General features: G+C 48.5%; 58 protein-coding genes, 2 tRNA genes and 1 other RNA gene (1 of these 61 running past the window's edge). 34 read left to right on the top strand and 27 right to left on the bottom strand.

The features are described from left to right. A protein-coding gene (locus tag H8K26_RS11980; protein WP_190479803.1) for a TonB family protein crosses the window boundary here: on the bottom strand, positions 1-10 show its beginning. It extends 707 nt beyond the left edge of the window; only the first 10 of its 717 coding nucleotides appear in the window; it begins with the start codon at positions 8-10; its stop codon lies off the left edge, out of view. A gap of 245 nt (positions 11-255) precedes the next feature. On the opposite strand from H8K26_RS11980, the gene H8K26_RS11975 reads away from it, so the two are divergent. The 3 genes from H8K26_RS11975 to H8K26_RS11965 all read left to right on the top strand — a co-directional run bounded on the left by H8K26_RS11975 (position 256) and on the right by H8K26_RS11965 (position 2,885). After that, a complete protein-coding gene (locus H8K26_RS11975; RefSeq protein WP_190479801.1) occupies positions 256-948 on the top strand; it encodes an energy transducer TonB in 693 nt (230 codons plus the stop codon). 37 nt (positions 949-985) lie between these two features. After that, positions 986-1,960, top strand: coding sequence for a CE1 family esterase (locus H8K26_RS11970; protein ID WP_190479799.1), 975 nt, complete (start codon positions 986-988; stop codon positions 1,958-1,960). A gap of 76 nt (positions 1,961-2,036) precedes the next feature. Further along, complete coding sequence (locus H8K26_RS11965; RefSeq protein WP_190479797.1) at positions 2,037-2,885, top strand: alpha/beta fold hydrolase; 849 nt, start codon at positions 2,037-2,039, stop codon at positions 2,883-2,885. 104 nt (positions 2,886-2,989) lie between these two features. Here the strand turns inward: H8K26_RS11965 and H8K26_RS11960 are convergent, their stop codons facing one another. Beyond that, positions 2,990-3,592, bottom strand: coding sequence for a LysE/ArgO family amino acid transporter (locus H8K26_RS11960; protein WP_190479796.1), 603 nt, complete (start codon positions 3,590-3,592; stop codon positions 2,990-2,992). Positions 3,593-3,696: 104 nt separating this feature from the next. On the opposite strand from H8K26_RS11960, the gene H8K26_RS11955 reads away from it, so the two are divergent. The 6 genes from H8K26_RS11955 to H8K26_RS11930 all read left to right on the top strand — a co-directional run bounded on the left by H8K26_RS11955 (position 3,697) and on the right by H8K26_RS11930 (position 8,538). Beyond that, positions 3,697-4,584 (top strand): HTH-type transcriptional regulator ArgP, encoded by an 888-nt coding sequence (locus H8K26_RS11955; protein ID WP_190479794.1) that lies wholly within the window; start codon positions 3,697-3,699, stop codon positions 4,582-4,584. A 113-nt stretch (positions 4,585-4,697) separates the two neighbouring features. Further along, positions 4,698-6,158 (top strand): aminoacyl-histidine dipeptidase, encoded by a 1,461-nt coding sequence (locus H8K26_RS11950; RefSeq protein WP_190479791.1) that lies wholly within the window; start codon positions 4,698-4,700, stop codon positions 6,156-6,158. Between the two features lie 400 nt (positions 6,159-6,558). Beyond that, positions 6,559-6,915, top strand: coding sequence for a FlxA-like family protein (locus tag H8K26_RS11945; protein ID WP_190479789.1), 357 nt, complete (start codon positions 6,559-6,561; stop codon positions 6,913-6,915). A 254-nt stretch (positions 6,916-7,169) separates the two neighbouring features. Further along, complete coding sequence (locus H8K26_RS11940; RefSeq protein ID WP_190479787.1) at positions 7,170-7,544, top strand: glutathione S-transferase N-terminal domain-containing protein; 375 nt, start codon at positions 7,170-7,172, stop codon at positions 7,542-7,544. Between the two features lie 126 nt (positions 7,545-7,670). Then, positions 7,671-8,099: a YeeE/YedE family protein gene (locus H8K26_RS11935; RefSeq protein ID WP_190480136.1), complete on the top strand. Its 429-nt coding sequence runs from the start codon at positions 7,671-7,673 to the stop codon at positions 8,097-8,099. Between the two features lie 13 nt (positions 8,100-8,112). Then, positions 8,113-8,538 carry a DUF6691 family protein gene (locus H8K26_RS11930; RefSeq protein ID WP_190479785.1) on the top strand — a complete coding sequence of 142 codons (426 nt, stop codon included), beginning with the start codon at positions 8,113-8,115 and terminating at the stop codon, positions 8,536-8,538. Positions 8,539-8,697: 159 nt separating this feature from the next. Here H8K26_RS11930 and H8K26_RS11925 read toward each other — a convergent pair whose 3' ends face one another. Then, positions 8,698-9,132: an Hsp20/alpha crystallin family protein gene (locus tag H8K26_RS11925; protein ID WP_186885037.1), complete on the bottom strand. Its 435-nt coding sequence runs from the start codon at positions 9,130-9,132 to the stop codon at positions 8,698-8,700. Between the two features lie 343 nt (positions 9,133-9,475). Between H8K26_RS11925 and H8K26_RS11920 the strand changes: the two genes are divergently transcribed. Next, positions 9,476-9,949, top strand: a complete 474-nt coding sequence (locus H8K26_RS11920; RefSeq protein ID WP_190480134.1) for a hypothetical protein — start codon at positions 9,476-9,478, stop codon at positions 9,947-9,949. Positions 9,950-10,193: 244 nt separating this feature from the next. On the opposite strand, the gene H8K26_RS11915 is transcribed toward H8K26_RS11920, so the two are convergent. Continuing rightward, positions 10,194-10,826: an outer membrane lipoprotein gene (locus H8K26_RS11915; RefSeq protein WP_190479783.1), complete on the bottom strand. Its 633-nt coding sequence runs from the start codon at positions 10,824-10,826 to the stop codon at positions 10,194-10,196. A 240-nt stretch (positions 10,827-11,066) separates the two neighbouring features. Beyond that, positions 11,067-11,645: an outer membrane beta-barrel protein gene (locus H8K26_RS11910; protein ID WP_186897867.1), complete on the bottom strand. Its 579-nt coding sequence runs from the start codon at positions 11,643-11,645 to the stop codon at positions 11,067-11,069. Between the two features lie 384 nt (positions 11,646-12,029). On the opposite strand from H8K26_RS11910, the gene H8K26_RS11905 reads away from it, so the two are divergent. Together H8K26_RS11905 and H8K26_RS11900 are read left to right on the top strand one after the other, a co-directional pair. Continuing rightward, the gene (locus H8K26_RS11905; RefSeq protein ID WP_190479781.1) at positions 12,030-13,301 is read left to right on the top strand and encodes an MFS transporter; all 1,272 of its coding nucleotides are present in this window, start codon (positions 12,030-12,032) and stop codon (positions 13,299-13,301) included. Positions 13,302-13,432: 131 nt separating this feature from the next. Beyond that, entirely contained in the window at positions 13,433-13,903 is a 471-nt protein-coding gene (locus tag H8K26_RS11900; protein WP_186885032.1) for a hypothetical protein, read from the top strand. 29 nt (positions 13,904-13,932) lie between these two features. On the opposite strand, the gene H8K26_RS11895 is transcribed toward H8K26_RS11900, so the two are convergent. Beyond that, positions 13,933-14,304: a nucleotide pyrophosphohydrolase gene (locus H8K26_RS11895; RefSeq protein ID WP_186885031.1), complete on the bottom strand. Its 372-nt coding sequence runs from the start codon at positions 14,302-14,304 to the stop codon at positions 13,933-13,935. 290 nt (positions 14,305-14,594) lie between these two features. On the opposite strand from H8K26_RS11895, the gene H8K26_RS11890 reads away from it, so the two are divergent. Next, entirely contained in the window at positions 14,595-15,602 is a 1,008-nt protein-coding gene (locus H8K26_RS11890; RefSeq protein ID WP_190479779.1) for a phasin family protein, read from the top strand. A gap of 129 nt (positions 15,603-15,731) precedes the next feature. Here H8K26_RS11890 and H8K26_RS11885 read toward each other — a convergent pair whose 3' ends face one another. Both H8K26_RS11885 and H8K26_RS11880 read right to left on the bottom strand, forming a co-directional pair. Further along, positions 15,732-16,577: a PA4780 family RIO1-like protein kinase gene (locus tag H8K26_RS11885; RefSeq protein WP_190479778.1), complete on the bottom strand. Its 846-nt coding sequence runs from the start codon at positions 16,575-16,577 to the stop codon at positions 15,732-15,734. A 16-nt stretch (positions 16,578-16,593) separates the two neighbouring features. Continuing rightward, the gene (locus H8K26_RS11880) at positions 16,594-16,839 is read right to left on the bottom strand and encodes a hypothetical protein (protein WP_186885280.1); all 246 of its coding nucleotides are present in this window, start codon (positions 16,837-16,839) and stop codon (positions 16,594-16,596) included. 313 nt (positions 16,840-17,152) lie between these two features. Between H8K26_RS11880 and H8K26_RS11875 the strand changes: the two genes are divergently transcribed. The 8 genes from H8K26_RS11875 (at position 17,153) to H8K26_RS11840 (ending at position 23,139) form a co-directional block, all read left to right on the top strand. Beyond that, positions 17,153-17,998 (top strand): ParB N-terminal domain-containing protein, encoded by an 846-nt coding sequence (locus H8K26_RS11875; RefSeq protein ID WP_190479776.1) that lies wholly within the window; start codon positions 17,153-17,155, stop codon positions 17,996-17,998. 22 nt (positions 17,999-18,020) lie between these two features. Beyond that, positions 18,021-18,950: a spermine/spermidine synthase domain-containing protein gene (locus H8K26_RS11870; RefSeq protein ID WP_190479775.1), complete on the top strand. Its 930-nt coding sequence runs from the start codon at positions 18,021-18,023 to the stop codon at positions 18,948-18,950. Positions 18,951-19,126: 176 nt separating this feature from the next. Beyond that, positions 19,127-19,498: a hypothetical protein gene (locus tag H8K26_RS11865; RefSeq protein ID WP_186885026.1), complete on the top strand. Its 372-nt coding sequence runs from the start codon at positions 19,127-19,129 to the stop codon at positions 19,496-19,498. Between the two features lie 283 nt (positions 19,499-19,781). Further along, positions 19,782-20,135 (top strand): LiaF transmembrane domain-containing protein, encoded by a 354-nt coding sequence (locus H8K26_RS11860; RefSeq protein WP_190479773.1) that lies wholly within the window; start codon positions 19,782-19,784, stop codon positions 20,133-20,135. Positions 20,136-20,168: 33 nt separating this feature from the next. Beyond that, the gene (locus H8K26_RS11855; protein WP_190479771.1) at positions 20,169-20,864 is read left to right on the top strand and encodes a LiaI-LiaF-like domain-containing protein; all 696 of its coding nucleotides are present in this window, start codon (positions 20,169-20,171) and stop codon (positions 20,862-20,864) included. 15 nt (positions 20,865-20,879) lie between these two features. After that, on the top strand, positions 20,880-21,953 hold the full coding sequence (locus H8K26_RS11850) for a sensor histidine kinase (protein WP_190479769.1): 1,074 nt from the start codon (positions 20,880-20,882) through the stop codon (positions 21,951-21,953). Beyond that, positions 21,950-22,702 (top strand): LytR/AlgR family response regulator transcription factor, encoded by a 753-nt coding sequence (locus H8K26_RS11845; protein ID WP_190479767.1) that lies wholly within the window; start codon positions 21,950-21,952, stop codon positions 22,700-22,702. Before H8K26_RS11850 ends, H8K26_RS11845 begins: the two co-directional genes overlap by 4 nt. A 167-nt stretch (positions 22,703-22,869) precedes the next feature. After that, entirely contained in the window at positions 22,870-23,139 is a 270-nt protein-coding gene (locus tag H8K26_RS11840) for a hypothetical protein (protein ID WP_190479765.1), read from the top strand. A gap of 36 nt (positions 23,140-23,175) precedes the next feature. Here the strand turns inward: H8K26_RS11840 and pyrF are convergent, their stop codons facing one another. Next, positions 23,176-23,997: an orotidine-5'-phosphate decarboxylase gene (gene pyrF / locus H8K26_RS11835; protein WP_186885021.1), complete on the bottom strand. Its 822-nt coding sequence runs from the start codon at positions 23,995-23,997 to the stop codon at positions 23,176-23,178. A 161-nt stretch (positions 23,998-24,158) separates the two neighbouring features. Between pyrF and H8K26_RS11830 the strand changes: the two genes are divergently transcribed. The 5 genes from H8K26_RS11830 to lhpI all read left to right on the top strand — a co-directional run bounded on the left by H8K26_RS11830 (position 24,159) and on the right by lhpI (position 27,141). Continuing rightward, complete coding sequence (locus tag H8K26_RS11830) at positions 24,159-24,611, top strand: MarR family winged helix-turn-helix transcriptional regulator (RefSeq protein WP_186897855.1); 453 nt, start codon at positions 24,159-24,161, stop codon at positions 24,609-24,611. Between the two features lie 140 nt (positions 24,612-24,751). Further along, positions 24,752-25,171 carry an organic hydroperoxide resistance protein gene (locus H8K26_RS11825; RefSeq protein ID WP_186897854.1) on the top strand — a complete coding sequence of 140 codons (420 nt, stop codon included), beginning with the start codon at positions 24,752-24,754 and terminating at the stop codon, positions 25,169-25,171. A 281-nt stretch (positions 25,172-25,452) separates the two neighbouring features. Then, positions 25,453-25,845 (top strand): hypothetical protein, encoded by a 393-nt coding sequence (locus H8K26_RS11820; RefSeq protein WP_190479763.1) that lies wholly within the window; start codon positions 25,453-25,455, stop codon positions 25,843-25,845. Continuing rightward, positions 25,842-26,033 (top strand): helix-turn-helix transcriptional regulator, encoded by a 192-nt coding sequence (locus H8K26_RS11815; protein ID WP_186885017.1) that lies wholly within the window; start codon positions 25,842-25,844, stop codon positions 26,031-26,033. The genes H8K26_RS11820 and H8K26_RS11815 overlap by 4 nt, the downstream gene beginning before the upstream one ends. Positions 26,034-26,154: 121 nt before the next feature. Beyond that, positions 26,155-27,141, top strand: a complete 987-nt coding sequence (lhpI, locus tag H8K26_RS11810; protein WP_190479762.1) for a bifunctional Delta(1)-pyrroline-2-carboxylate/Delta(1)-piperideine-2-carboxylate reductase — start codon at positions 26,155-26,157, stop codon at positions 27,139-27,141. Between the two features lie 52 nt (positions 27,142-27,193). On the opposite strand, the gene H8K26_RS11805 is transcribed toward lhpI, so the two are convergent. The 3 genes from H8K26_RS11805 to rpoD all read right to left on the bottom strand — a co-directional run bounded on the left by H8K26_RS11805 (position 27,194) and on the right by rpoD (position 31,115). Beyond that, a complete protein-coding gene (locus tag H8K26_RS11805) occupies positions 27,194-28,642 on the bottom strand; it encodes a DEAD/DEAH box helicase (RefSeq protein ID WP_186885015.1) in 1,449 nt (482 codons plus the stop codon). 6 nt (positions 28,643-28,648) lie between these two features. Next, positions 28,649-28,726, bottom strand: a tRNA-Ile gene (locus tag H8K26_RS11800). A gap of 169 nt (positions 28,727-28,895) precedes the next feature. Next, positions 28,896-31,115: an RNA polymerase sigma factor RpoD gene (gene rpoD, locus H8K26_RS11795; RefSeq protein WP_370527196.1), complete on the bottom strand. Its 2,220-nt coding sequence runs from the start codon at positions 31,113-31,115 to the stop codon at positions 28,896-28,898. Between the two features lie 163 nt (positions 31,116-31,278). On the opposite strand from rpoD, the gene H8K26_RS11790 reads away from it, so the two are divergent. Beyond that, positions 31,279-31,947, top strand: coding sequence for a hypothetical protein (locus H8K26_RS11790; RefSeq protein ID WP_190479760.1), 669 nt, complete (start codon positions 31,279-31,281; stop codon positions 31,945-31,947). 180 nt (positions 31,948-32,127) lie between these two features. On the opposite strand, the gene dnaG is transcribed toward H8K26_RS11790, so the two are convergent. From dnaG to H8K26_RS11770, 4 genes are all read right to left on the bottom strand, one after another. Beyond that, positions 32,128-33,924, bottom strand: coding sequence for a DNA primase (dnaG, locus tag H8K26_RS11785; RefSeq protein WP_186885013.1), 1,797 nt, complete (start codon positions 33,922-33,924; stop codon positions 32,128-32,130). Positions 33,925-33,974: 50 nt separating this feature from the next. Further along, complete coding sequence (locus H8K26_RS11780) at positions 33,975-34,421, bottom strand: GatB/YqeY domain-containing protein (RefSeq protein WP_190479758.1); 447 nt, start codon at positions 34,419-34,421, stop codon at positions 33,975-33,977. Positions 34,422-34,548: 127 nt separating this feature from the next. Next, positions 34,549-34,761 (bottom strand): 30S ribosomal protein S21, encoded by a 213-nt coding sequence (gene rpsU / locus H8K26_RS11775; RefSeq protein WP_005877634.1) that lies wholly within the window; start codon positions 34,759-34,761, stop codon positions 34,549-34,551. A 286-nt stretch (positions 34,762-35,047) separates the two neighbouring features. Beyond that, on the bottom strand, positions 35,048-36,244 hold the full coding sequence (locus H8K26_RS11770) for a BaiN/RdsA family NAD(P)/FAD-dependent oxidoreductase (RefSeq protein WP_186897851.1): 1,197 nt from the start codon (positions 36,242-36,244) through the stop codon (positions 35,048-35,050). Between the two features lie 464 nt (positions 36,245-36,708). Between H8K26_RS11770 and H8K26_RS11765 the strand changes: the two genes are divergently transcribed. After that, positions 36,709-38,952 carry a TonB-dependent receptor gene (locus tag H8K26_RS11765; protein WP_190479756.1) on the top strand — a complete coding sequence of 748 codons (2,244 nt, stop codon included), beginning with the start codon at positions 36,709-36,711 and terminating at the stop codon, positions 38,950-38,952. A gap of 106 nt (positions 38,953-39,058) precedes the next feature. Here H8K26_RS11765 and ybiB read toward each other — a convergent pair whose 3' ends face one another. From ybiB to H8K26_RS11740, 5 genes are all read right to left on the bottom strand, one after another. Further along, complete coding sequence (gene ybiB, locus H8K26_RS11760) at positions 39,059-40,051, bottom strand: DNA-binding protein YbiB (RefSeq protein ID WP_190479755.1); 993 nt, start codon at positions 40,049-40,051, stop codon at positions 39,059-39,061. Positions 40,052-40,055: 4 nt separating this feature from the next. Beyond that, complete coding sequence (locus H8K26_RS11755; RefSeq protein WP_190479752.1) at positions 40,056-40,511, bottom strand: EVE domain-containing protein; 456 nt, start codon at positions 40,509-40,511, stop codon at positions 40,056-40,058. Positions 40,512-40,602: 91 nt separating this feature from the next. Further along, positions 40,603-40,783, bottom strand: a non-coding RNA gene (gene ssrS, locus H8K26_RS11750) — 6S RNA. A gap of 77 nt (positions 40,784-40,860) precedes the next feature. Continuing rightward, complete coding sequence (locus tag H8K26_RS11745; protein ID WP_186885277.1) at positions 40,861-41,172, bottom strand: cell division protein ZapA; 312 nt, start codon at positions 41,170-41,172, stop codon at positions 40,861-40,863. Positions 41,173-41,183: 11 nt separating this feature from the next. Next, positions 41,184-41,408, bottom strand: coding sequence for a DUF904 domain-containing protein (locus H8K26_RS11740; RefSeq protein ID WP_223826996.1), 225 nt, complete (start codon positions 41,406-41,408; stop codon positions 41,184-41,186). Between the two features lie 438 nt (positions 41,409-41,846). On the opposite strand from H8K26_RS11740, the gene trxA reads away from it, so the two are divergent. Both trxA and rho read left to right on the top strand, forming a co-directional pair. Continuing rightward, positions 41,847-42,173 (top strand): thioredoxin TrxA, encoded by a 327-nt coding sequence (gene trxA / locus H8K26_RS11735; RefSeq protein ID WP_186885006.1) that lies wholly within the window; start codon positions 41,847-41,849, stop codon positions 42,171-42,173. A 214-nt stretch (positions 42,174-42,387) separates the two neighbouring features. Next, a complete protein-coding gene (gene rho / locus H8K26_RS11730) occupies positions 42,388-43,650 on the top strand; it encodes a transcription termination factor Rho (protein ID WP_186885005.1) in 1,263 nt (420 codons plus the stop codon). Between the two features lie 159 nt (positions 43,651-43,809). Here the strand turns inward: rho and H8K26_RS11725 are convergent, their stop codons facing one another. The 3 genes from H8K26_RS11725 to H8K26_RS11715 all read right to left on the bottom strand — a co-directional run bounded on the left by H8K26_RS11725 (position 43,810) and on the right by H8K26_RS11715 (position 49,838). Next, the gene (locus tag H8K26_RS11725; RefSeq protein WP_190479750.1) at positions 43,810-45,240 is read right to left on the bottom strand and encodes an efflux transporter outer membrane subunit; all 1,431 of its coding nucleotides are present in this window, start codon (positions 45,238-45,240) and stop codon (positions 43,810-43,812) included. Positions 45,241-45,242: 2 nt separating this feature from the next. Then, positions 45,243-48,410: an efflux RND transporter permease subunit gene (locus H8K26_RS11720; protein ID WP_186885003.1), complete on the bottom strand. Its 3,168-nt coding sequence runs from the start codon at positions 48,408-48,410 to the stop codon at positions 45,243-45,245. Between the two features lie 102 nt (positions 48,411-48,512). Further along, positions 48,513-49,838, bottom strand: coding sequence for an efflux RND transporter periplasmic adaptor subunit (locus H8K26_RS11715; protein WP_190479749.1), 1,326 nt, complete (start codon positions 49,836-49,838; stop codon positions 48,513-48,515). Positions 49,839-50,220: 382 nt separating this feature from the next. Between H8K26_RS11715 and H8K26_RS11710 the strand changes: the two genes are divergently transcribed. Beyond that, positions 50,221-50,931: a TetR family transcriptional regulator gene (locus tag H8K26_RS11710; protein WP_190479747.1), complete on the top strand. Its 711-nt coding sequence runs from the start codon at positions 50,221-50,223 to the stop codon at positions 50,929-50,931. A gap of 39 nt (positions 50,932-50,970) precedes the next feature. On the opposite strand, the gene H8K26_RS11705 is transcribed toward H8K26_RS11710, so the two are convergent. Further along, the gene (locus H8K26_RS11705) at positions 50,971-51,579 is read right to left on the bottom strand and encodes a trimeric intracellular cation channel family protein (protein ID WP_186885275.1); all 609 of its coding nucleotides are present in this window, start codon (positions 51,577-51,579) and stop codon (positions 50,971-50,973) included. Positions 51,580-51,921: 342 nt separating this feature from the next. On the opposite strand from H8K26_RS11705, the gene H8K26_RS11700 reads away from it, so the two are divergent. Both H8K26_RS11700 and H8K26_RS11695 read left to right on the top strand, forming a co-directional pair. Next, the gene (locus H8K26_RS11700; RefSeq protein WP_186885000.1) at positions 51,922-52,188 is read left to right on the top strand and encodes a type B 50S ribosomal protein L31; all 267 of its coding nucleotides are present in this window, start codon (positions 51,922-51,924) and stop codon (positions 52,186-52,188) included. 97 nt (positions 52,189-52,285) lie between these two features. Further along, the gene (locus H8K26_RS11695) at positions 52,286-54,007 is read left to right on the top strand and encodes an ArnT family glycosyltransferase (RefSeq protein WP_190479745.1); all 1,722 of its coding nucleotides are present in this window, start codon (positions 52,286-52,288) and stop codon (positions 54,005-54,007) included. 465 nt (positions 54,008-54,472) lie between these two features. On the opposite strand, the gene H8K26_RS11690 is transcribed toward H8K26_RS11695, so the two are convergent. Together H8K26_RS11690 and H8K26_RS11685 are read right to left on the bottom strand one after the other, a co-directional pair. Next, positions 54,473-54,557 (bottom strand) — tRNA-Leu (locus H8K26_RS11690). A 115-nt stretch (positions 54,558-54,672) separates the two neighbouring features. Next, complete coding sequence (locus H8K26_RS11685; RefSeq protein ID WP_223826995.1) at positions 54,673-55,089, bottom strand: hypothetical protein; 417 nt, start codon at positions 55,087-55,089, stop codon at positions 54,673-54,675. Positions 55,090-55,311: 222 nt separating this feature from the next. Between H8K26_RS11685 and H8K26_RS11680 the strand changes: the two genes are divergently transcribed. Then, entirely contained in the window at positions 55,312-56,697 is a 1,386-nt protein-coding gene (locus H8K26_RS11680) for an IgA Peptidase M64 (protein WP_223827017.1), read from the top strand. Positions 56,698-57,002 lie beyond the last annotated feature (305 nt).

The raw sequence follows: 57,002 nt of genomic DNA, 5'->3' as shown, positions 1-57,002 counted from the left end.
ATTGACGCATGCGATACCTTTTCAAAAAGAAGTAGATGAGTGGCGCAACATCTCTACAGCGTCGTTGCTGTCGCGGTGTGAACCAAATGTGCGGACATTAAAAACACAAATCGTGTCGCAAGATTGTAATTAGATTAATATCTTTCAATCAAGCAATTTAAATAAATATTGAATACAATCGTAGCGCTTGATGCGTATCACAACCAAGACGGCACATATTTCCCCCATCCACTTTTCTGACAGGTCTGTACTGATATGAAAAAAATCGCGCTACTTTTTAGTCTGCTGCTGACATTCGCAAGCCTGTCTTTCGCTACGCCACCTGCGCAGGAAAACCCGATCAGTGCTTCGCCGGCGGACAACGCCCCTGACAGCCAGTCTTACCCGCTGCTGTTTCTTCGTTGCGCCCCAATCAACTATCCCAAATATGCGCTGCGCTATGAGTTGCAAGGCGACACCACGATTTCCGCTATTGCCGATGCCGATGGCAAAGTCATCTCTGCAGAAATCGCCCAAAGCAGCGGCTGGCGCATACTGGATGACGCTGTGCTGCAAGCCGTACAGAACTGCAAGGTATTGGATCAGCCTGATATGGAAAAAACGCCTCTGAAAGGCACATTTAAATGGCGTATCAGTGGCATTGATTACCAACCGCCGCAATTGATCGCCGCCAGTTGTGCGACCTCAGATGCGGTGCATATTGCCTCTGACGAAGAAAAAGAACGCGGCATCGTGATCGGTGTTTATCTGGATAAAAAAGGAGTGGTCAAAAAAATGACTCTGGAATGGAGCAGCGGTACCGCTTCGGATATGGAGGCAATCCGTCTGCTCAAGAGCTGTCAGTTCTTACCCGCACAGGACGCAAAAAAGACGCTGGAATCTGCGATTTCCATACGCCTGATCGCTGATGTGAAGTCCAAAATACATCGCGACTATTCACAATTCTGAGGCGAATTGAGAACATCACCACCGGATATAGTGAAGTATGTCAAACGAAAACATATCGCTACAAATGCGGCAACATCCCGGGCAAGCAGTGATCACCGCTCACACGATTGTCACGACCGACGGTCCGCGTCATTATCTGATGGCGACACCGCGGAAACAAAATGAGAACTTGCGTCCGCTGGTGATTATTCTGCATGGAGCGGGGGCTTCTGCGGCACAAGTAATGGGGCTGGCGTTTCCGGTATCCCCCTTATCCGTCTGGTTAGAAATTGCTGAACGCGAACAATTGCTGGTTGTCGCACCGGATGGCAGTAAAAAAGGCTGGAATGATAGCTTTGCCCATGTCAGAAATAAGCCAGAGACAGATGATACGGGCATGATTCGTAACCTCATCGCACACATGATACGAGAGCATGAGGCTGATCCGCAGCGCGTTTATGTGATTGGCGTTTCCAAAGGCGGCATGATGGCTTACCGTTTGGCGACGGAGTTGGGATCGATGTTGGCGGCGTTTGCCAGCGTCCTGGCTAATATGCCGCAGCAAAGCGTGTGCGCGGCTCCCGTGACGCCGATATCAGCTCTGATCGTCGCCAGCACCCGCGATCCGCTGGTACCTTATGGCGGTGGTAAATATTTTTACACGCCGCTGCTAAGCCCGATGAAAAGCATCAACGACACCGTCGATATCTGGCGCACGCTGGCGAACCTGCCAGCAACCGGAAAGAGCGTTGATATTCCGAAATCTGCTGCAAGCAATCCGACCTCATGCACACGAATCACCTGGGGCGACAATCCAGAACAGCTTCAAATCGTTTTACTCAGAATCAATGGCGGTGGCCATGCGGAACCCAGCCAGAGTCAGTTTTACCCTTGGTTTCTGAGCAGACTGGTCGGCGCACAAAATACAGATATCGATATTGCCGAGGAAGCATGGGCATTTTTCAAAGACAAACGCTGCAAAGATGCTGGCGGCAACAGCCGACCTGAAACAGCATCTGGTGAAAACAAATAAATTCATTTCGTAAAACCAACTCTGCCATCTGCAACACAACTCCTACCAACAGATGTACTCACTGATGAAAGATCGCATGAATAAATATAGCCTCACCACACCGCGCTTGCTATTACTTGCGTCGGTGCTGTCTCTCAGCGCCTGCACGACGGTCAATTACACTGCACAGCAATTCGTGCCGAAAGACCCGGGGAAAATCAGCTTGTTGCCCAGCGTTGCGCCTGCGTACCAGCTTGAGAATCTCGAATACAAGCAAGCCGACGGTGCGATCAGCCGTGGCGTTTACATCCGCAAACCTGGCGTTGATTTTACGGTGCTGTATTTCATGGGCAGCGGTGTCCGTATAGATGCCAACGGTACGAGTTTTGCAAAAGCATTTACCGAACTGAACGCCAATGTAATCAGCTTTGATTATCGTGGTTTTGGGCGCAGCGATTCAAACGGCAAGCCGCATAGTCTGATCGAGCTGGAGAGTGATGCGCTCGCACTGTATGACTATGCCCGCAAAATGGTACCTGGCCGACTGGTCGTACACGGTCATTCTTTCGGCAGTTTTGTCGCAGCAAGACTGGCGAGCAAACGCGCCGTCGACGCATTGGTATTGGAGGGCACAGGAACCACCGCTCTCGCCTATTCCGACAATATGGTGCCGTGGTTCGCAAAGCCTTTCGTCAAAATCAATCTTGATGAAGAGTTAACCGCCGTCGATAATCGCGCCGCCCTGCGTAATTATGCTGGTCCGGTGCTGATCATTAACGGTGTCAACGATGTACAGACCCCGGCAGCCACCGCGCGCGAATTATTTGCCAGTATTCCGCGCAGCAATAAACGTTATGAAGAAGTTGCCAATGCCGGTCATATGAACGCATTAAGTAAGCCGGAAGCACTGAAAGCGTATCGTGATTTTTTAAACGGTCAGTTCTGATCTGACTAGCAAGCACCGCCGTCAGGTATTCGCATAGTCTGCGGCGGTGATAGTTCAAGCTGACATCAGCATCAAGCCAGCACGGCATCAGCGAAATCTCTTCATCACATCAGCAATTGAATCGCCAATGCCCACATCATGACGGCAATGGCGGCATCGAGAATGCGCCATGCCAGAGGACGGGCAAATAAGGGCGCGAGCAATCTGGCGCCGTAACCGAGTAAGCCATACCACAGCGCGGCATTACATAAAGCGCCAAGCCCGAACCAGAATTTTCCATCCCCGGGCTGCTGCGCCCCCACAGCACCCAGCAACACCAGTAAATCCAGATAGACGTGAGGGTTGAGCAGCGTCACCGCCAGCACGGCTGCCAGCGCAGGTCGCCAATGCATGGCTTGTTCGCCGCCGCTCACCCGCATACTGTGCGACTGCATCGCCGAACGCATGGCTCGCACGCCATACCAGAACAGAAAAGCAGCGCCGCCCCAACTGGCGATACGCATCCACAGCGGGTTATTGCTGAGCAAAGTTCCCATACCCAAAATGCCGATGGCGATCAGCACCGCTTCACAGACCACGCAAGCCAGCACCGTCAACGCGACATGCTCGCGCCGCAAGCCCATGCGCAGCACATGCGCATTTTGCGAACCAATAGCCATAATCAGGCTGGCACTGAGCCCCATGCCTTTCAAGAAAAACGTGAACATCTTTAGCGCTCCTGCTGCAATGAATAAGCTTGCATGATGCGGCGCTTCACGGCTAAGCTGAAGTAAATTTAATTTATTTACGATTACATTAAAATTTCTTCATAATGAAATTCGATACCCGCCAATGTGCAGCGCTGATGAGTGTGATCGACAACGGTAGTTTTGAAGCCGCAGCGCAACAGCTGAACCTGACACCATCGGCACTGTCACAACGAGTGCGGGCGCTGGAAACACAGCTGGGAACGACGTTGCTGATCCGCAGCCGCCCTTGCCGTGCTACGCCTGCCGGACAGCGATTCTTGCAGCACCTGCGACGCGTCGCGGAAATGGAGCAGGATTTAGCCGATACGTTTTCCGATCAGCCGCATGCCCCCGTCAGCATTGCGCTGGCGGTCAACGCGGATAGTCTGGACAGTTGGGTTTTGCCTGCACTGGCGGATTTTCTGATCAAAGAAAATATCTTGCTGGATCTGTGCATTGACGATCAGGAGCACACCCATACGTTGCTGGAAAACGGCACGGTGCTTGGTTGTATATCAGCACAACAAGCAGCGATGCGGGGTTGCGAGGCAGAAGTGCTGGGCAATATGCGTTATCAGGCGGTTGCCAGCAAAGCGTTTTGCGCACGCTGGTTTCCACAGGGAATGCAACGTGACAGCGCCCGCCTCGCCCCTGTGCTGACATTCAATCGTAAAGATCAATTGCAATCGCAGTTTTTGCTTGAGCATTTCGGTTTATCTGACAACGCATTTCCCCGTCACTACATTCCCGCCACCTCGCCGTATAACCGTGCTATTGCGCTGGGACTGGGCTGGGGCATGATTCCCGAGCTGATGTTGAAAGAGATGCCGGGCGAATCCGGACTCGTCAGACTCGCACCGGCACACCCGGTTGATGTCACCCTGTACTGGCATCGCTGGAAAGTACAGTCGCCACGTCTGGCGCGCTTGTCTGCGAAGCTGGTCGAAACAGCGCGACACGCCTTGCGCTGAAGAGCATGAACTGCTATCGGCTCAGGATGATGCCTATGTTAAACTTTTGCCCTCAGCCGTAAACAAGCGGACACATGGATATACATGGGCGCAAAAGGCTACACAGGACAATCATGACAACCGCAATTCATCAACTTTTCCCTCAGCCTTTATGGCAATGGTTTGAACAAATCTGTGCAATTCCGCACCCATCCAAACACGAAGCTGCACTCAGCAAATTTATCCAGCAATGGGCAAAACAACGCGGACTGCCGGTGGTGGTCGATCATGTCGGCAACCTCATCATCCGCAAACCAGCCACCGCTGGCATGGAAGACCGCAAAACCGTCGTGATACAAGCGCATCTGGATATGGTGCCGCAGAAGAATGCAGATAAAGTGTATGACTTCACGACCGATCCTATCCAGCCATGGATCGATGGCGAATGGGTCAAGGCAAGCGGTACAACATTAGGTGCCGACAACGGCATCGGTATGTCATCCGCGTTGGCGATTCTGGGTTCTGACGATATTCGCCACGGCCCGCTGGAAGTGCTGCTGACAGTCGACGAAGAAGCTGGCATGACAGGCGCGTTCGGCTTGCAGGCGGGCATGTTGGATGCTGAAATCCTGATCAATACCGACTCCGAACAGGAAGGCGAAATCTACATGGGTTGCGCCGGTGGTGTCGATGCAGAAATCAGCGTCGCTTTGCAATGGCAGCCAGCGCCAGCAAATCAGCAAGCGTTCACGCTCAGCATCGCAGGTCTGAAAGGCGGTCACTCCGGTGTAAATATTCATCTGGGACGCGGCAATGCTAACAAGCTGATTGCCCGCTTCCTTGCCGGGCATGCGCAAGAACTCGGATTATCGTTATCCGACATCAAAGGCGGCTCGCTGCGCAATGCGATTCCACGCGAGGCGCAATGCAGCTTTACGATTGCCGCGGCAAAAACTGCATTGTTAGCGCAACGCATCGCGCAATATCAGGCGATATTGCAAGCCGAGCTGGCCGTCGTGGAACCCGCATTAAAACTCAGTCTGCAAAGTACACCATTGCCTGCGCAGGTGTTGCAGGCCGCAACGCAGACAACACTGATTAACCTGATCAATAGCTGCCCGAACGGCGTGATCCGCATGAGTGACGAGATCACCGGCGTCACCGAAAGTTCGCTGAATGTCGGCGTGATCAGTACCTCGCAAGACAAAGTGAGCATCCTGTGCCTGATCCGTTCGCTGATCGATACTGGTCGTGAAAACATCGAAAGCACGCTGCAATCGCTGAGCGACCTGGCGGGTGCACAGATCGCGTTTTCCGGTTGCTATCCGGGCTGGAAGCCGGACACCAGCTCTGCGGTGATGGCGATCGTCAAAGATACCTATCAAAGTATTTATCACAAAGAACCGGTGATCATGGTGATTCATGCGGGGTTGGAATGTGGTCTGTTCAAAAAGCATTATCCTGAACTGGATATGGTCTCCATCGGTCCGACCATCCGTTATCCGCACGGCCCTGACGAAATGGTGAATATCGAAACTGTCGGTCAATACTGGACGTTGTTGCTGGCGGTACTGGAACGCATCCCGGCAAAATAATCTGCCGCAAATCTGCCGCAACAGACGCATGCGATCCACCCGGCATGCGTCTGCGTTAACTGGCATCGGATCGTTTTTCTCACCTCCTTATTGATTGTGGCTTGCAGCCGGTTTTCAGGCCAGAAGCCGCATCAAATATAGAAGACAGAGACATATCCCCATCGCTATGCCACATATATCCCGCTTATCTCCCACAGACCAACCTTCCACGACCCCGCAAATCGCCAAGCTGTTCGCCTGCGGTGTTGTTTTTTTGCTTATTTTTCTCCTTTCCCTGAGGTTGACGCTTTTTGTGCCGTTAATGTCATTAAGCGGACAGTCGATGGTTTGCGAACCGACTCTGCAATGAACCAGCAACGCGTGCTGATCGAAATACAGTTCAATTTCGCCGGAGGGATATATGCCTGTCAATCCAGTCGATGCCGCCACCGCCGTCGGCAGCACCTCAGCCATCAGCGCAGCCAGTCATGCGCAAATCGCCGCATTGCAAAGACAACTTGCAACATTACAAAAAGAGTTGACTGACGCAGAAAAAACAGCAACGACCGAAGCGTCGCAACGACAAATGCTGCAACTCAGGCTGCAAATTGCTGAAGTTGAACAAAAAATAGCCCGTCTGAAATTGGAACAGTCGCAAGCCATCAATGAGGCGGCAAGCAACAATGCCACGGCCAATAATACTCAGGATAACCAGAATGCGACACCTGCAGTACATCCGACGGAAACGCTGGGCAACCGTATCGATCAGTACATTTAATCTGCCCACAGTCGATTAAAACGATGTAGTAAGAGATCACGGCAACAACCGGCGCTGTGTCAGCGCATTTGTCTGTGCCGGATGATTCACTGCCTTAAATTTTTTGCATCGACCGCATTCCACACTGCTATTCCCCGTAAAAGTCAGCATCCAACTCACTCTTTCAGCCTGTAAGCGTCAGCAGATACCTGCCGTTCTGACATACAATGGCGCTCTTCTTGCTGCATGCCAGCAAACCGTCACGGAAAGAACTAATGAAGCTTTTTTTCAGATTATTGCGGGCCATACTCGGCCCTTTCATGCTGCTCAAAGAACGTCTGAGCAGACCGCAAGGGATCGTCCGCGCTCCGGAAGATCAGGCGAAAGTCGATGCAGCCTGCCAGAAACTGGCCTTGTATCAATTCGCGACCTGCCCGTTTTGTATCAAGGTTCGTCAGGAAATGCGGCGACTATCGCTCACAGTGGAATTTCGCGATGCACAAAAATCAGCACAACACCGTCAGGCTTTACTGACACAGGGCGGCAGCCCGAAAGTACCGTGTCTGCAAATCACCGATGACAAGGGCAAGGTCCGCTGGCTGTATGAATCGGGCGATATCATCCGTTATCTGCAACAGCAATTTGCCTGATTTTCCTGATGCGGCGAGCAACAGGCATAACGTCTCAATATAGATAAGCCTTTCCAGCGATTTTGCTGCCAGCAAGCGCATAAATAAGGGGACTCCGTTTGAACCTCAGAGATGGAAAGAATAGTGATGCAGATTGCGTGGAATGAATTTACCCCGATAACGTCCTTAGCCGGCGGCATACTGATAGGCCTGGCAGCGGTCATGCTGATGGCCGGACTGGGGCGCATTGCCGGTATCACTGGTATCGTTGCTGGCCTGTTCAGTCCGGTGCGTGGCGACTGGGCATGGCGTGCTTTGTTCACACTGGGAATGGTCGCAGCACCGCTGATCTATCGCCAATTTTCTACGTTGCCTGAAATCACGCTGGATACGGACTGGCTGACATTGCTGATCGCCGGTCTGTTGGTCGGCATCGGTACCCGCCTCGGCTCTGGTTGCACCAGCGGTCACGGCGTCTGCGGTCTGGCACGCATGTCGCCGCGTTCTATCGTTGCGACAGTCGCATTTATGAGCAGCGGTTTTCTGACCGTGTATGTCATACGCCACCTGTTCTGAGAGAGATGACCACATGAAAAAACTGATCGCCGCCGCATTCTGCGGCCTGATATTTGGTCTGGGTCTGATCGTCGCGGGAATGGCCAATCCGGCAAAGGTGCTCGCATTTCTTGATCTGGCCGGCACCTGGAATCCTTCACTGGCCTTCGTCATGGGAGGTGCCATCGGCGTCGCTATTATTACGTTCACGCTATTACACCGACGCTCGCTTTCATTGCTGGGAGAACCTATGCAATTCCCGACGATCTCGGTGATCGATCTGCGTCTGGTTGGCGGTAGCCTGTTATTTGGTATAGGCTGGGGCATGGCAGGTATTTGTCCGGGTCCAGCAGTTGTATTGCTGGGAGCAGGCATCGCCAAAGGCGCTGCATTTTTGCTGGCAATGATCGCCGGTATGTTGCTGGTTGACCGTTTCGATAAGAATAGAAAAGCGGACTGACAGTAAGCAGTCTGCTGAACGTAGTATCACTTTTACGCTGAATATTTCATATAAAAATCAAAAGCCTGCAAAATTGTGCAGGCTTTTTATGGCACTCAGGCTCACTGCCCATTACTGGTAAAAGCGTAATGCCACGTACGCGTGCCACCGTTAGCGAAACTATTCGATTTTGAGTTTCTGCACACCACCTGCGGGACGTTTCTTAGGTAAAGTCAGACTCAACACGCCGTTATCATATTTTGCGCTCGCTGATGCGGTATCAATTTCGACAGGCAATTGAAAACTCCGTGACACTTCGCCGAAATAGCGCTCGCTACGCAGCACTTTGTCGTCTTTCCGGCTGCTGTCTTCTTGCTTAATTTCAGCGCGCAAGGTAACGACATTGCCGTCCAGAGCAACATGGATATCGTCCTTAGGAACGCCGGGTACTTCCGCCTGTACCGTGTAAGCGCCCTCATTTTCCTGTACGTCAATCTTGATTTGCGCCGGGCTGGGAAGTGGATCACCGTGCAGAGGTTTGACATAAAACGCCGGGCTCAGATCACGGAAAAAATCATCAAAGAAACCACTGCCACGCGGTGTTAGTGCACCCATATTTCTCTCCTTATCATGTCGTTGCAATCGTCTTTACAAACATATCTGACACGCATGCACCTGATGCAGTTTCAGGCAACATGCTCCCTGATTCCATCCATAAGATAGGAATAAACTATCCAAAAAACAAGTCCGTTTTTTTCAGATTTGATCTTCGTCAAACGTCAAATCACGGCGAGATAGCGTGCGCCTTTGCTCAGGTTTTCGGCTCAGAAACGGCATCAGATCTGCCACGTTGCCGCTATGCGTGTAGGATGTCGTCTGTATTTGCTTTTTCAGAGAATTTCTTTTGCAACACACTCATCTAAACACCGGCGATCACTTCGATGACGTTGAAGAGACTATGCCAGAACAAGACCAACCGATTTTTGAAGCTCGCCTGTGGCGCGATAAAGGCTGGACAGCCAAGGTCATCAAAAACGATGACGATGAAGGCTGGGCAGTGGCAATGCTGAAAGACGGGGAACCTGAACCGGCATTGGTTGGTCCCTGGACGATGGGACGCGATAAAAAAAATCCTAAGCCTTTAGATGCCAACGCGTTCGGTACGCTGGTCAAAACTGCGTCAGAAGTGATCCGCCGTCATGAACAACAATTACACGCGCTGCTGCACAAGAATCTGCTGGTCAGCACGGATGAGGCTGACTATAAAATCATGTTGGATATTGTGCCGGATGACGATGATCCGTATGCGTATCTGAGTGCCTGCGATGCCGATGGCGCAGAACTGGCAAAAGTGAAAGTTGCTGCGAACTATAAGCTCGACAGAAAAAACGCCTTGCGGTGGATAGAGAATGAATTTCGCCGCCCAGAATGAACGGAACCACAAAGAGCCCGCAAAAAAAAGCGACGACAAGCGGACGTTAATTTTTTTGCTGCGACGCTGATGTGAATCTGCACAGCAAATCGCTGGCCGGAATTTATACTGAAAATTTGTACTGAGAATTTCCGCAGTCAAATTCCACGCAATCTCTCATATCTGATGCGCCTGCCAGAGCATTTCTATGCTGGCAAGCGCATGTATATTGAGAGATGAAATGACACTCAGTTGGGCAAACAGATTATGCTGATTGCAAATTGCCATTAACGATTCTGACGCGATCACCGGATTGCCATCCAGGCTGAGCCGAAGGATGGAAAGTGCGTACATGGCCATTTTCCATTTTCACCCGCACCTCATAAACGGTCGTGGTACGGGTACGTTTCTCGATAGCGTTACCGGCAAAACCACCGCCAACTGCACCCGCCACGGTTGCCAGTTTACGGCCATCGCCACCGCCAACCTGATTACCCAATACACCACCAAGTAAAGCCCCGGCAACAGCGCCAACACCGCTGCCCTGTGAAGCCTGCTGCTCAATCGCACGCACCGATTCAACGACACCGCAATTATCGCAAACAGCCGGCTTACGTTCCGCTGTCGTTGTCGTGCCCGAATTATCATAACCTCCAGAACGGTAACCCTGTTTAGCTGTGTTTTGCACAGGCGCATTTGATGGTGAGAAGGAAGTCTGGTTATTGACAGCGGCATCTTTCGTCGCCACGGCATTGGCGTTGTCCGGCACAGTCTTGCTGTTAGAGTTAGGTAATACCCCGGTCATTGCAGCAACACCGATCAGGCTGACCAGCATTACTGATACCGCAGCACCTGCAACAAGTGGATGAATACGTTTATTTGTTTGATTATCTAACATAGCTCGGATCCATTAAAAAATTAAAACAGAAGTATGGATATCTCAACGAAACATGTGTTCATCAAGTTGACCCGACTGCCGTATTAATCGTAAGTACATGTAACAACAGCGGGTCAGTTACGTCAAAACAAAGATCAGGATAATTTCAGTTTTCCTGCCAACGGGCAGCAACATCGCAAAGAATGTACACCCCTTTTCCCTGACAACAGTGCATTACGGCACCGTTGTCAGGTTCAATAATTAAAACGAATATTGCAAGCCTACAGAAACGTTATTGACAGCCTCTTTGTCACCGCTGAATTTGATTTTGCGGGTTTCAAATTCACCACGTAAGGCAAGCTCTTTCGTCAGTTTGTAGCTCGCACCAAAACCAAAGACAGGTTGAGTTGATGTAGTGCTGTCGTTGTAGGCGCCCACGCCTGCAACCGCGCCGCTGCCTTCAGCCTTGATACTCGCCAGACCCAATTTAGCAAACCCGCTCAGTTCAGGGGTGAATTCATATTTATATAAACCGGAGACTTCAAAGCCCTTGCCTTTCATATCAGCAGATACGTTCGTACCGCTGACATTGCCGGTTGCAGAAATGGTTCCCAGAGAAAAATAACTCGCTTCAACTGCAAAGTTTTTGTCGATGTTATAACCGCCTAATAACTTGTAGGTGTTTGAACTGGTACTGCATGAAACGACATTTTTGCAATCGTCATTCCAATGTGCTTTACCGACAGTCGCGCCAACATACACTTGCGCAGATGCTGCCGCACTCAGCATAAAACCAGCAGTAGCAATCATTCCAACAACCAATTTTTTATTCAACATCATGTGACTCCTCAGGTTATCCAACGTCATACAATTCATTGCTACACAATGACTATGTAGCTCAGCCTCAGCACGACAAGTTGTGCTTAAAGTGTGGAAACAGTCTGGCAGTGGGAAATTTTTTTTGAAATAAAAATTCTGATAGTCTCCCGTGATGAAACAGCAGGTACCGGAATCTGCGACCTTTCAATTCGTTACAAAAGGCCGGGGGAGCGACATCATCGCGACGACTTCTGGCAATGAAATCCGGCATATTCAAGTCAGTCGCAGCGTACAATAACGGCTTTGGCGGGCATCAAAATAACCGATGCTACGCATTCCGCACTTCTGCAGATATCTGCCTCAACCCGGTAAAAAAAACCATTCATCAAAGCTGCGGCTTTTAGTATGCACAACAAGAAATTTAACTCGCTGGCAAATTCATATTTGATCTACATCGGCGTTGCCATTGCTTCCGGCGGCGTCGCTTTGTACACGCCACTCATCGTCTCTGAAACAGGTAAAAATTTTTCTGGTTTCTGGGCTGCGTCTATCCTTTTCGGATTAAATCTGGGTCGCGTTATTGGTTCATTTGCAGGTAGCCGGTTTTCACGCGCAGTCAATCATCCGCTCATGGTTTGCGGAAATATTTTTCTCGAAGGAATTGCGCTGTATTGCATGGCATTTCTGCAGCAGGCATGGGCGCTCGCGCTGTTTGCTGTTCTCGCTGGCTTCGGTAGCGGGTTGTCATTTCCGGGCTTAAAAAATTATCTGCTGAAACTCCGTGATCTGGATCAGTCTGCATTATTCAGTCGCCTGGCGTTTGCTATACGGATGGGTTTGGTCAGCGGTTATCTGATGGCTAGCTGGGTGCCGCATGAAAGCCTGCGCCTGGTATTTCTGATCGTCCTCGTTACCTTCATTGCTTATGGCATTTTTATGTTGATCGCCATGCGGGCAATTTCTGAACATGAAAAACAATATCTGGCCTTGCATACGACATTGGCGCAACAGGAAAGACAGACATCAACACGACAGACAAATTCAGCCAGCCAAGACATCGCTGAAACAGGACAAAGAACGACCGAATTGCCCCTCCTTTTCTATCTGTCCAACGCGATGTTCTGGTGTTTTGCCATACAGCCGATGATAGGATTCAGTCTGCACATTCCTCAGTTCACACCAGATATTCCGGTATCGACACCATTCTGGATATCCGCACTGGTGATCATCTTTTTTCAGATTCCGATTTCTAAACGTGCGATCAGAATCAGAGATCATTTCCGTTTTCTACAAATCGGTTATGGCTGTCTTTTCCTGAGTTTTTTACTCATGCTTGTATTTACGCACTCTGCCACCGCCGTTATCGTTTCAGCGGTATTGCTCTCGTTCGGACAAGTATTTTATGGCCCATCCTTAGACGTGCTGACCGCGCGTTTTGCGGACAAAACTTGCGCAGATACCGGGAAGCTGATGTCGAAACAAATGCTGTATCAAAGCATGGGGAATATGGTGGGCAGTCTTGCCGGCGGAATACTTTTCGATCTCTCGCAGCATTTCGACAGCCCCCGCCTCAACTGGTTGTTGTTGGCACTTGCCAGTGTCGTCATGGTGATCCTGAGTAAAAATAAAATTCCTCAACTCTATCGGCAAGCCGGAAATATGCCATCAGCACATTGAAATCACCTTGAATGTGATTGGAATAAGGAAAATGCTGTTTTTATTTTTCACATTTACCTTACTTAACGATTGTTTTCGTTCTGTGAACTCAATTCAATATTAAAATTCCAGCTGGCTTTACAGGTGAAATAATGAAGATACACGGCGAGTGGGAAGTGAGTCAGGTACGTAACGTGGTTGTACGCGCTTTTGCAGGCAATTTTAATGAACAGGGTGTCAGAGCCATGTTTGAAGACTATAAAGCAATCGCTCCGACCGGCGTGGCATGGGCAAGTCTGGCACAAGGCGAATATTGGGAAATGGCTCCCACCGCCGCTTTAAAAGCTTATACGTCGATGCGTGACTGGGCCATTGCCCATGGCTGTCAGTGCATCGCTTTCGTGTGCCCAAGCAGGTTTCACCTGGATATCGTGCAACGAAATTCCGGTGTTGTTCCAGGTGATGATTTTTATGTCTGCACGACCACAGAAGAAGCTTGCGCATGGTTGACGGCCAAAGGTTTCCCATTTTCCATACAGGATTTTCAGCACACGGCATTTTTAGAAAAAGCCAAAAGAACGCTGGAAAATGATCCACTGAGTAGCTTCTTCAGAGTTGCTTAAGTCCTACTGTATCTGACGACGCAATCGGATCACTCATACTCGTTGTACTTGCGAGCATCTCCACGAACGATATCACTCGGATACTTCCGCGCATTCAACTGAATTTTTTCATTCGTCGCAGCAATCAGGTCGATGTTTAACTGATCTGCCAGCATGATCAGGTATGCCATAACATCGGCCATTTCATGCCGCACCGCCTGTAATTTTTCCGCACCAAGTTCATCGGCCTTGCCATTGTTCAGCCACTGAAAAGGTTCCAGTAATTCAGCCGCTTCTACAATCAGGGCGCTCGCCAGATTTTTTGGGGTATGAAACTGTTCCCACTGGCGTTCAGCAGTAAATTGACGCAATTGCGCACGTAAATCATTCAGGCTGTCTGTCGTTGCGAATTCATTCGCCATGTCATTTTCCATAAAACGTAAAAAGATGTTTTATTGCACTGCAATATTTTTAATGGCAGGGACGTACATCCAAGGTTAAAATGCGGATTGCGGCATTGCGCCATTTTTAAAGAGCTACCGGATCAAGGGTAATGCGCAAAGCTAAGGTAAACAGAAACTGTTGTTCCTGCTGCGTTGTTAGCGATCAGTTTTACCGATCATTTCAAGATTCATTTGTGCAATCACTTTACCAGGCGTTCCTGATCAAAATTAACGCTTGAAACGTCTTATCCACCTTTAAGGAGAGATTCATGCCTTTGATTCAAACACAAATTTCCGTCGTTGCACAAGAGCAGTTGAGCAAACAGCTGGAACTTTTACAATCATTCTCAAACACCGCCTTTCAAGGTCTTGAAAAAATGATTGCGCTCAACTTCGCAACCATCAAAGACACCGTGGAGAAAGTCACCACAAGTTCCCGTCAGGTATTAGCAAGCAGCGGACCTCAGGAATTATTAGCGTTGGCACAAACGCAGCGACAACCTCAGATCGACAGCTTGCTCGCCTATAGCAAAGAACTGGCGACCATCTCCAGCGCTACGCGCGAAGCATTTCTGCATCTTGCCAACGCAGGTAAAAATAATCTGATTTCGGTGAAAATCACAAATACCGAGGCTTTACCGGTCGTCGCAGAGAAATCCCTGAACGCAAGCCCGGTCAGTAAAAAAAAGGTATCTCCAGTAAAAATCAAAAGCAGCACCAGCGCTACGCAAATTTCACTTTTACCTGAACCGGATGTGAAAGTCAGTGCCAGCAAGAAGGCGGTCAGTCTGCCGCCAGCAGAAACAAAAAAAACATCGGTAGCGACAAGCAAAACTAAAACGGTAGCAAAAGTGGCGGCAAAATCGGTCAGTACAAAGGTCGTTCCAGCGACGCCGGCAAAAACTGCTGTTCCGGCAACAAAAGCGCCAGCTCCTAAAGCATCCAAAAAAGCATTAGCGACAAAAGCGACCACGGCTCAGGCTGAAGCAAAATCAGCCAAGGCAGAAGTACAGAAAACAAGCCCAGCCACCGCGTCTGCTGCATCTACAACGCCGGTCCAAATAAAGGAAGTAACGGCAGTAAATACTGCAAATACAGCAGCTGAGGCATCTCCAAAGACCGCAGTTCCGGAAAAAAAATCAGCGGTGAAATTTCCTTTCCCACCGACTAAAAATCTGCAAGGCGATAAACCTGCATTTCCACAAGCAGGTGGCAGACCCGCATACAAAGGTAAAGCCAGTCCTGCAACCGGCGCGAAAAAACGCGTTCGCCAATAACAGCAACCTGCCCCCCTCTGAAATAAAAAATCCCGATTTCTATCGGGATTTTTTTTATGTCATTCATTCAGCAGTTGTCAGACGTAACGGCTCATTCTGAATTATTTCAATCAAGCTAAGAGCCTGTTTTTACATTTCAGCCAGGCGTCTTAATCTTTCCTGCTCTTCGAGGATAGCCGACTCTATTTCACGCATCACTTCACCCACATTCACCGGACGCGTATCGGCGGCGACATGCCCGGTCAACGGCGTTTCGGGTGTCAGCTGACCTGCAACATACATCTTCCAGATTTCTTTGCCATATTGGGTGTCATTCAACTGCGGTGCAAACTGCCCGAAATACGATGCCAGATTCGCCACGTCACGCTCCAGCATCACTGCCGCTTCCGTATTGCTGGCCGCATCAATCGCCTGCGGTAAATCGATGATGACAGGGCCATCGCCATCGACCAGAATATTGAATTCTGATAAATCACCATGAATAACACCTGCACACAGCATCAGCACCACCTGATGTAATAATTGTGCGTGATATTGCAATGCCAGCTCAGCCGACAAGGCAATATCATTCAGCCTTGGAGCGGCATTGCCATCAGCGTCCGTCACCAGTTCCATCAGCAACACGCCTTCAAAACAAATATAAGGCGTTGGGACTTTTACACCGGCGGCAGCTAACTTATAAAGGGCATCGACTTCGGCGTTTTGCCAGACTTCTTCCTGCATCTTACGGCCATAGCGCGTGCCTTTTTCCATCGCCCTTGCCTGACGGCTGTTTTTTACCTTACGCCCTTCCTGATAAGAGGCCGCCTGTTTAAAACTGCGCTGGCTCGCCTCTTTGTAGACTTTTGCACAGCGAATATCTTCGCCGCTACGAACAACATAGACAGTGGCTTCTTTGCCACTCATCAACTGCCGCAGCACTTCATCGATCAGCCCCTCTTCGATCAGAGGCTGTAGTCTTTTTGGTGTTTTCATGCCATCGCTGTCATGTTCACTTACGCGGTTTGCCGGTACGTTGCGACGGCGTATGCGGACGTGATTTGTTGCGCTGATCGTAAATGGTCTGAGCGTCCTGTTCCGCGCGTTCCAGCGTCCGCATTTCAGGATGATCGTCGTGCAGCGTAAAAAAATCATTCGCCTGCGCGCGCATCACGTGCTTAATCGCAGCTTCATCAGTGAGATCAAATTTTTCTGTCATCAGCGTAGTGACTTCATCCAGATATTCTTCATAGGTCATCATAAGGGTACCCTTGGGAAAAGCGCTTGTCGCGCGATGTATATTATTTATATTTATTGAATGTCACCCAGTGCACTAATGTACAGCGCCAGACATCAGCGTCAGCAGTGAGTCAGCACACGATCAGGACCACCGCAGGATTAACGCGCATCTGCCCGGATGCAGAGCCACATCCAAGTGGCAACTGTTTCAGACCGCATTGTACACGTGAGGCCGCACAAACATTCGCCAGAACTCGCGATCGACAAGCGGAAATCAATGCTTTTTCTCGGCTACAATGCGACCTTTCCCGAAACACTGCAAGGCTGGTTTTATGAGCATCATTATTCACGAAGGGCTGCGCGCCTATATTGACCCTCTGACTGAACACGAATATGCAGCGCTGGAACGCAGCATACTCACCGAAGGCTGCCGTGATGCACTGGTGCTCTGGGGCGAGGTTCTGATTGACGGGCACAATCGTTATGAGATCTGCCAGCGCCACAACATTCCGTTCAAAACGATACAAAACGATCATTTTAAAGATATCGAAGATGTACAGTTATGGATGATCGATAATCATCTGGCTCGCCGCAGCGTTTCCGATTTTCAGCGCGGCATGTTAGCGCTGCGAAAAAAAGAAATTATTTCTATGCGCATCAAAGCACAAGATGAAAGCGACACATCAGGAAATGAAGAAACAGACGTCGCTATTCCCGTAGTAAAACCTACGCAAAGTCGTCAGGAAATCGCGCGGGTTGCAGGTATCAGCAGCAACGCTGTTTTACAGATAGAAAAAATTCAGCGTGCAGCAGCACCGGAACTGGTCCAGGCTGTGCGCGATGGCACTATTTCCATCAGCGCTGCGGCTGCCGTCGCGACACTGCCAAGCGATGAGCAAGCTGCCGCAGTTGCCGGGGGGCGTAAAGAATTACAGCAAGCCGCCAAACAGGTTCGCGAGAAAATACGCGAGCAAAAAGCACCGGCAAAAATGAACAAGGTTCCTGAATCTCAAGAGACAGAAAATCCGTCTGATACCGCTAACGGAGCGATGGATCAGGTCAGCGAATCTGTCATTCTTCAGCAAAGGATTAAAGCTCTCGAAGCCGAAAACGCGGCGCTCGTAGAAAAGATTACTCAGTTGAATGCAGCCTTGTCGGCAGCGACAGCAACGAACTAATGCAGAGAGTTTCAGGATAATCATGTCGAAGCCACGTCAGAGTTTGTCCCGCCTTTTTCTGAATAAGCCACCGGCGGATGAAGTGATCCATCGCAAGCATTTGCAAGCACTTTCAGATCAGCATCAAGGTAAACCGTTTATTCTCGATGATGACGGTCTGCGCATGATGTATCTGACACCGACGTGCATGCAAAGCGCGATGAAGCTGGATGAACCGCATCGCTTACTCTGTGCTTATTCACGAATCATGATGGGGTTTCTGCTGTTCAATCCGGCACCGAAACATATTATTCTGATCGGTCTTGGCGGCGGTTCACTGGTCAAATACTGCTACCACCATCTGCCGGATTGTCGCATCACTACAATCGAAATCAACGCTGACGTGATCGCGATGCGGGAACAATTTTTTATGCCGCCCGATGACGAGCGCCTGACGGTGATTCATGCGGATGCGGCTGAATGGTTACCGCAGCAAACCGAACAGGCCGATGTGATTTTTCTGGATGCCTACGACACCGAAGGCCTGGTACCAGCATTGAATAACGCCGCATTTTACGCACACTGTTACCGGAATTTACATGCGTGCGGTGTACTCATTGCCAATGTATGGGGAAAGCCAAGCACGTTATCGCCAATGCTGGAAATGCTGTACACCCAGTTTTCCCATCAGTTACGCTGGCTGAAATCCTACGACAGCTACAACCTGATTGTATTCGCCAGCAAACAACAGACCGGACAGGATCAACTGATCACCAACGCAAAAAAGCTGAACGGCGCGCATGAAAGTCTGGGGCTGGCAAAGATTCCCCTTCACTGGCATCTGATAACGCCGTCAGCGCCTGGCAGTGAGGACATGATCGACGCCATCAAACAAAGCCTGCGCGGGATACTGGTCACCGATCCGAATGTGCCGCAAAGCTATGCAGAATGGAAATTATCTGTGCAGGCGTGACCGCGTGAACATGTCGCTTGCACCTACGATATAGACAGAGAAATAACTTCTGAGATACATCATAGGTTGCTGCTTTTTTATTCTGTGCAGATTGTAAAAACAGGGGATTTCTGGCAAGCTTTGAATATCACTTCTGAGAAGAACAAGTACAGAACATCGGTTCAGGGAGAGTTGCTATGTATGATGAAAATGATTTTTCCGCGATTTCCAAATTTCTGAAATTAGGAATTAAAATCACCTTCACCAATCCCATGGGGCAAAACCCGTCCTTTGTGACCAGTTTTCCGACACCCAAAGGCGCCAAAGTATCGCTCAATGAGAGAAGCCTGTACGATGTCGAGCGCAAACTGCGGGCATTGCTGGGCGACGATTCTCCGGTAAAAACCAAGCTTGCTCCCTTCGCCTACTTAGGAACCAATTTTCGCGGCTTAATGTACTGTACCCGGGGATCAAACGAATACGTTGTTGAGGAAACCCACAATATATTCGGCACCGCGTCCCGACGCGTTGTCAGAAAAGCCGACGACTTCAACCAACTGCTCAGTTAAGTCACTACACTTTTCAGTATTCCAGCTCCATCTGCGTTACTTTGCCTTCTCTTTCTGGCGCTGCTCTGCGCATGGCAACCAGCGAACGGCAATGACTCCGGTATTGCGCTAAGCATCAACGATAGATACTGCACCCTCTCGACTCTGCCTGCTTTTGGCGATATAAAATCTTAAGATCGTCATTCACCGACAAAGCGGCGCTATTCACCGATAAATATGCGACAAGCATCGTTATACGGTTTATCTTTACTCTGTCTACAGAAATATTGATCAAGGAGCTGAGATGAGCCGACAACATGAAGAGCCTCAAACGCGACACAGAAAAAACTTTTTGCTCGGTACCGTACTGGTCACGATAGGCGTTCTTTTTCTTGCAGAAAAAATGCGTGTTTCTGATCTGGCTGATTATTGGTACATCATGCCAGCGCTGATGGGATGTTTTGGTCTGATTGAAATACTTAGCTCACGCCAGCCCCAGAATATTGCGAATGGTTGCTGTACCGTGATTCTGGCTTTCTGGATATACGCATCTGTAGAAAATCTGTGGGGCTGGACATTCTCCACCAGCTGGCCAGTTGTTTTGATTGCCGTTGGTATCAAAAGTATCGTCGCCGGTCTGCTTTCGACACGTCAGTAATTTTATTATTCGTTCATCTGTGGAGTTCACATCATGAGTAAGCGACAACCGCAAACCCAGGTATTCTTTGGCGTTCTGTTATTAATTTTCGGTGCATTAGCACTAGTAGATAATTTAGACATTTTCAGTACACGTCAGTTTTTCCAATTCTGGCCCATGGTATTCATTCTGGTTGGCATGCTCAAAATTTCCCGTAGTCAGAATACCTCTGGTCGTCTTATCGGCGCAGGTTTCGTTGCCTTAGGCGCGCTGCTGACGCTGCAACATCTGGGTATCGTTTACTTCAGAATGCGTGACTGGTGGCCAGTTTTTATTATCGCTGCAGGTCTGATGATTATTTTCAAGGATAAGATGAATAGCAGCACATCTTATTCCAATCCGGCTACAGGAAGCGGCAATCAGCAAGCGGAAAGCAATATCTCCGCAATTATGAGCGGCGCAAAAATGCAGAACTCAACACCGGACTTCCGCGGTGGCGAGCTGACCGCGGTGATGGGTGGTATCGAACTTGATCTGCGTAATGCCGGTATGCAAAACGAAGCGACCTTAAATGTCTTTGCTATGTGGGGAGGAATAGAATTAAAAATTCCTCACGACTGGACAGTCATTTCTCAGGGCGTCCCCATTCTGGGTGGGTTCGAAGATAAGACAGTACCGCCGATGGTACGCGATAAAAAATTATACCTGCAAGGATATGCGATCATGGGCGGCGTCGAAGTGAAGAACTGACGTTCGAGAACTCGCATGCATCCGATTCTGTCCGATTTCCGCCGGTTTCTCTGGTATGTCGCAATCTGGCTGTTAGCAGGCGCTTTATTTTCCAGGCTCCTGGTTTCCGCTGGATTGTGCCAATGGATTTACGCCCTGACTTTTGCTCTGCCAGTGTCACTGATTTTCGGTTTTGTGGCGACGTCATCGTATTACATTTGCCGGACACTTCCCTTATCCAGACGTTCTATTTTTTTGACGTTTCTGATGTTCGGCAGCAGTGCGATGGTTTCAGGCATCCTGCTGTTAGGAATATGCGAAATCTGGAATATGGCTCTCATTTCCGTGACCGGTCAGGAAGCGGTACTCGCTATATCAAACCAGCTCGCAGCGATTATTCTCGCTACCGGATTCGCACTGTATTTGCTTGCTCTGCTGGCTTACGATGTACTTATTAGCTTTGATAATTTACGAGCAGCGGAACGTCGTGAGGCTGCTTCGCGTCTGTTTGCCCGTGATGCAGAATTACAGCTTTTACGTACACAAATTGATCCTCACTTTTTATTCAACAGCCTCAACTCCATCAGTGCACTGACAAGCATTGATCCTGCTGGCGCCAGAAACATGGCAATTTCGCTGGCAGATTTTTTCAGAAAAACGCTGGCCTTGTCTGAGCATACAACAATCACTGTCAGAGAAGAACTTGATCTATGCGGGCATTTTCTGGCGGTAGAAAAAATCCGTTACGGCCAGAAATTACAAGTCAATATACAAGTTCATCATACTGATCTTGCATTAATACCGCCTATGAGTTTGCAACCCTTATTTGAAAATGCGATCAAACATGGCGTACGGCAATTACCCAAAGGCGGCTTGATTAGCGCCAGCATCTGTGGCCAAGATGGATGGCTACATATCCGGGTAGAAAATCCCGTTTCAGATAAAGTTATCTCGGATAGCGGTATCGGCCTGGGATTAACAAATTTACGCGAGCGCTTTAATACGATTTATGGTGATCGTGCCCGGGTGCACTGGTCACGCACGGAAAATCTCTTCTTTGTAGAAATATCGTTACCAATAGAGTTAAAACGACAAGCTGACACGATATGAATCATTCCCTCAGAGTATTAATTGCTGATGATGAAGAACTTGCCCGCCGCCTGATTCGGGAGTATCTGCGCTCTCATCCGGACATCATCGTTATCAGTGAATGTGAGACTGGCACTGAAGCAGTTGACGCGATATTTGTGCATCAACCCGATCTGATTTTTTTAGATATACAAATGCCGGAATTAACCGGGCTGGAAGTATTGGATGTCACCGGCAGAAAATCCGGCGTTATCTTTACGACCGCGTATGACCAATATGCGGTGAAGGCCTTTGACTTACACGCAATAGATTATCTTTTAAAGCCATTTTCCCAACAGCGTTTTGATGAGGCACTGCAGAAGGCGAAAAAACTCATACAGGAAGATAAGGTCGTTGCCTCGCCTCCAATCGGTATGCAACAACTGATTACATCAAGTGTGCAACAATCGCAGCGCCTGACGATACGCGACAGAGAGAAAGTACATGTGCTGCCATTCGAGGAAATTGATTTTATCGAGGCGCAGGATGACTACATTCTGGTTCACGCACAAGGCAGAACAGTGATGAAAACGCAGAGTCTGTCGGACATCGAGGAACAGCTTTCGTCAGCCGGTTTTGTCAGAGTCCATCGCTCTTATCTTTTGCAGATTAAGGCATTAACAGGAATAGAACGCCAGAGTAAAGATACTCAGGTGGCCGTGCTACGCAGTGGTATAAAAATTCCAGTCAGCCGGACGGGCTATGAGCGCCTGAAAACAAGATTGAATTGATCGACTTGAACCACGTTCGCTGTCCGTGAATCAGTCGGCGACAACGACCAGTCATTCTCGTTTTTTGTTGATTTGAACCCAGAATAATTCCGTTCATCGCAGCTCGTGTGCAAAGCAAAGAAATTAAGTCTATCTTTCTGCTTCAGACAAACAACCGAGGAAAGAAGATGAATTCAATAAATCTGGATGAAGTGACAGCATTTTTCCGCCAAAGCCTGCATGAATTTATTTACCTGATCAAAAAAACGGCTTACCTGATTGCCAGTTTGCCACTGCACAGCATTTTCATCGCTTGCATCGCCATCGCACTGATATTCACTGTGCTCCCGTTGGCAATCAGTCTTTTTTGTATTTTTCTTTTATTGAAAATATTCAGCGTAATTATTATTTTTGCAGTCAGAAAAACACGACGCGGCTCCGTAAAGCAAATTCTTTAGCGTCATGACTAACTGTAAAAATGAATACTGTTTCAGTTAAGCTCTATGCTGATTAATCGCGTCACGAGTTTCAATCGCGACGCGTCGGGCAGCTTCTGCAAAGGTTTCATTACCGGAAGTTTTTGCGTACAGAATTGCGCGCGACGAATTAATCATCATTCCTGTTCCGTTCGCTGTTTTGCCTGCCGCGACAGTCGCAGCAATATCGCCGCCTTGCGCACCAATGCCAGGCACCAGTAATGGCATATCGCCGACAATATTGCGTACCTGCGCCAACTCATCAGGAAAGGTCGCGCCAACGACCAGTGCACATTGCCCATTGGTATTCCACTTTTCTACAACCAGTTTGGCAACATGCTGATACAGAGGCACTCCACCGACATCCAGGAATTGCAAATCAGATCCGCCAGCGTTTGATGTGCGGCATAAAACTATCGCGCCTTTATCTTTCCATTCCATATACGGTGCGACAGAGTCGAATCCCATATAAGGATTGACGGTCACCGCATCGGCGGCATATCGTTCAAATGCTTCGCGTGCGTATTGCTCTGCTGTTGCACCGATGTCACCCCGCTTTGCATCCAATATGACGGGAATCGCGGGATAAGTCGTTTTGATATAGCGGCAAAGGGCTTCCAACTGATCTTCTGCACGTAATGCGGCAAAATAAGCAATCTGCGGTTTGAATGAGCAAGTAAGATCGGCAGTGGCATCGATCATCGCTTTGCAAAAAGTAAAAATGGCATCAGGTTTGCCGGCTAACTCGGCCGGAAAACGACTGATATCAGGATCGAGTCCAACGCAAAGCAGAGATTGATTTTCAGCCCAGGCGGCATTTAATTTTTCGATAAAAGTCACAACTTACCTCTGCGTATACGGATTTTCATTAATCCAGCATTATACCGTGCAGACTCAGGCCTGATAGACCCGAAGATCAAAGACAAGCGATACCGAATTTGATTATCATGTCAGGCAATCATTATTATTTCTGTTTAGTTTCTATTTTTTTTGAGTGTCATATGAACGAATCTGTAAAAAAAGAACCGGACTTACTGGCACTTGATAACCAGTTTTGCTTTGCGCTGTACTCTGCGTCGCTGGCACTCACCAAAAGTTATAAACCATTATTAGAAGAACTCGGCCTGACGTATCCGCAGTATCTGGTCATGCTGGTACTTTGGGAACAGGATCATATTCTCGTTAAAGATATTGGAAGCGCCCTGTTTCTTGACTCTGGCACACTGACGCCTCTGTTGAAACGCATGGAAGCAGCTGGCTTACTGGAGCGCCAGCGGGACGACGCTGACGAACGACAGGTCAGAATTATTCTCACGAACAGTGGAAAAGAGTTGAAAAAGGCAGCAAAAAAAATTCCACTCAAAATCCTCTGTGCCAGCGGACAAGACCAAAAAACACTGATGCAACTACGCAGCCAACTCTCAGAATTGAGAGCAAATCTCACAGAAAAATAAAGTTTCTTTATCGAGTGCATAGAAAAAAACAATCGCCAATTACATTGCACACAATTAAATTGTGTAATATTATTCTTCCATCGACTCATTGGGTCGTAGCGAAAATATTCTTCATGCAGTCAATTTAAATGGGAAATCTTATGCAAGTTCTTTACACAGCAAGTGCAACCTCTACCGGTGGCCGCGATGGCCGCTCTGTTTCCAGTGATAATCAACTAGATGTTAAACTCACGACGCCAAAAGAATTAGGCGGCGCGGGCGGCGCAGGTACGAATCCGGAACAATTATTCGCTGCGGGTTATTCTGCATGTTTTATCGGTGCACTGAAGTTCGTCGCTGCGGCGAGTAAGACTGCATTGCCAGCAGATCTTTCAATCAAAGCGGACGTTGGTATCGGCCCAAATGGCAAAGGTGGCTTTGGTATTCAGGTTGCACTGAATATCTCGTTACCGGGAATGGATCGTCAGTTAGCTGAAGATCTGGTCAATAAAGCACATGAAGTTTGCCCTTATTCGAACGCAACCCGCGGCAACATTGAAGTAACACTGACCATATTGTAATAACATCGCGCTTGCCAGGGAAAATCACCCTGGCGCGGCAGAATCAGACCAAATACAAGTTACCCGCACCGGTTTTTCCTTGAAAAATCGGTGCGGGTATTATTTTTCTTATCGATGTAAAGTTAGCTTGACATTATATATTTTAACGCTAGTATGTAAAGCATACTTTACTTTTCAATACATCAATTTCAGATTATTCAAGAAGTAAGGTAAACAGCCTGCATTTGCAATGGCTATTTTTCTGTCCACACATGTCAAACAAACTTTACATGGAGAATATAATGCGTGAAAAACAAGCGAATCACATGTATTTCAAAGAGTTACTGGGTGCTTTTTTTATTTACTTTATCGTCATATTTCTCAGTAATTTCCTTGCTGATCAGATGACACCACAGCCGCTCCGTACCCTGATTATTCTGGCGCCGGTCATTCCAGCCATCATGATGATCTGGGCGATTATCAGACAATTCCGCCGTATGGATGAATACATCAGACGTCGCCAATTAGAAAATGTCGGCATTTCCGCAGCGATGACTGCTATCTTCGCATTATCTTATGGCTTCATGGAAGCAGCAGATTTTCCTAAATTAAGCATGTTTATTGTCTGGGGCTTGCTGATGGCGGGCTGGGGAGTAAGCGATGCAGTGCGCTACTGGAAAGAGAAATCAGCATGAAAAATTCGCTCAGGGAATTGCGATCTCAAAAAGATTGGAGTCAGGCACAACTCGCCGATCTTCTGGAGGTATCCAGGCAGACGATTAACGCCATAGAAACAGGCAGATACGATCCCAGTTTGCCGCTCGCTTTTGCAATTGCAAAATTATTCGGAATGCCGATAGAAAAAATTTTTGAAGCGGAATAAAACTGAAAATTTGTCTGCAAACGAAGATGGGCTGAATGCATATTTTTCACCTCTTCTTCTTTGCCGACTCGATATGATGTGCATTTGATTCTTACCAGAAGTCTCTTGTGATTCTATCTATATGATTCCATTTATCAGCAAAGAAAAAGTACGGCAGGCATTGCAATATCCGAAGCTAATACACGCGTTACGGGAAGCTTTTCAGCAAGAGATCATTACCCCCAAACGACATGCACATCTACTATCGGAACAGGCCAACTCAAGTTTGCTCTTGATGCCAGCATGGAATCCGTCCGGTCATACTGGTGTGAAACTAGTCACGGTTGCGCCACAAAATATAGACACTCCGACGGTACATGCGATATTCATTTTATTTGATTCGATCACTGGCGTACCGCTGGCCTTCATGGATGGTGAGGAAATAACGCAAAAACGAACTGCAGCAGCATCGGCGCTCGCTTCCAGTTTTTTATCCAGAAAAAACAGCAGTCATTTACTTCTCGTCGGCAACGGCAGTCTTGCACCGCATATGGCACTCGCACATTGCCATACCAGACCGATCGATAAAATCACGATCTGGGGTCGCTCTGCAGAAAAATCAGAACGTTGCCGTCAGACGTTAACGTCTTTCGCAGATTTACCAAAGGGGATCAAGATTGAAGTAACGAGCGATCTCGCCGGATCCTGCATGTCTGCGGATATCATCACCTGCGCAACAACAAGCAGACAAGCCATCATCAAAGGAGAATGGATACAAGCAGGTACGCATCTTGACCTGGTTGGCGGTTTCAAACCGGATATGCGGGAAGTTGACGATGAACTGATGGCAAAGTCTGTCGTCTTCGTGGATACGTTCACGGGAGCATTAGCAGAGGCCGGCGATATTCTGCAGGCACTGCAAAGTGGCAGCTTAAAGAAAGAAGCGATTGTTGCCGAGCTTGCCGATCTCTGCTCTGGAAGATATACCGGCCGTCGATCGGAGCAGGAAGTGACGGCATTTAAGTCAGTAGGAACAGCTCTGGAAGATTTGTGTGCCGCGAACCTCGTCTGGCAATCTCACCAGCAGGAGGCTAATGAAAAAGCGTCTGCCAGAGTTTTTCAACAATGAAATCGTCAACTGAGATCCGCTATACGTGACCTCAGTTGTCATTGAGGAGCATTCAGACTTTAGGGATGCCGCCCAGTAAAGCTGCACGTTTTTGTGGCTTCACGTCGGTATTTTCACTGGTTTTAGCAGAGCTACCGGTTTTCAGGGAAGAGGATACAGCTGGCTCATAAGGCTTCAAGAACCACGGGTCCACTTTTTCTCTTGGCGGCTGATAACCTCGCGCAGGTTTTTCGCTACGCTCAGCACGCTCGGTAGTACGTTCAGATTTATCGCGCGCCGGACGACTGCGCTCCACCTGATGAGTAACAGGGACAAAACCAGCGAGAGTCAATCTGACAATTTTCTGTTTGATCAGTTTCTCAATATCGACGAGCAAGCGCTCGTCCTGATCCGTGTACAAAGAAATTGCGTCACCTTTAGCACCAGCACGCCCGGTACGGCCAATACGGTGAACATAGTCTTCGGCGTTATACGGAAGATCGTAATTGATCACGCAAGGCATTTCGGATATGTCCAGACCACGTGCAGCCACATCCGTCGCCACCAGCACTTCCACTTCTCCGCGTTTAAAATCTTCCAGCGCGACCATACGTTCATTTTGTGATTTATCACCATGAATCGCAGACGCTTTCACACCTTGCTTAACAAGATGGACGGCGAGACGTGACGCACCGATTTTCGTGTTACTGAAAACAATCACTTGCTTCAAACCACGCTCACGAATAATGAAGGAGACCGCATCGCGCTTCTCATCTTCCGCGACCTTGTACAAAATCTGCGTCACGTTGTCGGATGTTGCGTTACTACGAGCCACTTCTATCGTCTGTGGATCGTTCAAAAAGCTGGCTGCCAGCTTTTTAATTTCAGGAGAAAAAGTCGCTGAAAACATCAGATTTTGTCGCTGCTTAGGCAACAGATTGATGATGCGTTGCAGATCCGGTAAAAAACCCATATCAAGCATACGATCAGCTTCATCCATCACCAGAATTTGTGTCTGCGATAAATTAATCGTCTTTTGCTGAACGTGATCGAGCAAACGCCCCGGTGTTGCAATCACGATTTCCACGCCCGAACGCAACATGGCAACTTGTGGCGCCATATCCATGCCACCAAAGACAACTGTGGACCGTAAAGGTGTGAAGCGAGAGTATGCCTTGACGTTCTCAGCAACCTGATCCGCGAGTTCACGCGTTGGCGTCAGTATCAAAGCACGGACAGGGTGGCGCGCTGGCGAGGCACTGGTACTCGCATGAGCGAGCAAACGTTGGATAATCGGTAAAGAAAATCCTGCTGTTTTACCGGTGCCCGTTTGTGCGGCGCCCATCACATCCCTGCCTTGCAATACAACAGGAATTGCTTCCGCTTGTATTGGCGTAGGGTGGACGTAACCCTGCTCAGTCAAAGCACGCAGAATATCAGGAGATAAGCCGAAATCTTCAAACTTCACTTTGTGTTCAGTCTGGTCGGAAGGGGAATTGGGGATGGACTTAATATCAGTCATGGTAAATGGTGGGCCTCCCGTGAGTCGAACACGGTACCAACGGATTATGAGTCCGCTGCTCTAACCAACATGAGCTAGAGGCCCAATTCTTTCTGCAAGCTCTGCCTGCTGTAATCTGAGGTTAATCCAGGTTTGGAAATCACTTCAGGATTTGCAGGAAAAGCCCGATGCTGCCGCCTGCAAAACATTGCGCTGAAAACTCAGCTCAATATATTAACGGGCGCTGAAAAAAATCAGCGCCAATTATATAACATTAATTACCTTCAAGGAAGCTCTTCAGCTTATCTGAACGTGATGGGTGACGTAACTTACGCAATGCTTTTGCTTCTATCTGACGAATCCGTTCACGTGTCACGTCGAACTGTTTACCAACCTCTTCTAAAGTATGGTCAGTCGACATTTCAACACCAAAACGCATACGCAATACTTTCGCCTCACGTGGCGTCAGAGAATCCAGTACATCTTTAACGACATTGCGCATGGATGCGTGCAGAGCTGCATCTGCCGGTGCCAGCGTGTGATTATCCTCAATGAAATCGCCAAGATGAGAATCATCGTCGTCACCGATCGGTGTTTCCATCGAAATCGGCTCTTTCGCGATTTTCATGATCTTGCGGATTTTATCTTCCGGCATTTCCATCTTAATCGCCAACGTTGCCGGATCTGGCTCTGCGCCTGTCTCCTGCAAAATCTGACGCGAGATACGATTCATTTTATTAATCGTCTCTATCATATGCACAGGAATACGGATAGTACGCGCCTGATCGGCAATCGAGCGGGTAATCGCCTGACGTATCCACCATGTCGCATAAGTGGAAAACTTGTAACCACGACGATATTCAAACTTATCCACGGCCTTCATCAGACCGATATTACCTTCCTGAATCAAGTCCAGGAATTGCAAGCCACGATTGGTGTATTTCTTCGCGATAGAAATGACCAGACGCAAGTTTGCTTCAGTCATTTCACGCTTTGCTTTACGCGCCTTCATCTCACCAGCCGACATCTTTTTATTGATGCCGCGCAGATCAGGCAATGGCAATACCACGCGCGCCTGCAAATCAATCAATTTCTGTTGCAATTGCTGAACCGCAGGGACATTGCGTCCAAGAATCGCGCTATAGGAGTGTCCGGCATTCACTTCGCCCTCAACCCAGCTCAGATTGGTTTCATTGCCGGGGAAAACTTTAATGAAATGCGAACGTGGCATACCACAGCGGTTCACTGCCACATCCAGAATTTGTTTTTCAATATGACGAACTTCGTCAACCTGTCCACGCAAAGTATCGCAAAGCTTTTCAACTACTTTGGCAGTAAAACGAATGCCAAGCAGCTCATTCGAAATAGCTTCCTGAGCTTTGACGTAAGTCTTAGAGTTATAGCCTTCTTTCTCATAAGACTTGCGCATTTTTTCAAAATTAGAAGCAATGATTTCAAATTTAGCGAGCGCCTCACGCTTCATTTGCTCTAACTGTTCAGAAGAAATTGCGGCAGCAGCAGCTGCACCGCCATCCTCATCTTCTTCCTCTTCATCTTCTTCCTCGTCCTCATCTTCATCAGATTCTTCTGCGGCAGCAACGACAGCTGGAGCAGGAGGCGCGTCTTCGGTCGCGTTTGGATCGACCAGACCATCGACGATTTCATCGATTTTTATTTCGTCTGCGGCAATTCTGTCGGCCGCTGCCAGAATTTCTGCAATGGTCGTAGGACATGCTGAAATCGCCTGAATCATATCCTTCAGGCCTTCTTCAATCTTCTTCGCAATAACGATCTCGCCTTCGCGAGTCAACAATTCAACCGAGCCCATTTCACGCATATACATGCGAACCGGATCGGTAGTGCGCCCGAAATCAGAATCAACAGTTGACAATGCAGCCTCGGCTGCCGCTTCCACTTCATCATCATCCGTCGTGACAGTAACGACGTTATCGGATAACAACAATGTTTCAGCATCAGGGGCGCGCTCATAAACTGCAACACCCATGTCGTTAAAGGTACTGATGATGCCTTCGATCGCTTCAGGATCAACAACATTTTCTGGCAAGTGATCGTTAATCTCGGCAAATGTCAGATAGCCGCGATCTTTACCAAGCTTAATCAGTGTTTTCAGTTTCTGACGACGACGTTCGAGCTCTTCCTCTGTCGCCTCTGGGTCAGAGGAAAACGCATCCTTCAATAACGCTTTCTCTTTTGCTTTGCGATCTTTTGCCTTCGCCTTATCGATTGCCTTCATTTCCGCGCGTTCAACCGCATTCAATGCTGCAATTTCTTCGTTTTCCGGCTGGTATTCTTTTGGTTTGCGGCCACGGCGTCCAGGCACCTTTACTCCGGGCAAAACATAGCCGGACGTATCGATAGCAGCAAGTACGGCAGCGTCTGTAGTCTGACTGACGGTAGGCGCAGATCCGGTCTTGATTTCCTGAACTTCAGGTGCAGCAGCTTTCGCTGATTTCTTGGTAGGTTTGGTCACTATCTTTGAATCGGTTTTGTTAGTTGTCACGGAAGCTTTCGATGTTGCGGATGGTACTGATTTAGCTCGGGACGACTCCGTTGTCACTCGCTTTTGCTTACCTTCAGCCTGATGAACTGCACCTTCCGCCAGCTTCTCATCAATTTTTTTTGCTTTCGGTGGCGCCTTGACTGCAACCTGCTTTACAGTCGTTTTCACAGTCGTTTTTTTAGATGGGACGCTAACTGATTTCTTTATATCTGTTTTTGCAGCAACCGACTTTGATACCGTCTTTTTGACAGCCGGCGCGGACGCTGCCGCTTTACTTACTTTAGGCGCTTTGATATCTTTTGCCCCCGTTTTTTTACCCGCCACATTAACAGTTGCTGCAGTCTTTGCTTTTGCGACAGCCTTAACTGGCGCGACTACTTTCGGTGCCTTGGCAGCGACAGGCTTACTGATGGCTTTGGACGGCGCTTTCGGGCTGGTAGTTTTTGTTTTGGCTACAACTGCCTTACTCACCGTTTTTGCTGCGGTGCTGACACCTGCATTTTTAGATGCCTTTGCCGTAGTTTTTTTAACCGTTGTAGGCATCAGGGTTTTCGAGGGTTTCTTCATTGCGCTAGCCATTGAATCAAACCATCCGGAACTGAGGAAGTCGCCTGCTGACATATTTTGCAAAAAAGACATACTCCTGCATCAGACCAGACGATCTGTATGCGGAGCAAACCATTTTTGCTTCAGACTTCCCGAGTCTCAGCGCCAGTGTTTTGGGTTACTCGGAGGAGCATTACGCTCACCTAAACAACACATTTTGCGACAATCAAATGATTTTACGCAAAATGAAACAACCTAAGACCTTGAATCGTAAGCCTTTAATTATACCACGCGAGCGTCACATTCTCTAGCCCAAAGCCAGAGTAACGACAACTAAATTGATAAAAAAATAGGCAAACCATTTATTATCACAGACATAGTCGAAATAAATTCAGATGAAAAACTGACAAATTTCTTACGGAAAAAGAACCGCCGCGAGTTACTGGCGACTCCCAGCTTCCGCGGCCGCCTCTTTGCGCAAATCTTCCTGCAACTGCATAATTTCACGCCAGCGCGCCTTTTCTACTTCAGTGCGCAAACCGGATGCCACCAATCTTTCTGCCTCATATTTGAGCGCCTGAGAGCGAATCTGTCGGATGGCACCAAGCAATTCCAGCCTGACCAATTCAGCATCAGCATCGGTCTGACCTGCCACTTCCGCGATCAAACCATCGAAATCGGAACTAACGACGCGCAATCGCTCAGCCAGCGCTGCAAATTGCGCCCCCTCGCCCATCTCTTTCGCAATACCGACTAACTGCATCAACATCTCTGCGCCATCCGGCGCCAACAACGCCGCCTCAGCAAGAGCAACGTCGTCAAGCATCAGCGCTAAGGCTGGATAAGCCACGAGTATCCGCATAATCTGGCGCTCAAGGCCAACCGGCGCACTGCGTTTCGACCGTGGCGGAGCAAGCTTCTGACGGGCAACTGGCTGGGAAAGCTCAAACAAAGCCTCGATCTCGGCGGGAGTCGTCTGCGTCACCTGCGCCAGATTGCGCACCATTTGCAAACGCAACCCAGAAGGCTGCATCGTTTGCAGCAAGGGTTTAGCGTCAAACTGCGTTTTTGCACGCCCCTCTGCCGAATTGAGATCATGATCAGCAATCATCTCCCGCATGAAAAACTGGGACAACGGCATCGCCTCATGTACTTGCTGCTCAAACGCGTCCGCGCCAAATTCACGGATAAAGCTATCTGGATCATGCTCGGCAGGCAAAAACAGAAACTTAATAAATTTATCGTCATTCGCATGAGGTAAGCAGGCATCGAGCGCACGCCGGGCAGCGCGTCGGCCGGCAGTATCACCATCGAAGCTGAATACAACATGATCTGTCTGCCGCAACAATTTTTGTACGTGTGTTGGCGTACAAGCTGTGCCCAATGTCGCAACGGCTTGCGGAAAACCCATTTGCGCCAGCGCAACGACATCCATGTAGCCTTCGGTGACCAGTACATAACCGGCATCACGAATCGCCTGACGCGCCTCAAATAAACCGTAGAGTTCGTAGCCCTTCTGAAATAGCGGCGTTTCAGGGGAGTTCAGATATTTAGGCTCGCCCTGCTCCATAATGCGCCCGCCAAAACCTATGATCTGCCCCTTCGTATTACGAATCGGGAACATCACGCGATCGCGGAAACGGTCATAGCGCTTGCGTCCACCACCTTCTTCGTCGCTTTTATCGATGACCAGCCCAGCCTCAACCAGCTCGGGCGCCTGATAGTCCGCAAAGACAGAGCGCAAACCATCCCATGCATCCGGCGCAAAACCCAAACCGAAACGAGCAGCAATCTCCCCGGTCAGACCACGCTTTTTCAGATATGCAATCGCTGGTGGTGCCGAGCGCAACTGCTGCTTGTAATACTCCCCGGCTTTGGTCATGACTTCTGACAAGGCCAGACTTTTCGCCTGCACCTCCGCCCGTTGCGCTGGCAGCATGCGATCTTCTTCAGGAACGACCATGCCATTACTTTGCGCCAAGTCACGAATGGCGTCGACAAAGCTTAAACCTGAATATTCCATCAAAAACCCGATGGAGCTACCATGCGCACCGCAACCAAAGCAGTGATAAAACTGCTTGGTCGGACTTACGGTAAAACTAGGGGATTTTTCATTATGAAAGGGACACAAACCCATATAGTTTGCGCCACCTTTTTTCAGCTGGACGTATTTACCCACCACGTCAACAATGTCAACGCGGGCGAGTAAATCCTGAATAAAGCTTTGTGGAATCAAGTCTGCTTACCGGTTTTTCAACCGCTGCAATTGACAAATAAAATACAAAATTAACGGCTCAAAGCTGCTTTCACCAAGCCGGATACTTTTCCCATATCTGCGCGGCCGGCAAGCTTCATTTTTAACACGTCAATTACTTTACGCATATCCTGCGGACCTGCAGCGCCAGTCTCGGCAACAGCAGCGGCAACCGCCGCCTGAACTTCTTCATCAGACAAAGCCGCTGGCATATAGGTCGAGAGCACAGCCAATTCCGCTTTTTCGATATCGGCCAGATCCTGGCGGCCACCCGCTTCGAATTGCTGAATCGAATCTTTGCGCTGCTTGATCATCTTCTCAATAATGGCGAGGATCATGCCATCATCCAATTCAACGCGCTCATCGACTTCTTTTTGCTTCATTGCTGCCGTCAACAAACGGATAGTCCCGAGCTTGCCAGCTTCCTTGGCACGCATCGCGGCTTTCATATCATCGGTGATTTGCTCTTTTAAGCTCATGACTTACCCCTGAGTAACTGAATCAGATAAAAATAATAAAGCCCGCTGCGGCTGACCGGAGCGGGCATGCAATACCTAAGCAATGCAACACCGAAAGTATCTGACTACGCCAGACACCAAATCGGAATTAATACATTTTCTTAGGCAATTGCTGACTACGAATACGTTTGTAGTGACGCTTAACTGCTGCTGCCAGCTTACGCTTACGCTCTGCAGTTGGCTTCTCGTAGAACTCGCGAGCGCGCAATTCGGTCAACAGACCGGTCTTTTCGATAGTGCGCTTGAAGCGGCGCATGGCGACTTCGAACGGCTCGTTTTCTTTAAGGCGAATTGTGGTCATGTAAGTTCAAACCAATGAAAGATTTATAGAAGAACGAGATATTAGCAGGCTTTTGCAGATATGGGAAGGACGATGATTAAATCTTACGCAAAAAATTGCCTCGCCCTAGCAAAAAACAACAAGAAGTCAACACCCCAAGCCATATTTTTTAAGAAAAATGGGGAGTATCCGGCAAAAACGAATAAATGTCCGCGTTAAATCTGGGGTTTAAAATATACTCCCCCCAGTATATTTAGCCTCTCCCAGATTGCCTCTGCTCTCGCTACTTCAGATTGGGCGAACCGGATCACACTGCCATTCCGGCGGCGCTGCCCGAAGCCCATGCCCATTGGAAGTTATAACCTCCCAGCCAGCCAGTGACATCCACCGCCTCTCCAATAAAATACAGTCCGGGAACTTTGTTCGCCATCATGCTCTGCTGCGACAACTCTCGCGTATCCACTCCGCCGCGCGTCACTTCAGCCTTGCGATAACCTTCAGAACCATTAGGAATCAGCTCCCAGCGATTGATTTTTTCGGCCAGCAAACGCAAACGCTTATCCTGCATATCCGCGATTTTTAGATTGCCATCGAATGCATGGGCAGTCAGCAGGCCATCAATCAGGCGTACCGGTAAATATTGTGACAAATAATTTGCCAGATTCTTTTTTGTCGTCGTTTTAGCCGCGATCAAATCTTCTGCCAGATCGATTTCCGGCAACAGATTAATCCGGATAGGCGTACCCGGTTGCCAGTAACTTGAAATCTGCAATACGCCCGGCCCCGACAAGCCCCGGTGCGTGAACAGCAAATCTTCACGGAACAGCGCTTTGTTCTTCTTGTCGCCGGTCTCAATATCGACTTCAAGAGAAATGCCAGACAGCGGCACAAACGGCTCCCACGCAGCCGCGTCAAACGTCAATGGCACCAAAGCAGGTCTGGTCTCTATGATTTTCAAACCAAACTGACGCGCAATCTTGTGTGAGAAATCGGTAGCACCGATCTTAGGAATCGACAGCCCGCCCGTTGCAACGACAACTTGCGCCGCCATGATGTCGCCTTGCGACGTCTGAACGACAAAGCCAGCATCGGCCGTTTGTACATCAGTGACTGCACAAGACATGCGCCACTGCACCTTACCCAGATCACATTCCGCCTTCAGCATGCGAATGATGTCTTCGGCACTGTCATCACAAAATAACTGGCCTTTGTGTTTTTCGTGCCAAGCGATGTTGTAGCGCTTCATCAGAGACAAAAAATCTTGCGGGGTGTAGCGCGACAAAGCACTTTTACAGAAATGCGAATTTTCTGACAAAAAATTGACAGGGCTGGCATGCAGATTCGTAAAATTACAACGGCCGCCGCCAGAAATGCGGATTTTTTCAGCCAGACGGCTCGCATGATCAATCAACACAACACGTTTGCCACGCTGCCCGGCCACCGCCGCACACATCATTCCTGCCGCGCCGGCACCGATTACAGCAACATCAAATTGTTTATTCATGGCAGCCTCAAAAAATTCAGGCGTGATTGTAGCGGAATCCACTTCAGCTACGGACAATAACAATCAGCAATACGAATCAGAATGGCGCTACCACGCGACGCCGTCAACACGTCAGCCGCTTGATCGTGCGGCTCAACCAGCGATGCTGCTTTACAGTGCAAAATCGCCTCATCGTAAAAATCGCGCCATCGGATTCTGCAAATACAGAAAACTGAGGTTGCTGATCGCGGAGTACCCGACTGTTTGAAATTCACCACACGATTTCGCTCATATCTAAACTTATTTTTGTCATAAAAGAGTTAACACTTGACTTGATTTACATCAAAAGAGATAACTAATTGCAGCCGCAAGCAAACGTTTGCGCAGCGACGATCAAACAAAGAACACCATCGTCGCTACGCACACTTCTGGCTCATTAATGCACTCAATCTGGTCACTGATCAACCACTATGGGGACTCCCTTCATGCAAAAGTTATTTTCTCATTCCGTACTGAAAGTACAAGCTCGCAGTCTGATTGCATTAGCAATCGCATCTGCGTTTCCTATGCAGTCTGCATGGGCACAGGAAGCAAGCAACGATACGACGAAACTGGAAACAGTCATCGTCACCGCGAACCGCCGCGCGGAAAACATCAAAGAAGTGCCGATGTCCATTTCCGCCATTAAAGGCGAGGCGCTTGATACTTATAATGCCAGCGGTCAGGATATCCGCTTCCTTTCAGCGCGCGTACCCAGTCTGAATATCGAATCCGATTTCGGTCGGTCTTTTCCTCGGTTTTATATCCGAGGCCTGGGTAACACTGATTTCGATCTGAATGCATCGCAACCTGTCGGACTTATTTTTGATGATGTCGTACAAGAGAGCCCTATCCTCAAAGGCTTCCCGGTTTTTGACGTCGATCAGGTTGAAATTTTGCGCGGTCCGCAAGGCACACTGTTTGGTCGCAACTCGCCGGCTGGCGTGCTGAAATTCGACTCAGCAAAACCAACGAACCGCTTTGAAGGTTACGGCAGCCTCGGTTACGGCAACAATAATGCGGTGAATCTGGAAGGTGCCATCAACGTGCCGCTCAGCAAAGAATGGGCGATGCGCTTCTCAGGTCAGGCGCAAAGCCGCGATGACCGCGTGACCAATCCACGCTCTACCGGTGAAAAAAATCTGGAAGGCTACCGCGACAATGCTGCGCGCCTGCAGTTCTCTTACAAAACATCTGACTTCAGCGCTCTGATGAATTTACATGGTCGCGACATGTCTGGTAACGCGACCTTATTCCGCGCCAATATCATCCAGAAAGGCACGAATAATCTTGTACCTGGCTTCGATTACGGAACCTACCCTACCGATGGTTTGAACACCCAAACCCTGACTTCCTCCGGTGCCAGCCTGCGTCTGCGCTGGGATTTGCCGGGCATGAGCATTCACTCCATCACGGCGTACGACAAAGCAAAATTCTATAGCCGAGCTGACGTTGATGGTGGTTACAGCGCCGGAGCAACTTCCGGCCCGGGATTCATTCCGTTCGCATCTGAAACCGCTGATGGCCTTCCAAATCTGAAACAAGTCACTCAGGAAGTCCGCCTTGAGTCCAATACCAAAGACTCTCTGCAATGGATCACAGGTCTGTACTATTTCAGCGAAGATCTGCAAGTCGACAGTTTTAACTTTGATTCCATGAGCGCTGGCAACCCACAAAATGGCTATGCGGTACAGCATCAGAACGCAAAATCGTGGGCCGCATTCGGGACTCTGAATTATGCGGTTAACGAAAAACTGAAATTGCGTGGCGGCGTGCGCTACACCAGCGATAAAAAAGATTTTGACGCACAGAGAACGCAGACGCCATTTGGTGGGAAAAATACCGATTTCCTGCAAGCACATCCGTCTTCCACTAACGTTAGTTGGGATCTGGGTGCCAATTACACGTTGGATAAAGAAACATCTTTATTTGCCCGCGCAGCAACCGGCTATCGTGCTCCTAGCGTTCAAGGTCGGGTTCTTTTCGGCGACACTATTTCCGTCGCACAATCAGAAAAAACCTTGTCATTCGAAGCAGGTATCAAAAAGGATATTCTGGACAATACGGCTCGTGTGAGCGCGACAGTATTCCATTACACAGCAAAAGATTTGCAGCTCACTGCTGGTAGCGGCAGCGTCAATCAAAACAAACTGGTTAACGCAGATAAAGCCGTTGGTCAGGGTTTTGAACTGGATTTACAAGCAAATCTGAACCGCAACTGGAAAACGACGGTAGGTGTCAGCTATAACGATACTGAAATCAAAGATGACAAACTGTTCGTCGCTCCATGTGGCAACGGTTGTACTGTAACAAATACGAAAGGCCCTGTCGCCGGTACAGTTTTAATCGGCGGCAACCCGTTGCCACGTGCGCCTAAATGGGTAGGAAATTTCTCGTTGAAATATTCGACGCAAATCGGTGCCGGTACTCTGTATGCGAATACGGACTGGGCTTACAAAGACAGCTACAACATGTTCCTGTACGAAGCAAAAGAGTACAAAGCAAAGTCTATGCTGGAAGGTGGTCTGCGCGTTGGTTACGTCTGGGCCGATGGCAAATATGAACTCGCCGCTTATGGCCGTAACATCACCAATAAGCAACAAGTCATCGCCGCAATCGACTTCAACAACCTGACAGGTATCGTCAATGAACCACGCAGCTATGGCGTGCAGTTCAAAGCAAACTTCTGATACACCATCGCACATAAAAAAACGCCGGACTCATCGTCCGGCGTTTTTTTTAGTTAATCGTTAGCGGTGCCTTCGCACAATATCCAGCAAATATATCTCCGGCAAATTACCTCGCTAATCGCTGATGAATCAGGCGCGACACCAGCACACAATGCTCTACCTGCGCCGCAATATTCACTGGTACGGGAATTTCGTCATTTAATACGCGCTGTATCCATGCTGCGGTGGTAGCAGCATCGAACTGCTCTGGAATATTTTCAATCTCTCCGACTATCACAGACTGGGTGTGAGCCAAGGTTGTCACCTCACCTTCGTGTATCCAGTCTATCTGCTGTGCACGCCCGGTACTGGCAACCGTTTCCCCTTCGGTTCCACGCATCAAAAAGACATCGCCAGCGTCATGTGGCGCACGCTGACTAAAATAGTGCAGCAACATCTGCTGATATTCCGGATGAGTGTAAGAAGTCAGGCGCAAAGCCGGTGTTGTAAAAGGCTGCAGCAACTTCACCAAGGTGTGTGTCGAGTTACGGACACCGAGTATTTTTCGTAAAGCTAGCAAACGTGCGAGGGCTGGAGCAAGCAATTCAACGGGAATAAAAGCCGGGCGCGATAAAGACATTTCAAGGCTGATATCAGAGGCATTACTACACACGGGAAAATTCAGCGCGGAAAAAATTTCGACAGTAGTCACGCGACCGGGGTCACTACTAACGCCATGCACCAACACAGGAACGCCGCGACGAGCCAATAAGATTGCGAGTAATGGCGTCAGATTCGCTTTTTTGCGTGCGCCGTTGTAACTCGGTATCAATACCGGAACATAGTTGGTACTGAGCGGAGCTTCCAGCGCCAGCATAAACGGGCGGGCAGCATGTAAAAAACCAGCGATTTCATCGATCGACTCGCCTTTGATACGCATCGCCAGCAAAATTGCACCCAACTCAAGGTCGCTGACGCGACCATTCAGCATTGCGGTATATAAGCTTGCAGCATCTTCAGATGACATACTGCGGGCACCATCTTTTCCCCGGCCAATTTCCTTAATGAATCTGGCGGCTGGAAAAGCTGTTGCAACTGTTTGAGTCAGATCGTCGGTCATCAGTTTATTTATCCAGAATAGCTAATATGGTTTCCCATTCATGCGGAGTCACCGGCGTTATCGATAAGCGACTGCCTTTTTGCAGTACCAGCATACTCTCTAACCCGGGTACCGATCTTAACTCTGCGAGGCTGAATAAGCGTGTTTTACGCAAGGCCTTAATATCAACCATCATCCAGCGCGGATTTTCTCTGGTCGACTTAGGATCGAAATATTTACTGTCGGGATCAAACTGCGTATGGTCAGGATACGATGTGCTGCTCACTTCCGCGATACCGGCAATGCCCGGCTGGGCGCAACTGGAATGATAGAACAACACGCCATCACCGATTCGCATCGCATCCCGCATAAAATTTCGTGCCTGATAATTTCTCACGCCAAACCACGGCACGCTCTTCATTGCCAGCACGTCATCAATACTGATCTCATCAGGTTCTGACTTCATTAGCCAATAATTCATCGTCGTTTGAGAGGAAGGTAAAAATAAATTGTCGCACATTCAGACGCGCCAAATAAAAAAACGACTGTCAGAAATGACAGTCGTTTCAGAATAAGTCCCCACCGATGCCGCTATGCCGGCATCCTGAACCTAAGCGGTTCAAGTTGGCCACGGTCAGTTCAATTTCGGGTTCATCGAACTAGCGACGCTCACACCCATCAAACAATATCCCACAGCCTATGCACATAAATGGTTCAAGGAATATATGGCATTGGCGAACACGGCAGGGAATTAAAGTTTACTCTCAAATGCGATTGAAGCGAGAACTATTTTGCTCATTTTTGATTAAATTAAGTAATAACTCTAAAAATCAAAATAGATTTTCTTGCGGAGTCAACGCCTGATCCATCACCTCATGCATCTGCGTCATCTTTTGTTTTACTTCCGACAAAGACAATCCAGATAAGGGACCTTCGGGAGATTTCGTCGCCAGTAATTCCGTCGTCATACCCAACGCCGCCATTACAGCAATCCTGTCAGTACCTTTGACCCGGGAAGAATCACGAATTGCACACATCTTCGCATCAAGATAAGCAGCCGCTTCGCGCAACGCCCGATCTTCACCTTCTTTGCAGGACAACTTGTAAGCTTGTCCCATGATATTGACGTCAACCTGAATCAATTTTTTATCAGTCATGCTGACACCTCTTCATCCTTCAGGACTTCTGCTGGTAATTGTGTCAGTAAAGCAGTAATCCGTTCATGCGCTTGTTGCATACGTTCCCTGACATCCTGATTCTGCGTCGTTAACGCGGTCACCTCATTACGCAAGGCAGCGTTCTCCACCCGCAAGGCATGGGTAAGCTCAGCAAGCTTGGCTACTTTTTCAGCAAGCAATTCGAAATCGGAAATCATCATATGTTTATGTGTATTGGGGCGCGACAAACCTGACTTCTTATTATACGAGCAAACCCTCGGCATCAGCATCGTGATCTAAAGCTAAACACTTAAATTCAGTGTCTGAACGATGTATTCAGCATCCAGAAACACTTCTCAAACAAAAAGCGCACTGCTTAAAACCAGAAAAATCAGAATGCGTTCCCAAGATTTTACGTACCGAATTATACAAATTGGCGCTTAGCATCACACTTTTTTTGAAAATAGGTTATTATTTGACGCATAGCTAACCACGCTTGGTTCTTCATTGGCATATTCAAGGTGAGAAATAAATCTCCGCTATTGAATTTAAGCCAATCGCCGCCAGATCCAACCTCTGAATACGGCGAGTTCCCAACTGCCCGACCGATATTCTGTGGCGCTGTTACCCCTTAATTTTTCCCTCTCGATGAGGATTCCATGAGCGAAAACATCAAATACGTAAGCGATGCTTCTTTTGAAGCTGATGTATTAAAATCTGACAAACCTGTCCTGGTCGATTTCTGGGCCGAATGGTGTGGTCCATGCAAAATGATTGCGCCGATTCTGGAAGAAGTTGCTAAAGAATACGATGGCAAAATTATTGTCGCAAAAATGGACGTTGATGCAAATCAGGCAGTTCCTGCTCAATTTGGCATCCGTGGCATCCCGACACTGATACTGTTTAAAAATGGCGCAGTAGCCGCACAAAAAGTCGGCGCACTGGCTAAAGGTCAGCTGATCTCTTTTATCGATAGCAATATCTGAAAATTTGCTCACCAACTGCGCTGGATGTTCTTTCTGATGGTGTACAATCCTTCAAAAATAAAATCCGGCGCTGTATGCGCATTGAGCACAAAGTACAAATATATAAAGAATGCTTAACAGGTCGCTGACCTCAAAAGACAAATAACGATTCTGTTTATTCCGCAGTTCCTCTGTTCACTCCCCCACCTCATATTCCCGTCCCGGGACACTCACCATGCATCTATCTGAATTAAAAGCCCTACACGTATCCGCATTGCTGGAAATGGCTATTGGGCTTGATATTGACAACGCTGCACGTATGCGCAAACAAGAGTTAATGTTTGCGATTCTGAAAAAACGTGCAAAAGCAGGCGAACAAATTTTTGGCGATGGCGCACTCGAAGTATTACCTGACGGTTTTGGCTTCCTGCGCTCGCCCGATGCCAGTTACATGGCATCGACCGACGATATCTATATCTCGCCTTCGCAAATCCGTCGTTTCAATCTGCATACCGGTGACTCGATTGAGGGTGAAGTCCGTACTCCTAAGGATGGCGAACGCTACTTCGCACTGGTGAAGGTAGACAAGGTGAACGGTGAATCACCGGAAGCATCGAAACACCGTATTCTGTTTGAAAATCTGACGCCACTGCATCCGAACAAAGTACTGACGCTGGAACGCGAAATGCGCGGCGAAGAGAATACGACGGGCCGGATCATCGACATGATTGCACCAATAGGGCGTGGTCAACGCGGTCTGCTGGTTGCATCGCCGAAATCAGGTAAATCGGTCATGCTGCAGCATATCGCGCATGCCATCACCACTAATCATCCTGATGTAACATTAATCGTTTTACTGATCGATGAACGTCCTGAAGAAGTGACCGAAATGCAGCGTTCCGTGCGTGGTGAAGTGGTTGCTTCCACTTTCGACGAGCCAGCAACGCGCCACGTTCAGGTCGCCGAGATGGTGCTGGAAAAAGCCAAGCGTTTAGTCGAAATGAAAAAAGATGTGGTCATTCTGCTCGACTCGATTACCCGTCTGGCGCGTGCCTACAATACAGTTATTCCGGCCTCCGGCAAAGTGTTGACCGGTGGTGTCGATGCCAATGCACTGCAACGCCCAAAACGTTTCTTTGGTGCGGCACGTAATGTCGAAGAAGGTGGTTCATTAACCATTATCGCCACGGCACTGATAGAAACCGGCAGCCGTATGGACGACGTGATCTACGAGGAATTTAAAGGCACGGGTAACATGGAAGTGCATCTGGAACGTCGCCTGGCGGAAAAACGCGTTTATCCAGCAATTAACCTGAATAAATCTGGCACACGTCGTGAAGAATTACTGATCAAACCAGATCAGCTTCAGAAAATCTGGATTTTGCGCAAATTGCTGTACTCGATGGATGAGATCGAAGCGATGGAATTCATTCTCGATAAAATGAAAGCCACCAAAAATAATGCAGAGTTTTTTGAAATGATGCGTCGTGGTGGTTGAGTACTGCCATCGCTGTTGAATGAGCGATGGATGTACTTAAAAGAGCCGACAATGAAAATTGTCGGCTCTTTTTTCGTCTTACTGACTGATATCAATTTCATGAAAATAAAAAAGGCTTCCTGAATTACATCAGGAAGCCTTTTTCTTTAAGCGAACAATTTACTGCGAGATAGCTTTCACTTCCCAACCACCACCAACCGCTTTATACAAGCTGACAACAGCGCTGAGATGTGCCCGCTGAGTGTCAATCAACGCTGTTTCGACCGCAGCCAGATCGCGTTGCGCGTTCAACACTTCCAGATAACTGCTGTAACCATTTTTATAGCGTAACTCAGCTAAACGCTGACTATCTTTCAATGCCTTGACGCGCTTCAGATTTGCGCGATAAATCTGCTCATTCGATTCAGCGCTGCTCAACGCATCATGCACGTCGCGGAAGGCTCCTTGTACCGCTTGCACATACTGCGCGGTGGCCTGCGTTTTGCGAGCTTCAGCTCCAGATACCACCGCACCGATCGCCCCGGCACGGAATACCGGCTGCACCAGATTGGCACCGAGATTCCACAGCAACGATGTCGGATCAACCAAATCTTTGAATACGCGCGACTCGTAACCTATACCTGTCGTCAACTTCAGACTAGGAAAGTACGCCGCCTTCGCCTGCCCGATATCCGCATTCGCCGCCACCAGCGTTTGTTCCGCCGCCAGAATATCCGGACGGCGATTCAACACATCGGATGGCAAATCAGCAGGTAAGCTCAGATGTTGGTACAACGCCTGGATATCATTACCACGTGCGATCACTGGTTGCGCGACTGCTGCAGGGCTACGTCCAAGCAACACTGCTATCGCTGACTCAAGATTGGAGACCGCCAGCTTCGCTTGCGATACGCTGACTTCTGCGGCAGCGGCCTCTGATTCGGCTTGATGCAAATCCAGCTCACCTGTCGCACCAGATGCAAAGCGTTTCTGTTGCAAACGCAAATTTTCCGTACGCGTCTGATAAGTAGCCTGCGCTAACGCCAGTTGTGCGTCAGCGGCACGCAAGGCGAAATAACTTTGTGCAAGATTACTGAACAAACTGGTTTGTACCGTCGTACGGTTGTACTCCTGTGCGAATAATCTTGCTTTCGCAGCCTCATCTGCACGAGATAATTTCCCCCAGAAATCGACTTCATAAGACGCAGTCAAACCCAGCTGGAAATCTTTACTCACAGGCTCAGCGCCAGCGCCCAACTTACCGGCAGTCTCACTGGTACGGACTTTAGAGCCGCTCAGTGTTGCGTCAACACTAGGATAGCGGTTCGACTTCGCGCCAACAGCAAGAGCGCGAGCCTCTTCTATACGCCCTGTCGCCAGCAGCAAGTCCTGATTATTTTTTGCCGCTTCCTGTATAAGATCAAGCAGAACCGGGTCACTGAATGCGCTCCACCATTGCACAAAATCAGTATTGGCCGCTTTACCGCCGGTTACGTCCAGCTTGGCAGGAACCTCAAGCTGAGGACGTTGATAATCAGGCCCGACCGATGCACATCCGGCCAGCGCCAGACTCGCGACAATAGTGCTCAGGATAAATTGAGTTTTCAACATAATTACTCCTTCCCTTCTACTTTTTTTTCTTTAATCAGCTGCCCCAGAGGGATGTGATCAGGATGATGGAAGTCTTCAGGGAATGTTTTAAACCGCTTGTCATTAATCAGTTTAAAGAACAAAGGAACAAAGAAGATCGCGAGGAAAGTCGCTGCCAGCATACCGCCCAAAACACCGGTACCCAGGGATTGGCGTGCCGCAGCACCCGCACCGTGTGAGAATGCCAAAGGAACCACACCCAGAATAAACGCCAGCGATGTCATCAGAATCGGACGGAAACGCAAGCGTGCTGCTTCCACCGCCGCTGCAACCGGCGCATAACCCTCGTGCACTTTCATCACCGCGAACTCCACAATCAAAATCGCATTTTTCGCCGACAAACCAAGTAAGGTGACCAAGCCGATCTGGAAGTACACGTCATTATTAAAGTGACGCAGATACACCGCCAGCAGCGCGCCGAAGATACCGAAAGGCATCGCCAGCAATACCGAGAACGGCAGCGACCATTTTTCGTACTGTGCAGCCAGAATCAGGAAAATCATTAAGACACCCGCACCCAATGCCAGACCTGCGGCGTTGCTGCTACGTTTTTCCTGGAACGATGCACCACCCCAGTCATACACCACATCCGATGGCAACACATTTTTCGCTGCACGTTCCATCGCCGCGATCGCCTGACCAGAGCTGAAGCCCGGTTTAGCATCGCCCATGAGTTTAATCGCAGGCAAGGCATTGAAACGTTCTACCGAGTCAGGTCCAGTAATGAACTTGATCGTGGTAAATGCACGGATCGGTACCATCTGACCATTGGCAGCGCGCACATACATGCCGCCAATATCGTCTGGTTTAGCGCGGAACTGGCCTTCTGCCTGTAACTGTACTGTGTAGATGCGGCCATTTTTATTGAAGTCGTTCACATAGTAACTACCCATCGTAGCAGCCAGTGTGCTGTAAACATCGGCCAGCGCAACACCCATCGATTTGGCTTTTTCATTGTCCACATCCACGTACAATTGTGGTGAATTCGCTTGCCATAATGTTTTCACACCTGCGAGTTCTGGCTGTTTGTTCGCTTCTGCAATCAGCAAAGGCAAAATCTCTGCGAGACGTTTAACGCCACCTTCACCAGCATTCTGCAGATAGAACTCGAAACCACCGGTTTGACCTAAACCCTGAATCGCTGGCGGAGCAAAAAATAAAGGTAAGCCTTCTTTAATGCCACCCGTTTTCATGTAGCTTTCGCCAACCAACTGTTGCGCGGATTTACTACGTTCTTCCCATGGTTTCAACGGGAAGAACATCGTCGCTGCGGAGGATTTCAGGCCACCACCGCCAAGGAAATCCAGACCAACTAACGCAAATGTAGTGTCGATATCCGGATTCGTTTTCATTGCCGCTTCAACTTGTTTGACGACGGCATCGGTACGATCAAGCGATGCACCATCCGGCAAAATCGTCGCGCCGATGAAATAGCCCTGATCTTCATCAGGCACCAGTCCACCAGGGACGGTTTTCCAGAGGACACCAGTCAAAGCCACCATGCCGAGCACTAACGCAACGCCTAACACGGCTCGCTTGAGGAAAAAGCTGACGCCATTGGTATAGTGTTTTGTGAAACGCAGGAAAGCCGCGTTAAACCACAAGAAAAACGGATGGTGATTTTCTGCTCCGGGTTTCAATAAAATCGCACACAGAGCCGGGGTCAGAGTCAAAGCAACGATACCGGATAACACTACCGCGATCGAAATCGTGACAGAGAACTGGCGATATAATTCACCGGCAAGGCCACCAAGGAAAGCAATCGGTCCAAAAGCCGCCACCAGCACCAGCACAATCGCAATCACAGGCCCGGTCACTTCTTGCATCGCTTCAATTGCCGCGTCCTTCGGGGTCATACCCTCTTCGTTCATCAGGCGCTCAACGTTTTCCAACACCACAATCGCATCATCAACAACGATACCGATCGCCAGCACCATACCGAACAGCGTTAACGTGTTAATACTGTATCCCAGCAGATGCAGCCCCGCCATCGTACCAACAAGCGATACAGGAACCGCCAGCGTAGGAATGATGGTTGCGCGCCAGCTTTGCAGAAACAGATACACAACAATGAACACCAGCACCATCGCTTCGCCCAGAGTCTTGAGTACTTCATAAATAGACTCGGTCACAAACGGTGTCGTGTCATATGGTGTTGCGTAACTCATTCCTTCCGGGAATTTTGCCTTCAGGTCTTCCAGTGTTTTCTCAACCGCTTTACGTGTTTCCAACGCATTTGCGCCGGTTTGCAAGAACACACCGATATTGGCAGATGGATGTCCATTAATACGACCGTAGAGGTTGTAATCTTTTGAACCCAGTTCGACACGCGCCACATCTTTAATGCGTATCGTGGCACCACTCTTATCCGACTTCACGATGATATTGGCAAACTGTTCCGGTTCCAGCAAACGCCCTTTGGCGGTGACGGTCATCGTCAACTCTTCGGTATTATTCGGCGTCGCACCAATCTTGCCTGCAGCATACTGTGCATTTTGCTCATTCACCGCATTAGAAATATCTGCCACTGTGACACCAAGCTGCGCCATACGATCAGGACGCATCCAGATCCGCATTGCATAGTCTTTCGCACCGAAAATCTGTACGTTCGTTGTTCCCGGAATCCGCTTGATCGCATCCAGCACATTTTGCGTCGCGTAATTAGAAAGATACAAAGCATCGTAACGATTGTCAGGCGAATATAAAGCGGCAACCACCAGGAAATTCGACGAACTCTTGGAAACTGTCACGCCCTGACGACGCACTTCTTGCGGCAACTTGGCATCGGCCTGACGCACGCGGTTGTTCACGTTCACCGCGGCAATATCGAGATCGGTACCGACTTCGAAGGTCACGTTAATTGACACGCGACCATCTGCAGACGAAACCGAGTCCATATACAGCATATGTTCGACACCGTTGATCTGTTCTTCAATCGGGGCGGCGACGGTGCGCTCAATCACTTCGGCAGAAGCACCTGGGTAAACGGCAGTCACATTAACTACCGGCGGAGAAATTTCCGGGTAGCGAGAAATTGGCAGGACGCGTAATGCGGCCAGACCAGCCAGCACGATAATCAGCGAAACGACAGTCGCGAAAATCGGCCGGTTAATAAAAAATTTAGAGAACATGAATTATTCCTTGTCGCCCGCTTCTGTCAGAAGCGGGATGTTCATAAAGAATGGAGTGCTATCAACAATAAGCTATGCATCTCTCAATGCGTATCGACACGTTTACTTAGCACTGGCAGCCGAAGCGGCAGATGCAGCGCCAGATGCAGAAGCGCCTTCTTTTGCAGTAGCCGGAGCTGCTGTTGGTGCTGGTGCGGCATTGGCTGCCTGTGCAGAAATAAGCACTGGCTTCACTGTCATACCAGGATCATGTGCTTTGATCACGCCGTCAACCATCACGCGCTCACCAGCTTTGAGTCCTTTGGTAACAATCCATTCTCCGTGCGACCAGCCGTCAAGCTCAACCGGACGAGGTGCCAGTTTGTTATCTGGTGTCACCACAAAAACAATCTTGCCCATCGGTGCATCAATCACAGCGCGTTGTGGTACAGCGAGTGCCCCTATACGTTTCGCCCCTGACAACATGACGCGAACAAATTGTCCAGGACGCAGAGTACCGTCAGGATTAGCCACTTGCGCACGCGCATCAAAACCGCCATTGGCAGCGTTGATACGCTCACTGACAAAATTCATTTTGCCTGTCGTCGGGAACATACTGCCATCGGCCAGTTTCAGCTTCACATCAAAGCCTATGCTGCCATTTTTAGCGGCTTTTCCTGGTACAGCAACCTTGCCGCCATTCACCTCTTTGGAAACTTTCAGGTAATCTGATTCCGGAATGCTGAAGTTGACATACAAAGTATCGGTCTGAACGATCGTAGTTAATAAACTGTCTGCGCTGGTGATCAGACTACCGTTCGACTTAGCCGCCATGCCAGTCACGCCGTCAATTGGCGCCACGACTTTGGTATAGCCCAGATTCAGTTTTGCTTCATTGGCCTGCGCACGCGCTTGCTTGTAGCTCGCTTCTGCGGTTTCCAACGTTGACTTCGCATCGTCAAATTCTTTTTGACTAATCGCTTTTTCTGTCGCAAGAGGTGCCAGACGCGCATATTCACGTTTTGCCTGATTCAGCTTCGCTTCTGCAACACCAGCAGAAGCTTCGGCGGAGGCCAGTTGCGTCTGATAAGTTGCTGGGTCGATCTGAAATAAGACTGTGCCTGCTTTCACGCGGGAGCCTTCTTCGTATAAACGATTTTCCAGAATTCCCGGAACACGCGCCCGGATTTCTGTTTCTTTCGAGCCTGCAGTCTGGCCCACATATTCAAAATCCACTGCAAGATCACGACTTTCCAGCGCAACTACATTGACTTCTGGCGGAGGCATATTGCCCGGACCAGCATTTTGCCCACCTTGCTTGCCGCACGCAGTCAACACAATTAAAGACAAACTGATCGCCAGCACACTGGCTGCGCGGCGAGAGAACAATTGCGATATCTGTGATGACAGGGTCAAGGACTGGGACGAAGGGAAACCTGAGGAGTACATAGAAATTCTTTCTTATAAATGAAAGGACGGTGTGCTATTATATACATACACGAATGTTTGTAAATGAAATTCTGAAATGACCCTATAGATTAGCAAGGCATTCACAGATAACGATGACAACTTGATTACGAATCGTGAAATCATCGAAATTAACGGCAGGTTGAATTCAACAAGCGCACCAAGATTGAGCCCGTTATTATTATCTGGATAGCGTTGTTTCTCATGTAACAAAGTATGAATTTTTCGTAAAAAGAAGTGTACTGCCGCAAACTTCGTGGAAATAGAGTCATTCTGGTATTGCGATAATTGCGCACCCCTCTTAAGATGCCGACCAAAAAGAGGAAAGCGCCTCTTTATAAAAAACGGGGACGCATCAGACAGAGTGATATCAGCGCTTCCGGTTACCTTCGGCGACCGGGCGGCAGATATGGACTTAGCAAGGAAAATCATGGCAAGAAAGACGAAAGAGGAAGCACAGGAAACCCACACGGCTCTGTTAAATGCTGCGGAAGATGTCTTCTCGACCAAAGGCGTGACCAACACAACGCTGAATGACGTAGCATGTGCAGCAGGAATGACGCGCGGCGCTATCTATTGGCACTTTAAAGATAAGAATGCGCTGTTTCAGGCGATGTGTGATCGCGCCTTCCTGCCTATGGAAGCCTTATTGAACGAAATCAGTGATGCTCCCCAAAAAGATCCCATCGCAGCGCTACGCCAGTTGAATATCCACTTTCTGAAGCTGGTATCCAGTGATTCTCGTCAACGCAAGGTATTCGACATTATTTTTCATCGCAGCGAAAAAAATGTTGACCTACCCTACTTCGAAACTGAAAAAGAAAAACGCACAGAATGCCTGAATAAAGTGCAGGTCATTATCGACAATGCAGTAGCTTCAGGTCAGCTGCCCCCGGAGACTGATACATGGATCGCCATGCACGCGAATCATAGTTTCCTGGTAGGTCTCATCGGCGAATGGCTTGAGGACCCAAATGCATACTGCATCAACACGCACGCAGAGGATATGGTGGATATGTTTTTAAGCGGATTAATGACACGCCCTCCGCTTAAAAAAAATCCCCCGTCTGCCTGAGTACAGGGTAAGCGCAGCTACTGGCAGTACTAATCGTATTCAAGCAGGCAATTTCAGATCAAACTTTACTGCCAGCATCCGTAACGCGAAAGTACTGATAATGCCGGCGAGTAAGGCTGCCGCATCGTTAAACTGAAGGTAAGTCATCCCGAGATAAACCCAGCACCCCGTGAAAGCACAGGTAGCGTAAAGTTGCCCGCGCCGGAACACCATCGGTATCTCATTACAGATCACATCCCGCAATACACCACCAAAAATACCAGTAATAACGCCCATCATGGCACAGACAAAAGCCGGCATATCCAACTCCAGTGCCAGCGACGTTCCTGTCACGCTGAACAAGCCCAAGCCTAGAGCATCTGCCCACTCGATCGCGCTCTCAGTAACAGCATGGCGCAAATGACGAAACAAAGGTGTGGCGATCAATGCCAGTAAAAAAATCAATATAGGATATTCCTGATTTTCCACCCAAAATAGTGGTCGGCGATCGAGTAACAAATCACGCAGCGTGCCGCCACCGAAAGCAGTAATAAAGGCGACAGTAAACACACCGACCGGATCCATACGCTTGCGCCTGGCTTCTATAAATCCGGAACAGGCAAAAGCCACGACACCTGCCACTTCTATGGTGTGCAGCATTGCGTTCATTCCTACATAGCTTCCTGCCATACTCTTCTCACATCATTCAATCAATGCCAAATTTTAACTGTAGTCCGGCTAATTCATTACATAAAACTAAAACAGCAACGCTATAGAGATAAACAAAACTAAGAAATCAATCCCCCCTGCATTCATTGATTGATTAGTAAACATGGTAAAACAATCCGATATGGCGCCAACGACCAATCCTATTGTATAATCGCGAGCTTGGCATTTTGCAATCGCGAAATCCATCATTACTTTAACTCTGGCAAGTGATACGCAATCGGGTCAAGAAGCGAGACGACCGACGAAGTGCTGATTGGCTACCAACTTTATATTGAGGCAAGCATGAAAGAAGGCATCCACCCAAACTATCGCGAAGTGTTGTTCCACGACGTTTCTAACGATTTCAAATTCATCACACGTTCAACTATCAGCACAAAAGACAAAGCTGAATTTGAAGGTAAAGAATATCCACTGGTTAAGATCGAGGTTTCTGCAGAATCCCATCCTTTCTACACTGGCAAACATAAAATCGTTGACACCGCTGGTCGCGTTGACAAATTCCGTAAAAAGTTCGGCAGCGTTGGTTCCAAGACTTCTGTTGCTAACTAATTCGTGCAATGATTTAAATAAAAAAAGGCAGCTCAGGCTGCCTTTTTTACTTCTTCTTTCCTTACAATAAGCACGCTTTCCACCCACATTTAAAGCTATGAAGCCAGTTCGTCTTCCTGCCTCCGCCACCATTGCCCTTCCTCGCTGGGGAATACTGGCACTCTGTCTGCTCTACATCCTGCCAGGCCTGATTGGACGAGATCCATGGAAAGGCGATGATGCAACAAGTTTCGGCATCATGTGGACGATGGCACAAGGCACGCTTTCCGACTGGCTGTGGCCACATATCGTTGGTCTGCCCATGGCAGAAAAAGGACCACTGGCGTTCTGGATCGGTGCGATCTGCATCAAACTATTCGGCGGTATTGTTGGCGCCCCTATGGCGGCCCGACTGTCGACTGGTTTTTTCTTTTTACTCGGATCAGTTTCAGTCTGGTATGCAACCTATCTGCTCGGGCGCCGTGCAGAAGCCCAGCCACTGAAACTCGCGTTTGGGGGGCAACCGGATCCTAAAGATTTCGGCCGCACACTTGCCGACGGTGCTTTACTCATCTACCTCGGATGCCTGGGTTTACTGATACGTAGCCATGAAACTGGTGCTGAAACCCTGCAAATTTCACTGGTGGCATTCACTCTGTATGTTTGCGTCCGCCTGCTCGATACGCCGAAAATTTCTCTTAGTGCTCAATTAGGACTTAGCCTCGGTCTGCTCGTGCTGACGAAAGGCTGGGTGCTGCCGGTTACCTTATTTTTTATACTGATTGCACTATGCGTCTATCGCCAACAAACGCAGCACATTAAATTTATTGTTGCAGCGTTACCGGTTGTACTGCTTCCAACAGCAATCTGGCTACTCGCCATACAAATAAATCATCCCTACGACAGCAGCCCGGTCCCCGCCTGGATGTTATGGAATTATCGTCAGATTAACTGGCCTGGCATCGATAGCATCAGCTACTTTTTTAAATATAGCATCTGGTTTGCGTGGCCAGCCTGGCCTTTTGCTGCGTGGGCTATTTATGCGTGGCGGAGGCAAGAAAAAGCGCTGCATATTGCGTTACCAGTTGCATTCCTGTTCGGATTTATCATTCTGGCCTTAATGAGTCAAAACGCAGAGGAAAGTTTATTACTTCCGCTGCTGCCTCCAATGGCAATTCTTGCCGCATTCGGCCTGCCAACAATGAAGCGCAGTGCGATCAACGCTGTTGACTGGTTTGCAGTGACCGTACTCACAGGCACTGCGGGCTTTATCTGGCTAGGCTGGATAGCAGAGCAAACCGGCGTCCCAAGCAACTTAGGAGCTAAAATCCTAAGACTGGCTCCGGGTTTCGAAGCAAGCTTTAACCCGTTCGTTTTTATGCTCGCTTTCATCGCTACGCTCGCCTGGTTCCTTCTGGTTTATTGGCGTATTTCGCGGCAACCATCGGTTCTTTGGCGGGCAGTCGTACTGTCGAGTGGCGGACTTATTTTATGCTGGTTGCTGCTGCTGACATTATGGCTGCCGTGGATTAATCACCGAGTGACGTACGCCAGTGTTGCCGAAGACCTCGCCCAGCAACTACCGAATAAAGCATACTGTATCGAGGGATATATCGGGCCATCGCAACGAAGTACTTTTGCTTACTTCGGCAAAATTCAATTCGCCGGATTCTCGGACCATGACTGCGGCTATCTGATGGTGCAGAATAGCCGGAAGCAAACTACCACACCCGTTATGCCAGCTCACGTAGACGCTGAACAATGGGAGCCCGTCTGGAGTGGGCACCGCGCTGCCGATAAAGATGAACTGTTTATATTGTATCGTCGCAAATTGCAGTAATGACATAGCGATAAGCATATCGGATCGTTTACAACCATGTATGCTCATCGCGATCAGGGATGCGTTACCCAAAATATTCAGCAGCGTTAATCGCGCTCTTACTTATCCAACGCTGGCTCAATGCGATCAAAAAAATCGAATCCTCTTGCAACTGGCGATAGAGAGAGGGGCTTTGAATATGTCGAACGCTTGAGCCCGTGGAAGGACAGCATGGGGCAATTCTAATTAGCGCTGCGCGTAATATCAGCGCATCCCATATTTTTATGATCAGCAACTATTCAAAGATACGTTTTGTATCATCAACAAAAACACATGCATTCCTTCTCACCGTTGGTAGCGGCAATTTGTGAAAATTTACAGACGAACCAACGGATACATCACGAAACGCATAAAACAAAAAACCCGCGTTCTCATAGTGAGTAACACGGGTCATTGGACTACTTTGTACTGCTTTAAACAATCTCTTGGTGCCGAGAGCCGGAATCGAACCGGCACGCCTTGCGGCGCGGGATTTTGAGTCCCGTGCGTCTACCTATTCCGCCATCTCGGCAACGCATAAGGGAGATTATGACATTAATAGGCAAAACTTGCAATACGCACGACCAATCAGGCTTGTTCTTATCTGCAAAAATAAATCTCATTACCGCGAACTGAATCGCGCTCGATTAATATCTATACTCATCAGCAAGATGCTTGTTAAAGCTGTATTTTGTCCCACCTTGTAACGCATCAACCAATCGCTTGGGATTCGCCGCAGAGATAAAGATATCAGCGACGCCATCTTTAACACGAAACTTGGTCGCGGGGCTCAGGATGTTATTCGCCTTAATCGTTAAGTGACGAATGACTCTCGCTTTATCGCTACAAATAAGAAAATGAATTTCTTTGCGGAAGTGAGTCAGAGGAATATTGAGCCACCAGCCTTCATCGCCCGAGTAACGGACAACATTAGAAAACTGTGTATTCATCTCATTAAGTATGTTTGCACGTAAAGACTCGTTAGCGATCAATATGGCTTCAGATTTATTCATTGTTACCTTAAAAAATAAACTGATTGCGTGTTCTGCAATCTCATTCGTCATTGTAAATGCGAAGCCAGAAACTAGGCATACCGATAATCGGGAAAATCCCGGAATAACCTTAGATTACGCCTGAACTCAAATTTTCCGTTTATACGAAATGCAAGAACAATTTACAATCAAGTCTGTTTTTGCTGATATGAATCTTGATTAAAACTGGTGGTCAAATTTTTTAACATCACGGGAGAGTAAATGAGTTCTTTTTCAAAGCATGGCGTCATTGCTATGTTGCTGAGTTTTTCGAACATTTGTCTGGCAGCGACACCTGCAACTGTGCGGGTGGACTATATGCATACTGGCAACGATAAAACTGAACAGTATGCTTTAAGCCGCGTCTTGATAGAACCACTGCCTTGGCCTGGCAATCTGCAACAAAATATTGACACATCTAACCGCGGAGTTAACAAGGTGGAAGTGAGCGACCTGAAAACGGGTGAACTCATTTATTCGAGGGGGTTTTCAACTATTTTTGGTGAATGGAAAAGTACAGATGAAGCAAGCAAGTTAAATCGTGGCTTTGAAGAGTCGGTGCGATTTCCCAAGCCGGACAAGCCTGTCCGCGTCACCATACAGAAACGAGATGAGAACAATGTATTTGTGCCTGTATGGAGCGTTGACATCGATACAGACGCACAGGATGTCATACGCAAGCAACCGCGAGCTATCGCCAAACCCGTGCCTATAATCGTCAATGGTCCATCGCCGGAAAAGGTGGATTTATTAATTCTTGGGGATGGTTACAGTGCCACGGAAATGAAGAAATTTATCGCAGATGCACGTCGTTTATCGGCGCATCTTTTTAAGGTTTCACCATTTAAAGAACGTGCCAAAGACTTTAACGTCTGGGCAATCGCCGTTCCAACGAGCGACTCGGGAGTTTCACGCCCTTCGACCGGAGTACATCATGCATCTGCACTCGGCACACGTTACGATATCTTTGGCAGTGAACGCTATATTCTTACAACAGATAATCGCGCGTTGAGAAACATCGCCCAAAATGCTCCGTACGAATTCATTGAAATTCTTGTTAATAATGAGACTTATGGAGGCGGAGGTATTTTTGGACAATTCAGTACTGCGGCGGCAAAAAATGATTGGGCTGAATATCTGTTTGTGCATGAATTCGGCCATCACTTTGCCGGCCTCGCTGATGAATACTACACGTCGCCTGTTGCGTATCAAAGTAGTGAGGTATTGCCAGAACCATGGGAACCGAATGCAACAGCTATGCGCGACCCGGCTAATCTGAAGTGGAAACACAAGGTAAGGCCGGGGACGCCATTACCAACTCCATGGCCTAAAACTGTGTTTGATCAGCATGCAAAAGAATACCAGCAAACACGAATACAACTACGCGCACAAAATCGACCTGAATCCGAAATGAGTGCTTTGTTTAAGAAGGATCTGCAATTTAATCGCCAATTGTTTTCCAATGCGTCGCATAAAAACGATGTTGGCGCTTACGAAGGGGCGAACTATGAGTCAACTGGATATTTCCGTCCGCAAATGCAATGCATTATGTTCGATCGTAGTGACTCTTTCTGTGACGTATGCAACGAAGCGATCAACGTCATTATTGATTTGTATAGTCAATCGGGAGTAAAAAATTAAGTCTGATTACGCAACTACAACAAATTTATCCACGAATAAAAAGAGTGAAGTTGTGTTTTGATGTTCGATTAATACATCACCGCTTCAGAAAGCGCCTCTGATCTGATACGGACTTAACGGAGGCGACACTGTGGAATAAAACGAAGAGTGACAGCCCCCTGGAAATGACACTCAAGATCAAACAAAGGAGCCTGCGGGCTCCTTTTTCTTTACCCGGCGTACTGACCGCTGGTCAGTAAGATCGAAGAGCAGAAGACGGCTGAATAAGGAGTGGTAATGGGAAGAGGCGTCGGGATCAGAAATAA

The organism is Cognatundibacterium aquatile (genome assembly GCF_014699135.1).
Lineage (GTDB): Bacteria > Pseudomonadota > Gammaproteobacteria > Burkholderiales > Burkholderiaceae_D > Undibacterium > Undibacterium aquatile.
This window is presented reverse-complemented; position numbering and strand designations above follow the sequence as displayed.

What these genes read in the sequence shown, in the direction of transcription:
- H8K26_RS11975 (WP_190479801.1), top strand. Translation starts at nt 256, where the DNA reads ATGAAAAAAATCGCGCTACTTTTTAGTCTGCTGCTGACATTCGCAAGC.
- H8K26_RS11970 (WP_190479799.1), top strand. Translation starts at nt 986, where the DNA reads ATGTCAAACGAAAACATATCGCTACAAATGCGGCAACATCCCGGGCAA.
- H8K26_RS11965 (WP_190479797.1), top strand. Translation starts at nt 2,037, where the DNA reads ATGAATAAATATAGCCTCACCACACCGCGCTTGCTATTACTTGCGTCG.
- H8K26_RS11960 (WP_190479796.1), bottom strand. Translation starts at nt 3,592, where the DNA reads ATGTTCACGTTTTTCTTGAAAGGCATGGGGCTCAGTGCCAGCCTGATT.
- H8K26_RS11955 (WP_190479794.1), top strand. Translation starts at nt 3,697, where the DNA reads ATGAAATTCGATACCCGCCAATGTGCAGCGCTGATGAGTGTGATCGAC.
- H8K26_RS11950 (WP_190479791.1), top strand. Translation starts at nt 4,698, where the DNA reads ATGACAACCGCAATTCATCAACTTTTCCCTCAGCCTTTATGGCAATGG.
- H8K26_RS11945 (WP_190479789.1), top strand. Translation starts at nt 6,559, where the DNA reads ATGCCTGTCAATCCAGTCGATGCCGCCACCGCCGTCGGCAGCACCTCA.
- H8K26_RS11940 (WP_190479787.1), top strand. Translation starts at nt 7,170, where the DNA reads ATGAAGCTTTTTTTCAGATTATTGCGGGCCATACTCGGCCCTTTCATG.
- H8K26_RS11935 (WP_190480136.1), top strand. Translation starts at nt 7,671, where the DNA reads ATGCAGATTGCGTGGAATGAATTTACCCCGATAACGTCCTTAGCCGGC.
- H8K26_RS11930 (WP_190479785.1), top strand. Translation starts at nt 8,113, where the DNA reads ATGAAAAAACTGATCGCCGCCGCATTCTGCGGCCTGATATTTGGTCTG.
- H8K26_RS11925 (WP_186885037.1), bottom strand. Translation starts at nt 9,132, where the DNA reads ATGGGTGCACTAACACCGCGTGGCAGTGGTTTCTTTGATGATTTTTTC.
- H8K26_RS11920 (WP_190480134.1), top strand. Translation starts at nt 9,476, where the DNA reads ATGCCAGAACAAGACCAACCGATTTTTGAAGCTCGCCTGTGGCGCGAT.
- H8K26_RS11915 (WP_190479783.1), bottom strand. Translation starts at nt 10,826, where the DNA reads ATGTTAGATAATCAAACAAATAAACGTATTCATCCACTTGTTGCAGGT.
- H8K26_RS11910 (WP_186897867.1), bottom strand. Translation starts at nt 11,645, where the DNA reads ATGATGTTGAATAAAAAATTGGTTGTTGGAATGATTGCTACTGCTGGT.
- H8K26_RS11905 (WP_190479781.1), top strand. Translation starts at nt 12,030, where the DNA reads ATGCACAACAAGAAATTTAACTCGCTGGCAAATTCATATTTGATCTAC.
- H8K26_RS11900 (WP_186885032.1), top strand. Translation starts at nt 13,433, where the DNA reads ATGAAGATACACGGCGAGTGGGAAGTGAGTCAGGTACGTAACGTGGTT.
- H8K26_RS11895 (WP_186885031.1), bottom strand. Translation starts at nt 14,304, where the DNA reads ATGGCGAATGAATTCGCAACGACAGACAGCCTGAATGATTTACGTGCG.
- H8K26_RS11890 (WP_190479779.1), top strand. Translation starts at nt 14,595, where the DNA reads ATGCCTTTGATTCAAACACAAATTTCCGTCGTTGCACAAGAGCAGTTG.
- H8K26_RS11885 (WP_190479778.1), bottom strand. Translation starts at nt 16,577, where the DNA reads ATGAAAACACCAAAAAGACTACAGCCTCTGATCGAAGAGGGGCTGATC.
- H8K26_RS11880 (WP_186885280.1), bottom strand. Translation starts at nt 16,839, where the DNA reads ATGACCTATGAAGAATATCTGGATGAAGTCACTACGCTGATGACAGAA.
- H8K26_RS11875 (WP_190479776.1), top strand. Translation starts at nt 17,153, where the DNA reads ATGAGCATCATTATTCACGAAGGGCTGCGCGCCTATATTGACCCTCTG.
- H8K26_RS11870 (WP_190479775.1), top strand. Translation starts at nt 18,021, where the DNA reads ATGTCGAAGCCACGTCAGAGTTTGTCCCGCCTTTTTCTGAATAAGCCA.
- H8K26_RS11865 (WP_186885026.1), top strand. Translation starts at nt 19,127, where the DNA reads ATGTATGATGAAAATGATTTTTCCGCGATTTCCAAATTTCTGAAATTA.
- H8K26_RS11860 (WP_190479773.1), top strand. Translation starts at nt 19,782, where the DNA reads ATGAGCCGACAACATGAAGAGCCTCAAACGCGACACAGAAAAAACTTT.
- H8K26_RS11855 (WP_190479771.1), top strand. Translation starts at nt 20,169, where the DNA reads ATGAGTAAGCGACAACCGCAAACCCAGGTATTCTTTGGCGTTCTGTTA.
- H8K26_RS11850 (WP_190479769.1), top strand. Translation starts at nt 20,880, where the DNA reads ATGCATCCGATTCTGTCCGATTTCCGCCGGTTTCTCTGGTATGTCGCA.
- H8K26_RS11845 (WP_190479767.1), top strand. Translation starts at nt 21,950, where the DNA reads ATGAATCATTCCCTCAGAGTATTAATTGCTGATGATGAAGAACTTGCC.
- H8K26_RS11840 (WP_190479765.1), top strand. Translation starts at nt 22,870, where the DNA reads ATGAATTCAATAAATCTGGATGAAGTGACAGCATTTTTCCGCCAAAGC.
- H8K26_RS11830 (WP_186897855.1), top strand. Translation starts at nt 24,159, where the DNA reads ATGAACGAATCTGTAAAAAAAGAACCGGACTTACTGGCACTTGATAAC.
- H8K26_RS11825 (WP_186897854.1), top strand. Translation starts at nt 24,752, where the DNA reads ATGCAAGTTCTTTACACAGCAAGTGCAACCTCTACCGGTGGCCGCGAT.
- H8K26_RS11820 (WP_190479763.1), top strand. Translation starts at nt 25,453, where the DNA reads ATGCGTGAAAAACAAGCGAATCACATGTATTTCAAAGAGTTACTGGGT.
- H8K26_RS11815 (WP_186885017.1), top strand. Translation starts at nt 25,842, where the DNA reads ATGAAAAATTCGCTCAGGGAATTGCGATCTCAAAAAGATTGGAGTCAG.
- lhpI (WP_190479762.1), top strand. Translation starts at nt 26,155, where the DNA reads ATGATTCCATTTATCAGCAAAGAAAAAGTACGGCAGGCATTGCAATAT.
- H8K26_RS11805 (WP_186885015.1), bottom strand. Translation starts at nt 28,642, where the DNA reads ATGACTGATATTAAGTCCATCCCCAATTCCCCTTCCGACCAGACTGAA.
- H8K26_RS11780 (WP_190479758.1), bottom strand. Translation starts at nt 34,421, where the DNA reads ATGAGCTTAAAAGAGCAAATCACCGATGATATGAAAGCCGCGATGCGT.
- rpsU (WP_005877634.1), bottom strand. Translation starts at nt 34,761, where the DNA reads ATGACCACAATTCGCCTTAAAGAAAACGAGCCGTTCGAAGTCGCCATG.
- H8K26_RS11770 (WP_186897851.1), bottom strand. Translation starts at nt 36,244, where the DNA reads ATGAATAAACAATTTGATGTTGCTGTAATCGGTGCCGGCGCGGCAGGA.
- H8K26_RS11765 (WP_190479756.1), top strand. Translation starts at nt 36,709, where the DNA reads ATGCAAAAGTTATTTTCTCATTCCGTACTGAAAGTACAAGCTCGCAGT.
- ybiB (WP_190479755.1), bottom strand. Translation starts at nt 40,051, where the DNA reads ATGACCGACGATCTGACTCAAACAGTTGCAACAGCTTTTCCAGCCGCC.
- H8K26_RS11755 (WP_190479752.1), bottom strand. Translation starts at nt 40,511, where the DNA reads ATGAATTATTGGCTAATGAAGTCAGAACCTGATGAGATCAGTATTGAT.
- H8K26_RS11740 (WP_223826996.1), bottom strand. Translation starts at nt 41,408, where the DNA reads ATGATGATTTCCGATTTCGAATTGCTTGCTGAAAAAGTAGCCAAGCTT.
- trxA (WP_186885006.1), top strand. Translation starts at nt 41,847, where the DNA reads ATGAGCGAAAACATCAAATACGTAAGCGATGCTTCTTTTGAAGCTGAT.
- rho (WP_186885005.1), top strand. Translation starts at nt 42,388, where the DNA reads ATGCATCTATCTGAATTAAAAGCCCTACACGTATCCGCATTGCTGGAA.
- H8K26_RS11725 (WP_190479750.1), bottom strand. Translation starts at nt 45,240, where the DNA reads ATGTTGAAAACTCAATTTATCCTGAGCACTATTGTCGCGAGTCTGGCG.
- H8K26_RS11720 (WP_186885003.1), bottom strand. Translation starts at nt 48,410, where the DNA reads ATGTTCTCTAAATTTTTTATTAACCGGCCGATTTTCGCGACTGTCGTT.
- H8K26_RS11715 (WP_190479749.1), bottom strand. Translation starts at nt 49,838, where the DNA reads ATGTACTCCTCAGGTTTCCCTTCGTCCCAGTCCTTGACCCTGTCATCA.
- H8K26_RS11705 (WP_186885275.1), bottom strand. Translation starts at nt 51,579, where the DNA reads ATGAACGCAATGCTGCACACCATAGAAGTGGCAGGTGTCGTGGCTTTT.
- H8K26_RS11700 (WP_186885000.1), top strand. Translation starts at nt 51,922, where the DNA reads ATGAAAGAAGGCATCCACCCAAACTATCGCGAAGTGTTGTTCCACGAC.
- H8K26_RS11695 (WP_190479745.1), top strand. Translation starts at nt 52,286, where the DNA reads ATGAAGCCAGTTCGTCTTCCTGCCTCCGCCACCATTGCCCTTCCTCGC.
- H8K26_RS11685 (WP_223826995.1), bottom strand. Translation starts at nt 55,089, where the DNA reads ATGACGAATGAGATTGCAGAACACGCAATCAGTTTATTTTTTAAGGTA.
- H8K26_RS11680 (WP_223827017.1), top strand. Translation starts at nt 55,312, where the DNA reads ATGTTGCTGAGTTTTTCGAACATTTGTCTGGCAGCGACACCTGCAACT.